The sequence below is a fragment of the Bacteroidota bacterium genome, from assembly GCA_040388375.1.
Classification (GTDB): Bacteria; Bacteroidota; Bacteroidia; order UKL13-3; family UKL13-3; genus JAAFJM01.
The window spans coordinates 1-42,372 of sequence record JAZKBU010000017.1; the positions used below are offsets into that span (position 1 = coordinate 1).

General features: G+C 32.4%; 61 protein-coding genes. 2 read left to right on the forward strand and 59 right to left on the reverse strand.

Annotation, left to right across the window (positions count from 1 at the left end; genetic code table 11):
- Nucleotides 1–236: 236 nt before the first annotated feature.
- The 32 genes from V4538_16140 to V4538_16295 all read right to left on the reverse strand — a co-directional run bounded on the left by V4538_16140 (nucleotide 237) and on the right by V4538_16295 (nucleotide 21,927).
- Nucleotides 237–686 carry a hypothetical protein gene (locus V4538_16140; protein ID MES2382579.1) on the reverse strand — a complete coding sequence of 150 codons (450 nt, stop codon included), beginning with the start codon at nucleotides 684–686 and terminating at the stop codon, nucleotides 237–239.
- Nucleotides 683–1,537, reverse strand: a complete 855-nt coding sequence (locus V4538_16145) for a PD-(D/E)XK nuclease-like domain-containing protein (protein ID MES2382580.1) — start codon at nucleotides 1,535–1,537, stop codon at nucleotides 683–685. The genes V4538_16140 and V4538_16145 overlap by 4 nt, the downstream gene beginning before the upstream one ends.
- Nucleotides 1,538–2,254 (reverse strand): hypothetical protein, encoded by a 717-nt coding sequence (locus tag V4538_16150; GenBank protein ID MES2382581.1) that lies wholly within the window; start codon nucleotides 2,252–2,254, stop codon nucleotides 1,538–1,540.
- A 1-nt stretch (nucleotide 2,255) separates the two neighbouring features.
- Nucleotides 2,256–2,435: a hypothetical protein gene (locus V4538_16155; GenBank protein MES2382582.1), complete on the reverse strand. Its 180-nt coding sequence runs from the start codon at nucleotides 2,433–2,435 to the stop codon at nucleotides 2,256–2,258.
- A 36-nt stretch (nucleotides 2,436–2,471) separates the two neighbouring features.
- Nucleotides 2,472–2,795 carry a hypothetical protein gene (locus tag V4538_16160; protein ID MES2382583.1) on the reverse strand — a complete coding sequence of 108 codons (324 nt, stop codon included), beginning with the start codon at nucleotides 2,793–2,795 and terminating at the stop codon, nucleotides 2,472–2,474.
- A complete protein-coding gene (locus V4538_16165) occupies nucleotides 2,792–3,058 on the reverse strand; it encodes a hypothetical protein (GenBank protein MES2382584.1) in 267 nt (88 codons plus the stop codon). The genes V4538_16160 and V4538_16165 overlap by 4 nt, the downstream gene beginning before the upstream one ends.
- A gap of 7 nt (nucleotides 3,059–3,065) precedes the next feature.
- Nucleotides 3,066–3,233, reverse strand: a complete 168-nt coding sequence (locus tag V4538_16170) for a hypothetical protein (protein ID MES2382585.1) — start codon at nucleotides 3,231–3,233, stop codon at nucleotides 3,066–3,068.
- Nucleotides 3,233–4,504: a hypothetical protein gene (locus V4538_16175; protein MES2382586.1), complete on the reverse strand. Its 1,272-nt coding sequence runs from the start codon at nucleotides 4,502–4,504 to the stop codon at nucleotides 3,233–3,235. Before V4538_16175 ends, V4538_16170 begins: the two co-directional genes overlap by 1 nt.
- 20 nt (nucleotides 4,505–4,524) lie before the next feature.
- Nucleotides 4,525–5,391 (reverse strand): hypothetical protein, encoded by an 867-nt coding sequence (locus V4538_16180; protein ID MES2382587.1) that lies wholly within the window; start codon nucleotides 5,389–5,391, stop codon nucleotides 4,525–4,527.
- Between the two features lie 16 nt (nucleotides 5,392–5,407).
- Nucleotides 5,408–5,557 carry a hypothetical protein gene (locus V4538_16185; protein ID MES2382588.1) on the reverse strand — a complete coding sequence of 50 codons (150 nt, stop codon included), beginning with the start codon at nucleotides 5,555–5,557 and terminating at the stop codon, nucleotides 5,408–5,410.
- A gap of 407 nt (nucleotides 5,558–5,964) precedes the next feature.
- Nucleotides 5,965–6,333, reverse strand: a complete 369-nt coding sequence (locus tag V4538_16190; protein ID MES2382589.1) for a hypothetical protein — start codon at nucleotides 6,331–6,333, stop codon at nucleotides 5,965–5,967.
- A gap of 88 nt (nucleotides 6,334–6,421) precedes the next feature.
- Entirely contained in the window at nucleotides 6,422–6,679 is a 258-nt protein-coding gene (locus V4538_16195) for a hypothetical protein (GenBank protein MES2382590.1), read from the reverse strand.
- A gap of 11 nt (nucleotides 6,680–6,690) precedes the next feature.
- A complete protein-coding gene (locus tag V4538_16200; GenBank protein ID MES2382591.1) occupies nucleotides 6,691–7,173 on the reverse strand; it encodes a CHAP domain-containing protein in 483 nt (160 codons plus the stop codon).
- Nucleotides 7,170–7,502 carry a hypothetical protein gene (locus V4538_16205; protein MES2382592.1) on the reverse strand — a complete coding sequence of 111 codons (333 nt, stop codon included), beginning with the start codon at nucleotides 7,500–7,502 and terminating at the stop codon, nucleotides 7,170–7,172. Before V4538_16205 ends, V4538_16200 begins: the two co-directional genes overlap by 4 nt.
- Before the next feature lie 5 nt (nucleotides 7,503–7,507).
- Nucleotides 7,508–7,846, reverse strand: a complete 339-nt coding sequence (locus tag V4538_16210; protein ID MES2382593.1) for a hypothetical protein — start codon at nucleotides 7,844–7,846, stop codon at nucleotides 7,508–7,510.
- Complete coding sequence (locus tag V4538_16215; protein ID MES2382594.1) at nucleotides 7,843–8,331, reverse strand: hypothetical protein; 489 nt, start codon at nucleotides 8,329–8,331, stop codon at nucleotides 7,843–7,845. The genes V4538_16210 and V4538_16215 overlap by 4 nt, the downstream gene beginning before the upstream one ends.
- Nucleotides 8,332–8,354: 23 nt before the next feature.
- The gene (locus V4538_16220) at nucleotides 8,355–8,927 is read right to left on the reverse strand and encodes a hypothetical protein (protein ID MES2382595.1); all 573 of its coding nucleotides are present in this window, start codon (nucleotides 8,925–8,927) and stop codon (nucleotides 8,355–8,357) included.
- A 5-nt stretch (nucleotides 8,928–8,932) separates the two neighbouring features.
- Complete coding sequence (locus V4538_16225) at nucleotides 8,933–11,053, reverse strand: hypothetical protein (GenBank protein MES2382596.1); 2,121 nt, start codon at nucleotides 11,051–11,053, stop codon at nucleotides 8,933–8,935.
- 10 nt (nucleotides 11,054–11,063) lie between these two features.
- A complete protein-coding gene (locus V4538_16230) occupies nucleotides 11,064–11,396 on the reverse strand; it encodes a hypothetical protein (GenBank protein ID MES2382597.1) in 333 nt (110 codons plus the stop codon).
- Between the two features lies 1 nt (nucleotide 11,397).
- Entirely contained in the window at nucleotides 11,398–11,715 is a 318-nt protein-coding gene (locus tag V4538_16235; protein MES2382598.1) for a hypothetical protein, read from the reverse strand.
- A gap of 1 nt (nucleotide 11,716) precedes the next feature.
- The gene (locus V4538_16240; GenBank protein ID MES2382599.1) at nucleotides 11,717–12,259 is read right to left on the reverse strand and encodes a hypothetical protein; all 543 of its coding nucleotides are present in this window, start codon (nucleotides 12,257–12,259) and stop codon (nucleotides 11,717–11,719) included.
- Nucleotides 12,259–13,437 (reverse strand): hypothetical protein, encoded by a 1,179-nt coding sequence (locus tag V4538_16245; protein ID MES2382600.1) that lies wholly within the window; start codon nucleotides 13,435–13,437, stop codon nucleotides 12,259–12,261. Before V4538_16245 ends, V4538_16240 begins: the two co-directional genes overlap by 1 nt.
- Nucleotides 13,438–14,046 carry a DUF6046 domain-containing protein gene (locus V4538_16250; protein MES2382601.1) on the reverse strand — a complete coding sequence of 203 codons (609 nt, stop codon included), beginning with the start codon at nucleotides 14,044–14,046 and terminating at the stop codon, nucleotides 13,438–13,440.
- Nucleotides 14,047–15,675: a tape measure protein gene (locus V4538_16255; GenBank protein MES2382602.1), complete on the reverse strand. Its 1,629-nt coding sequence runs from the start codon at nucleotides 15,673–15,675 to the stop codon at nucleotides 14,047–14,049.
- Nucleotides 15,676–15,880: 205 nt separating this feature from the next.
- Nucleotides 15,881–16,285, reverse strand: a complete 405-nt coding sequence (locus tag V4538_16260; GenBank protein ID MES2382603.1) for a hypothetical protein — start codon at nucleotides 16,283–16,285, stop codon at nucleotides 15,881–15,883.
- Between the two features lie 3 nt (nucleotides 16,286–16,288).
- Entirely contained in the window at nucleotides 16,289–16,702 is a 414-nt protein-coding gene (locus V4538_16265) for a hypothetical protein (protein ID MES2382604.1), read from the reverse strand.
- Nucleotides 16,703–16,708: 6 nt separating this feature from the next.
- Nucleotides 16,709–18,232, reverse strand: coding sequence for a DUF2586 family protein (locus tag V4538_16270; protein MES2382605.1), 1,524 nt, complete (start codon nucleotides 18,230–18,232; stop codon nucleotides 16,709–16,711).
- Nucleotides 18,225–18,428: a hypothetical protein gene (locus V4538_16275; protein MES2382606.1), complete on the reverse strand. Its 204-nt coding sequence runs from the start codon at nucleotides 18,426–18,428 to the stop codon at nucleotides 18,225–18,227. The genes V4538_16270 and V4538_16275 overlap by 8 nt, the downstream gene beginning before the upstream one ends.
- Complete coding sequence (locus V4538_16280) at nucleotides 18,428–18,616, reverse strand: hypothetical protein (protein ID MES2382607.1); 189 nt, start codon at nucleotides 18,614–18,616, stop codon at nucleotides 18,428–18,430. The genes V4538_16275 and V4538_16280 overlap by 1 nt, the downstream gene beginning before the upstream one ends.
- Nucleotides 18,617–18,636: 20 nt before the next feature.
- A complete protein-coding gene (locus tag V4538_16285; protein MES2382608.1) occupies nucleotides 18,637–19,587 on the reverse strand; it encodes a hypothetical protein in 951 nt (316 codons plus the stop codon).
- A 54-nt stretch (nucleotides 19,588–19,641) separates the two neighbouring features.
- Nucleotides 19,642–20,769, reverse strand: coding sequence for a hypothetical protein (locus tag V4538_16290; protein MES2382609.1), 1,128 nt, complete (start codon nucleotides 20,767–20,769; stop codon nucleotides 19,642–19,644).
- Nucleotides 20,770–20,796: 27 nt separating this feature from the next.
- A complete protein-coding gene (locus tag V4538_16295) occupies nucleotides 20,797–21,927 on the reverse strand; it encodes a Clp protease ClpP (protein ID MES2382610.1) in 1,131 nt (376 codons plus the stop codon).
- 137 nt (nucleotides 21,928–22,064) lie between these two features.
- On the opposite strand from V4538_16295, the gene V4538_16300 reads away from it, so the two are divergent.
- The gene (locus tag V4538_16300; protein MES2382611.1) at nucleotides 22,065–22,295 is read left to right on the forward strand and encodes a hypothetical protein; all 231 of its coding nucleotides are present in this window, start codon (nucleotides 22,065–22,067) and stop codon (nucleotides 22,293–22,295) included.
- Nucleotides 22,292–22,669, forward strand: a complete 378-nt coding sequence (locus V4538_16305) for a site-2 protease family protein (protein ID MES2382612.1) — start codon at nucleotides 22,292–22,294, stop codon at nucleotides 22,667–22,669. Before V4538_16300 ends, V4538_16305 begins: the two co-directional genes overlap by 4 nt.
- Here the strand turns inward: V4538_16305 and V4538_16310 are convergent.
- From V4538_16310 to V4538_16440, 27 genes are all read right to left on the reverse strand, one after another.
- Nucleotides 22,664–23,401: a hypothetical protein gene (locus tag V4538_16310; GenBank protein MES2382613.1), complete on the reverse strand. Its 738-nt coding sequence runs from the start codon at nucleotides 23,399–23,401 to the stop codon at nucleotides 22,664–22,666. The genes V4538_16305 and V4538_16310 overlap by 6 nt on opposite strands.
- Before the next feature lie 10 nt (nucleotides 23,402–23,411).
- Nucleotides 23,412–24,083: a hypothetical protein gene (locus tag V4538_16315; GenBank protein ID MES2382614.1), complete on the reverse strand. Its 672-nt coding sequence runs from the start codon at nucleotides 24,081–24,083 to the stop codon at nucleotides 23,412–23,414.
- Nucleotides 24,083–24,940 (reverse strand): hypothetical protein, encoded by an 858-nt coding sequence (locus V4538_16320; protein ID MES2382615.1) that lies wholly within the window; start codon nucleotides 24,938–24,940, stop codon nucleotides 24,083–24,085. The genes V4538_16315 and V4538_16320 overlap by 1 nt, the downstream gene beginning before the upstream one ends.
- Nucleotides 24,941–24,943: 3 nt before the next feature.
- A complete protein-coding gene (locus V4538_16325) occupies nucleotides 24,944–25,468 on the reverse strand; it encodes a hypothetical protein (GenBank protein ID MES2382616.1) in 525 nt (174 codons plus the stop codon).
- Nucleotides 25,465–25,887 carry a hypothetical protein gene (locus tag V4538_16330; GenBank protein ID MES2382617.1) on the reverse strand — a complete coding sequence of 141 codons (423 nt, stop codon included), beginning with the start codon at nucleotides 25,885–25,887 and terminating at the stop codon, nucleotides 25,465–25,467. Before V4538_16330 ends, V4538_16325 begins: the two co-directional genes overlap by 4 nt.
- Nucleotides 25,888–25,892: 5 nt before the next feature.
- Nucleotides 25,893–26,714: a phage minor head protein gene (locus V4538_16335; protein ID MES2382618.1), complete on the reverse strand. Its 822-nt coding sequence runs from the start codon at nucleotides 26,712–26,714 to the stop codon at nucleotides 25,893–25,895.
- A complete protein-coding gene (locus tag V4538_16340) occupies nucleotides 26,714–28,069 on the reverse strand; it encodes a DUF935 family protein (protein ID MES2382619.1) in 1,356 nt (451 codons plus the stop codon). Before V4538_16340 ends, V4538_16335 begins: the two co-directional genes overlap by 1 nt.
- Entirely contained in the window at nucleotides 28,069–28,287 is a 219-nt protein-coding gene (locus V4538_16345) for a hypothetical protein (GenBank protein MES2382620.1), read from the reverse strand. Before V4538_16345 ends, V4538_16340 begins: the two co-directional genes overlap by 1 nt.
- A gap of 2 nt (nucleotides 28,288–28,289) precedes the next feature.
- Nucleotides 28,290–29,183: a hypothetical protein gene (locus V4538_16350; GenBank protein ID MES2382621.1), complete on the reverse strand. Its 894-nt coding sequence runs from the start codon at nucleotides 29,181–29,183 to the stop codon at nucleotides 28,290–28,292.
- Nucleotides 29,184–29,231: 48 nt separating this feature from the next.
- On the reverse strand, nucleotides 29,232–29,549 hold the full coding sequence (locus V4538_16355) for a hypothetical protein (protein ID MES2382622.1): 318 nt from the start codon (nucleotides 29,547–29,549) through the stop codon (nucleotides 29,232–29,234).
- Nucleotide 29,550: 1 nt separating this feature from the next.
- Nucleotides 29,551–31,041, reverse strand: a complete 1,491-nt coding sequence (locus V4538_16360) for a PBSX family phage terminase large subunit (protein MES2382623.1) — start codon at nucleotides 31,039–31,041, stop codon at nucleotides 29,551–29,553.
- 109 nt (nucleotides 31,042–31,150) lie between these two features.
- Entirely contained in the window at nucleotides 31,151–31,627 is a 477-nt protein-coding gene (locus V4538_16365; protein ID MES2382624.1) for a terminase small subunit, read from the reverse strand.
- Nucleotides 31,624–31,914 carry a hypothetical protein gene (locus tag V4538_16370; GenBank protein ID MES2382625.1) on the reverse strand — a complete coding sequence of 97 codons (291 nt, stop codon included), beginning with the start codon at nucleotides 31,912–31,914 and terminating at the stop codon, nucleotides 31,624–31,626. The genes V4538_16365 and V4538_16370 overlap by 4 nt, the downstream gene beginning before the upstream one ends.
- The gene (locus V4538_16375; GenBank protein ID MES2382626.1) at nucleotides 31,898–32,299 is read right to left on the reverse strand and encodes a hypothetical protein; all 402 of its coding nucleotides are present in this window, start codon (nucleotides 32,297–32,299) and stop codon (nucleotides 31,898–31,900) included. Before V4538_16375 ends, V4538_16370 begins: the two co-directional genes overlap by 17 nt.
- 11 nt (nucleotides 32,300–32,310) lie before the next feature.
- Nucleotides 32,311–32,853, reverse strand: coding sequence for a hypothetical protein (locus V4538_16380; GenBank protein MES2382627.1), 543 nt, complete (start codon nucleotides 32,851–32,853; stop codon nucleotides 32,311–32,313).
- Between the two features lie 138 nt (nucleotides 32,854–32,991).
- Complete coding sequence (locus V4538_16385) at nucleotides 32,992–33,357, reverse strand: hypothetical protein (protein MES2382628.1); 366 nt, start codon at nucleotides 33,355–33,357, stop codon at nucleotides 32,992–32,994.
- Nucleotides 33,358–33,532: 175 nt separating this feature from the next.
- Nucleotides 33,533–34,174, reverse strand: coding sequence for a hypothetical protein (locus V4538_16390; GenBank protein MES2382629.1), 642 nt, complete (start codon nucleotides 34,172–34,174; stop codon nucleotides 33,533–33,535).
- Nucleotides 34,161–35,048, reverse strand: a complete 888-nt coding sequence (locus tag V4538_16395) for a Lin1244/Lin1753 domain-containing protein (protein ID MES2382630.1) — start codon at nucleotides 35,046–35,048, stop codon at nucleotides 34,161–34,163. The genes V4538_16390 and V4538_16395 overlap by 14 nt, the downstream gene beginning before the upstream one ends.
- 110 nt (nucleotides 35,049–35,158) lie before the next feature.
- Nucleotides 35,159–35,923, reverse strand: a complete 765-nt coding sequence (locus tag V4538_16400; GenBank protein MES2382631.1) for a hypothetical protein — start codon at nucleotides 35,921–35,923, stop codon at nucleotides 35,159–35,161.
- Nucleotides 35,924–35,958: 35 nt separating this feature from the next.
- Nucleotides 35,959–36,366 (reverse strand): hypothetical protein, encoded by a 408-nt coding sequence (locus tag V4538_16405; GenBank protein ID MES2382632.1) that lies wholly within the window; start codon nucleotides 36,364–36,366, stop codon nucleotides 35,959–35,961.
- Nucleotides 36,367–36,372: 6 nt separating this feature from the next.
- Complete coding sequence (locus tag V4538_16410; protein ID MES2382633.1) at nucleotides 36,373–37,254, reverse strand: ParB N-terminal domain-containing protein; 882 nt, start codon at nucleotides 37,252–37,254, stop codon at nucleotides 36,373–36,375.
- 61 nt (nucleotides 37,255–37,315) lie between these two features.
- Nucleotides 37,316–39,517: a DNA methyltransferase gene (locus V4538_16415; protein MES2382634.1), complete on the reverse strand. Its 2,202-nt coding sequence runs from the start codon at nucleotides 39,515–39,517 to the stop codon at nucleotides 37,316–37,318.
- A 2-nt stretch (nucleotides 39,518–39,519) separates the two neighbouring features.
- Nucleotides 39,520–39,762 carry a hypothetical protein gene (locus tag V4538_16420; protein ID MES2382635.1) on the reverse strand — a complete coding sequence of 81 codons (243 nt, stop codon included), beginning with the start codon at nucleotides 39,760–39,762 and terminating at the stop codon, nucleotides 39,520–39,522.
- Between the two features lie 69 nt (nucleotides 39,763–39,831).
- On the reverse strand, nucleotides 39,832–40,200 hold the full coding sequence (locus V4538_16425; protein MES2382636.1) for a hypothetical protein: 369 nt from the start codon (nucleotides 40,198–40,200) through the stop codon (nucleotides 39,832–39,834).
- A gap of 159 nt (nucleotides 40,201–40,359) precedes the next feature.
- Nucleotides 40,360–41,130, reverse strand: a complete 771-nt coding sequence (locus V4538_16430; GenBank protein ID MES2382637.1) for an SPFH domain-containing protein — start codon at nucleotides 41,128–41,130, stop codon at nucleotides 40,360–40,362.
- A gap of 343 nt (nucleotides 41,131–41,473) precedes the next feature.
- The gene (locus V4538_16435) at nucleotides 41,474–41,650 is read right to left on the reverse strand and encodes a hypothetical protein (GenBank protein ID MES2382638.1); all 177 of its coding nucleotides are present in this window, start codon (nucleotides 41,648–41,650) and stop codon (nucleotides 41,474–41,476) included.
- A 132-nt stretch (nucleotides 41,651–41,782) separates the two neighbouring features.
- Complete coding sequence (locus V4538_16440; protein ID MES2382639.1) at nucleotides 41,783–42,265, reverse strand: hypothetical protein; 483 nt, start codon at nucleotides 42,263–42,265, stop codon at nucleotides 41,783–41,785.
- Nucleotides 42,266–42,372 lie beyond the last annotated feature (107 nt).

Here is a 42,372-nt window from a genome sequence, read left to right on the forward strand (position 1 = left end):
CTAGGCAACTAAACCTAACAATAACTAAGCAACATGGCTCAGTTCAGTATTTCATAGTGCGGTTTAGTTTTTCAAAGTCGCCACGTCGCTTAGTATTGTTCGTTAGGCACAACAATAAATTAGCGACAAGTGGCTGTTGTTTCCGCTATAAGGTAAGTTTAATGCACATTTAAACGTCCCTGCGATTCTATTACCTGCTGTGCTGCTGACTAGCCACCTGCGCCAAATATTGTTCGTTAAAAATCTAATTCCAAATTTTCATTTGGAAGTGGTATTTTCCATTCCCAATCAAGCTCAAATTTTTGTCTTAATTTTTCCATTCGCTCCTCAAATTCTCCAACCGTTTTAGTTTTTGAGCTTCCGGGACGGTTTATTAATTCTCCAGTTCTTTCGTTTATAGATGTAGTGTGCCAAATGTTTGATTTGTTCCAATCATGCATTTCGTCTTTATCCCAAATCTCCCCCAATCGTTCATGAAAACAGTCTATTTGCTCCTGAATAACACAACCCCAATAATAACGATTTTGCCTGTGGCTGCGCGTATTTTTAACAACCTCAATAACTATATGAAGCCTTTTACCTATATTTTTTAAAAGGAAATCAACAATTGTTGATGTAGTGTTTTTTTGAAGTTTGCCACCATCCTTACAATCTGAGTAAATTTCAAGTTTACATTTTGAAGTCATTTATTTAATTTGTTTTTGGCCCATCCCGGTAAATCCAGTTGATGATAGCCAGTTGCAGAATGAAACTCATAACCTTGATGCCATAAATTGTTTTCCTCGCAAAATTTTATTTGTTGTAACAGATCATTAAACTGCTGTTTACCTAATGCGATAAAATCTTTGTCTGCCTTATAAACAGATATGTTATAAGGAGGTAATGTTTCTACAACAAGAAAAAAGAAATCTGGGAACTTTCCGAATAAAGTTTCTTCAGCATCTAAATAGGAACCAACTTGTAAATGATAACCAAAATTAAAAGCAGCCTTTGTAAAACCTTCAGGACTTCCATCATTAGAGCTTTTTAAATCCATTATAAAAGAGTCGGCTGTCGCATCTTTATAGCCAATTAAAGGCAATCCAGTTGCTCTGTGGCTCCAAGAAACCTTATCCTGTGTTCTTGTAATTCTAGAAAGTAGTTCCTTCGCTTTTGGATTTTCAAATGTTTTGTTTGCAAGGAATTTAGCAAGCTCTGCATCTTCTGAATTTATCCATGTTTTACCCCTGTTTTCTTCTGCCCATTCTGTAAATTTTTGAACTTGAATAATAGTTTCGGGACTTGGTTTTTTTGCGTTTAATTGCGAAGATGTCGGTTTTTTAATATCATCCGGCATAATAGCAAATTTTCTATCATATTCATCTGGAGTTAGAATTAAAATATCAATTATTTGGCCGAATACCATTGATGCCGTTGGCTCAAATTTTGTTAATCTATATTCAACATAATGCTGAGGTGACTTTTGAAACGCTTTTAATGATGAATAAGAAAGTGGTCTTTTATCGAATTCTGGTTTAAAATCAGTGGTGTATCTCATTTAATTAGTTTTAGGAGTTAATTTTTTTCGAATAGTTTCAATTGCTGATCTGAACGCCATATTTTTATTTAGATTTTTATCGGATGATGTTAATTGCCATATGTATTTATCCAAACCTTCAATATCTGTAATTAGATCTAAACTTTCTTGAATAATAGGATCTAACTTAACTTCTGGATACATTATATTTTGATCTGGATTAAAATTAATTGTATCGCGCCGATTCAAATTGCCTCCAAACATATTTCCAAAATGATCGCAAGCATCCTTTATTGCCGCTGTTTTTGCCTTTGGAAATGCCATAGAAATAGCGCCATTATTTATGTTGGCCAAATCAGCGGCAGACATACCGGCGCGGGTTTGTAATTGTTCGGCTCCAATTCCATCATGATAATCCATTTCGCCAGTTGCTGGATTGAAATAATGAATCCTGACAGTTACCCACACTCCATTGAATGATGTACCTTGGTCTGTTATTTCAATTTGATATTTTTTAAATATCTTGCGAAGTAAGTACTCAATCTTATCAATTGGCAAATATTTATAAGGGACTTTTTGCCCGTTTACTTCCTGCTTTATATACGGATGTTCTTTTATCCATCTAGCAGGTGGATCTTGGCTTAACAGGAAGTTTAACTGTTCTACTTTTGTTACTTGCTCAATCTTTTCTTCTAAAATTTCAGCAATAGTTGGTAATCTATATGTTTGTAATTCCATATTATTTTTTTATAATTTGTTTTACGATTATCATTTGTGTTTCTGTAAATTTACCTGTAGTCAAAAGTTCATCAAGCCAAACGCGGGAAATTCCTATTTTTTCAGCAACAAATTTTTTCTTTAAGCCTTTATTTTTAATAGCTCTTTCAAGCTTTATCCCATAATGTATTGTTTTTCCCATTTTTTAGTTAATTATAAATTTCAGCAAATATACACTTTACATATGTGTAAACAACAAACGATGTAATGTTTTTTCAACAAATTCACCCTTTGAATTTGAAAATATTAAATCATCATATTTTTCAGCAGGACATCGACATTCTTTATAATGATCCGTAGATGTGATATGTTTAATGGTTATGTAAATACGATTAAACCATTCGGTGTTTTCATTACTCATATCATGCAACTTATCAAAATATTTTGAATCCTCAATGTTTTTTGAAAGCACTTTACCGGCATGAAGTATTTCAGATATTTTTGAAATGCCAGTTAATTTTTCCGCGTTTTTAACAGCTTCTTCAAATTGTTCTTCGCTCATGATTGATATTTTTCTAAAATTTTTATTGAATGGGAAACCTGTTCTATTTTCAAATAAACAGTTAATTTTGCTATTCGCATTTCTTCATCTTTGCCAGTTTTAGGATCTTTCATCGTTTCATAAGCTTTTATCATTTCAGACAATTTTCCCCTTAAAACAATAATCGAATAGTTAACATCAATATCAAACCTATAAATAGGAATGACAATTTCTTTATGAATGTTTTTGTAATTCCTGCGAGATTTATTGATATTTTTTTTCATACAATTATTACAAACTCTCCTTTGCAAAGTCTATTAATGATTCAATATCTAACTCTAGATTAATATTATCGGTATGTTTTACAAGTCTCCTTAATTCATTTTTATTTTGTAAAACATCCCACATACTAACCTTTTTGCCTTCTTTTAAATCCAATATAATTTGTTCGCTAGTCATTAAATCAATATTTGTTTTTTTTCTAAAATTTGTTTTGCAAATAAATCGATGAAATGTTGTTGAAAAGATCGGCTGCAATCCTCGTACCCTGATAAAAAATGTTCATTTTCCTCAATAATTGCTGTTATTATATCGAATTGTGATTTTCTCTTTAATTCTGTACTAAACATTATTAACTTTTCATCAATATTTATTTTTGCCATAACATTCGCACTTCCAAAAATACCGGTTATCCATTTCAATTCAGGATTAATTTCATAACCACAACTCTCAAGCATTGAGATAGCAATGTTTATTTTATGCTCAAAATCTTTATCAATAACTTCATGAAATGAATTTACTTTATCGGCACGTCTTACTGCGCTTATATGTGGATGAGCTGAAGATAGTTTCTTAAACAAAGAAGTTGGAACAATTATTAATTCGGATTCGTCAATTTCAACTCCTCTACTTTTAAACGCTTCAAAATCATCTTTTGCTATTACCTTAGCATTTCCTATTGTATCAGACCATTCTTTGTTAAAACTACCACTCCAATCATAATCCATATCATACTCAAAAGTACCTTCTTTTAAACTTGAAAGAAAAAGCTCAACACAATTTTTATCAAGAGCTTTAATTATTTTACCAAGATCATTTTCTAAATAACCTTTATATTCTCTAAGTTCGTTAATTTCTGCGCCCTTTATATCATAAGAAAACACTCCTTTGTAATCAGATTTCCTTTCTATAAGAACACCATTTTTATAGATACAAAGTGTCTGTTTTGCCGGGTAAATTGCGAAATCATCAGTTTCAAAAATGGCAGAAGATGTAATAAAATAATTGCCCCAATCATCAACAACTTCTTTTATTTTTCCTGTATTTTGAATAAAAAATGTTGTAGTATTCGTCTGTCCACCGACAGACGAAGTTGTTTCTTTAAAAGCATTTCCTTCATCCAAAGCATTACACCATATTTCCCTGCATATCATCCAAGGTTCCCAATCTAAACCCATAGTAGATGTAATACTTGTTCTTTCATTATTTATGTAGAGAATTTCAAATTCTGTATTTTGAATGTTTTCTTTTTTAACATCTATTTTTATTTCCTCTTCTCCAACGAAGATTTTAAAGTCAATATTATTTCGAACTAAAAATGCTAATGAATATTTTAAACCGGTACCGAATTTCCCAATTTTTATTTTATTGTTTTGTTTTGTAGATCCACCCATTAAACTTATAAGTCTAACATCGAGTTCTCCGCTGTTTTGAATTTTTAAATATTCCATATCCTTTTATTTGTTTTAAATTAAAAATTCCTTTTTACAAAACTTCCTGAAGCAAATGATTCAGCTTCAAATTCAAAAAAGTTTTTGTAATAATAATGGTTTCTGCCAAGAGCTAAGTCGTTTAACCCATAAGCGGCCCCGAAATATGGAAGATCCATATAAATATATTTGAATGGCCCAGTTTTATCTATATATTTGTTATAATCTCCGAATACAATATTATTTATATTTAAATAATCTCTATACTGAAGCATATGTATAAATTCGTGGGATAATGCTTCTGACCTTGCAGAAGGTTTTACTCCATTTGAAACGGTAATAGATGAAACTAAATTAGTAGAAAATGCCGTTGTTTTATTAGTTGTTGTAAAACATGGAGTTAGTGTATATAGGGTATTTTCAAAATTAAAAGAATTACCTTTTGTAAACGCAGTAACTGCTAAAGCCCCTATTCCAAAAGGTAATGCATATGGTTTTATTTTTCTTGTTTTTGTATTGGTTTCTAATCTAACAAGCCCGAACAAATCCACATTATAATATTCTAAAAATTTAGAACTTCTGGAAGTATTATAAACAATCGACGTACCTAATGCATCGGTAAATTGCATTGTCCACGCTAAATAATTTATTTCATTGGTAAACATATAACCAGCTCCCATTTTTGTCCCGGCTATAACAGCTCCTCCTATTGCGCCGTTTCTAAATCCGTGTAAAAATGCTTTTGAGTGAGTTACATGTCTTGGGTTTGTAATTAATTCACTAACCCCTCCTATTGCGCCATTGATAGCAACATTATAAAATAATAATTGCCCTCTTTGATCTGAGTAAGATTGCGCTGTTACGCTTAAGCTAAATAATGATAGTAGTACAATTGCCGTTGTTTTCATTGTTTTTGTTTTTAGATTAATTATTTAACTTTTTTACACTTTCAAAAAATTCATTTACACCTTTTAGTTTTTCATTAAGATCTTTTTTGCTAATTCTTATAAATTGTGCCCCTACTGCGAAATTACGAAGTGATTGCGCTGCTCTTTTGTAATCTGCTGTTTTCATGTTAGTTTAATTTTTTAGATAAATAAAATGATACTTCAGAATCTATTAACTTGCCAAAAGGTTTTAATCCATTACAAATCGCATTAAATGTATTTGATGGGCGTATTTTTCGTTTTACTTGTTTAATATTTCCCATGATTATTTACTTTTTATTGTTAAATTTATTGTCCAGCATTATAAGTGCCACAATTAACGATATAGCTCCTAGGAATATTATTCCTGATACTATTTGGGTGATTGATTCCTCTGTTAGCATGTTTGATTTTTTTAGTGAGTATTAATTTGATGAGACAAAACTACAAATTATTTTAATTACTTTACGTTTTTGTAAATAAAGTTATTAACAATAAGCAATAAAAAAGCCTGTTTTTATTCAAAACAGGCTTTAATAAACGAATTTACTTCGTTTAAATCTTGTAAAATTTACCTAAAATAAAACCGAATATAATTAACAAACTAAAGAAAAAGTATATAATTAATGGTTTTTCATACCAAGGATGAACTATAATAGTTTTAGTTTCAGGCTGTATGGTATTTTTTTTAGTAGTAGTTTTTTCGGCCCTTAAAAACGTTACAGTATCTTTATAAGCACCTTCTTTGCATGTTACCTTTGCCACACCTTTATAAATGTCTATAACAGCGCTTTTATCCCCCTTTTTTTGTTCTTGATGATATGTGTAAGATGTATCAATTAATATATCTGAAAAATTGTAGTATTCACTTTTAGGCTCTTGCCATTTATATACAGTATCTATGACTAATGACTGAATAATCATTACGCTATCAGTAATGATAGGTGGGAATTTCTGATCGCAACGATTCTGAGTTACGCAGGAACTTATAATTAAACATAAAATAATTGATTTAATTACTCGCATTTGTGGCTTCTTTCTTTAAAAATTTATCATCAGAATTTGTGAGGAAGTTTTTTAATAGATACATTCCAGCCGTACCTATTGCGGCTAATCCTATACTTTTCCATTCTGCTACAGTTGTAGGAAATGCGCCGGCATCAACCGCTGTGTAAATTAATTTTGCACCGGCTACCATGCCAGCCATAATAGCTGCTTTCAAATAGTCTTTTGGAACTAATGAGTATAATGTTGCTTTTACTTCGTTCATGATTTTTTTATTTAATTATTAACCCTTATAAATCCTAAGCATGAGGATATTTTTCTAACTCTACGACATACTTCATAACCTTCTCGAGATCCTTCATCATTTGTATTTCCTTCGATTGTATGAATCTTATCACCTTCAATAGATTCAACAAAGCCTGTATGACCAAGACCTTTTCCAAAATCCATTATAAAAATATCTCCCGGCAATGGATCCGTAAATTTACATTTCGGCTGGCAAAATTGCGTTTCTATTTCTTTCCATTGCCTTATAACTCCGCCTGTTTTAACAAGGGGATTTCTTAGGCCAGCCGCTCCAGACATTGTAATTCTAATTTTTGATTCTTCAACACACCAATAAATAAATGCCATACACCAGCTAGCAGGAAAATCAATATCTACTGAGTGTAAATATTTTTTCACATGCTCCCCCCAATTACTTCCTCTTGGAATTTCTTCTTTTCCCAACTCTTTTATAGCTATTTCAATATGCTTCATTTGGTGTTTTCTTTAACTATCCTTACCATTCTTATATTCTCATCCATTTTATCTGAAAGCGATTTAAAACCTTCCTTCATATCAACCTTTAGTTCCTTCAAATTCTCTTTTAAATTAACTACGTTTTCTTTCATAACGGCTTTTTCTGCCTTGTCCGTTTCAATGTATCTTTCCAAAACCTCTATTCGTTTATCATCTTTTGGTAAAGAAAAATTACTATAAGCAAAACCTGTAAGAGTTGTTATAATACCAAAAATAGCAGTCCATAAAATACTCTTTTCCCAATGCTTGATTTCTTTTAACCAACTAAAAACACTTTTTTCTGCCATGATTATTATCTTAATAAATATTCGCGCATGCAATCCTTATACTTCCTGTAATTTTTCGCTCTCAAACAAATCAATTCGTTTATTTCATACAACTGTAATTTATTTTCAAGTGTTATAACTTTAAGCTCTAATCTCTGAAACTGGCATTTACTAACAACTGGAGAGCATTGAATTGAATCAAGTTTTTTAATTGCTTCTTTTGCTATGTTTTCCCAATTTTTATAAGCAGGACTAAATCCCGGATCTATATTAATAAGTTCTTTATTAGGGATAACGAAATTTTGCGCTGTAACAACGCATCCGGTAAACCAAACCAAAGTAAATATCATTAATAATTTTTTCATTTGATTAATTTAAATCCATTAGCAATACACCACTCCCGAACATCGTTAGGAGTGAAGTTTTCAGGACGAGAAACATTATATCCTAACACTTTTAAAAACGTCATTGTACCCTCACCACATACATATTTATTATCATGGCCGTACTTTTCCTTTACTGTCCTTCCAAATAACAATTTACGCCAAAAGCCTAACGCCAATAATTTAAAGCAATAATCAGAGCCAAACATTTCTGTTACTATTTCACAGTATTTAGCTTCGTCAATTTCAGGAGCTCTATACACTTCAAACTCATACCCAAATTCTAAAAACCACTTATCAAAACGCCGCGGGAAAAACCCCTCTTTTTGAGCATCAACAATACAAAGAATGCCATTGATATATTGAGCTTGTGCTGTATGTGACCAATTGCTTTGTGTTGCGGTCATAATGGCCGCAGATAGATCGCTTTTTCCTCTGCAAATAAATATATCTCCGTTTTTATACATTGTTTATTAATTAAAAAACATTGTCATTGTTTATTAAACCAGTCAGTACACATTACCTTAAGAGCATCCAACATTCCTCCGGATGCAGCATTTAATGTAGAACTATGCATCTCTACGCCGTTGATAGTTATTTTGCCTGTATTAAAAGGCGCGAAGGAGCTTTCTAAATTATTTCCTGTAGAACTATTCACAAGTGTAAAGAAATTAGCGGCTAATGTTGCATCGGCACCTGTTAAATCCGATACTCTTAATGTTTTAGGATCATAGTGTTCTCCATAAATTGTGAATACTCCCTTTGTAGGATCTGGATGACCTAACAATGTTACTCCGGTTGTTAAGAATGAAACTGAATAAACCTTGGCTACTATTTTAGCAACAGTATCAACCCGGCTTTTTATTAGTAAATTAAACGCATTAAATGTAATGGAATCGGCACCGTGAAATGTATTGTTTGGTAATGTCAAATCCTTGACATTACCAAGATTATCGGTGTAATTTACAACAGTATTTACTTGGCCGACAAGAGCTGAGTTTTTAGTTTGAGAAAATGCCGTTACGGATAATAAAACAGCGAATAATAATGTTATCTTTTTCATGTTTTTTAATATTTTAGGTTTCCTTGTAAATCCTGTGCGTTGGCATTGCCTTGAGTTATTGTAGCTGTTACAGGAAGTGTTGCCCCTGTAAATAAACATTTATTATATTCTAAAGTTATTGAACCGCCGTTTATACAGTTAGCCGAAGCATTGGTTACTGCTATATCAGCATTATTTATTATCATAGAAGCTTGAGCGATTACGCCATGTCCGCCAGAATTGTTCCATGTGCATTTTATTGTTGGCTTTTGCAATAAAGAACAGCCGCTTATTGTAAATGCTCCAGATGAAATGTAGCTTCCTCCAACTATGTTGCAACCACCCCCTCCAATTACCGCTGTACCAACAGTGTTCACCGTACAGTTTTGCAAGGTGCAATTTGCTGCCCCATTAAACCACCCGTTAATGCCTGCTGTTGTGCTTATAGCTGTACAGTTAATCGCTGTAGCTCCGTTTGTTTGTGCGTCAAAACACGAAAAAGCGGTATTATAAGCCGTCGTATTAATGCAAAGTCCGCTATACAGCACCCCTCTTCCTGTACTACTAGGAACCAAGCAATCTTTTATTAATGAGGTCGTTGTAGATGTATTTATTCCATAAAATCCTGTCGCTGTAACACCTTGTACTATCCCTGTTGCGTCTACGCCATAACTAACCCCGCCAGACGCTCCGTTATAAGTCCCGTTATATATATTGCCAACAAATGCCGCACTTCCACCGCTTGCGCTTGCTGTTATTGTGAGTCCGCTTGTATAAGTTGTACCAGAGTTTGTAAATGCGTACCCGGTATAATTTGTGGTAATAATAGTCCCATTATACATATAGCAAGTTGGCGCTGTCGCTGAATCTGTGAATGGGCTTCCACCTGTTCCTGTATATGTGTATCTTGTACCTTGCAAGTTAATAGTAACCCCATTCTTTAATTTGATTATCGCTGTGCTTTCCGTAATATTTGCAAACACAAAAATAGTCTGACCGCTTGATGCCGCCGTTATAGCTGAACGTAATGTTGAATAGTATGTCGGCACTCCTGACGTGTTATAGATAGCACATATTCCCGTAGCAACACCTGTTGAAGATACTGTAAATGTTGGATAAGTCCCTGCTACAGAAACGCCAGTACCGCTACCTATTGTTACAGTTTGATTCGGCGCAGAATTTGTAACAGTATAAGAAGGCGCTGTGCCGGATACTGTTATTCCGCTTCCTGCGGTAATACTTGTTGTTGCTGCTGATGTTGCAACTAAAGCAACTCCGCTTGCTCTTGAATATCCATACCCCTTAACTTTATTACCCCCTAAATGTACAATAGTCATAACATCGCCTGCTGCCGTAGTTATATTTGAACTACCTTGCAATGTAAACGTTGCGCTATTGTTTAACGTTAATGTGTTTGTAAAAATTAATTTAACGGTTGTTCCTGTGTTATTTGGGTAAACATTTGCTATTATAACACTATCAATATTTGTCGTTCCTGTTACGCTATATGTATTCGCACCATTGTCAGCCGATAATGACAATGTTGATGCTGACGCTACTGTTAGCATATTGTCGCTCCACATGCCATCAATACCGCCTCGTCCTATTAATTTTGTTGCTGTACTAAAAACGTTGCTCCCTACAAATGTCGCATTACCTCCTGAAACACTCCCTAATCCTGTTATATTAGGACTTCCTGAGTTAGCGCCTATCTTAATGTAATTGTGTAACAAATAAAAGATAGTCGGAACAGAATCCTTGTTTATATCTAAAAATGATAACGAAGACGTGTAAGCCATTCTTGGACTTACCGATAGAGCATTTTGTTTGTTCCAAAAGGTTGTAAAATCAGTCGCACTTAAATAACCATCAACAAATAATGTTGATTTTGGCATATCAAAAACTCCTAATGAATAAGTTAATGGTGCTGTTGCAGAAAGTGAATATGTTGGAAGGGTTGGGAAATAAACTGATTTAAAGTCTGAAATACTTATTTTTTTTGTAGATCCCGGAGTGCCGGCAACATCATCTTTTAAAATAAAATCACCAGAAGAACCGGTTGTTGTTGTTGGTAAGTCTTTAACCTTTATTTGAGCTGTTAGTAAAAAAGGTATTAATATAAATGCAAAAGCAAATTTATTTTTCATTTTATTTATTTTAGTCGACTATGATAAAAAGGCCATCATCGGTTTGTAGGTTAATTCCATCATCGGTTTGCAATCCTGTTTCTGAAATAACTGATGAAACAATATTTAAAGTATTTATTTTTTTCTTTTGCTGAATCAAATTAAAAAATCCAATGTCAGAAATCAATATTGGGTTAAAATTAATTTTTTTACCGCTCAAATTAATGTCATTGGGGCCAATAATATTATTATCTTGCATTAATTTATAGAGATATTTAAAGTCTCCATAAGTCATTAAACATAAATCGTAAATACTTTGACCTTCAGTAGCTACTATAGAACTAGTCAATGTTGAATCTGCCATTTTAATTTCTTATTGCATTTGGTTGAATTAAAAATGTTCCATCTGGATTACTTATTATTTTCGGCCTTTCCATACTATAACCATCTGATTTTAATTGAAGTCTAATCTCTCTCTCTAACTGTTGTTGCAATCCGGATGATTTTACATAATAAACAATACCAACACCTACCAAAGGAAACTGTTTGTACCACCCAACATTTGAATTGATAATATCTTTTATATGTTGTTTATCCGAAAAATCAATTTTTAAATCTCCGGTTAGCGGATCAATATATAAATCTCCATCCGAATCAATTTTTAAATCTTTTGCTGCTGCCATTTTAATTACCTTGTTGAATAAGTGTATTTTCTATATCATCCCTCTCAGTAGGGATAATTGCCGTTACATTAAATGCTGAAAAATAAGCAGCTAATGTTGCATTTGTTACAGGTGTTCCCGGTGATGATGTTCCGGCTGCTATTATAGCAGAAACTACACCTTTAATTGCATTAACATGAGCCTCCAAAACATTTAATTTAGTTACTAATGGTATAACTTTAACCATCCCACCAAGACTACCATCCATAAATATTATTTTTGAAATGTCTGAAAACATTGAAACATAAGCAACGCCCCGTTTAGTCTTTATAATAGTAACAGTAGAGCCAATTTTAGGTATAATTTTAAATCCATCGTTACTCTCAGATGCAAGTCTAACCTCTGGAACATTCGTTGTAGCATTACTACCAATCGCAGTAACATCACATGTAAAATTATCTTCATTAACAGAATCAACAGTACAATCAAACGAAGTAACTACGTCAACATTAAAAGTGCCTGCAAGTTGCTGAATAAGCTCTCTTATCATATCATTTTCTCCCATTATAAACCGGCATTAATTGTTGAATTATCAAATTGATCCAATTTTAAATGCAACATGATTTTTTGTTTAAATCCATTAGTTACATCAAATGTTTTTTCTACTCCCTTTATTAAATATCCTCCATTTCTTTCTGGTAAAATGGAATCTCTTAAAATAGCTTCGTCTCCATGTTTTACAGATGGTAATCCGAACGTAGTAAAATCGCCAGTATATCCGGTATAATAAAATTTACGAAGTTCCTGCTCTGCCAATGCTTTTAATTTGCTTTCAGTTTCAACGCCATAAAAATAAAGTGTTCTTATCTCTCCCTCTTTACGACCAACAAACGTTTCGAGTCTTTTGCGTTTGGTCTTTTTATTTCCACTTGAATTTGTACTTTCTAATTCCACTTTATTGATAGAATACGCTTTTGCACCAAGAACAATATCATCCGTTCGCTTGTACTCCAAATTATTACTAACAATGTTTTTTTGAAATACAAAATTATAACCAATTCGATCAGATGGGTAATAAACGATACCGGAACAACGTAATTCGTTGCCTCTAAAATAACAGTAAATTCTTGCTTCCTTTTTCAATCTATCAAGTACACTACCTATTGAATCCTCCATAGTCCTAAAATCCTCTATTTTAGTGCTTATGGTTTGGCTGGTAGCTGTTCCTGTTACTAATGTAATCCCTGCCGTTTCAGGAAACATATCTAACATTTCCCTAACCATTTTTTGAACATCGTATTCAGAGCTTTTATATACTTTATTCGGCAGTTTTTTTTGTTTTAAAACAAACATTTTATCTTCACATTCTATTTCAATAGGTATATTGCTTCCAATCTTTGAAATATAACCATCAAATTCCTCATTTATTTCTTTTACTTCAGAATTAAAAGCAGTAGGATAAATATAACCCAATTCAATTTTTATTTTATCGCCTCTTAAAATCAAAGGTGGCAAAGAAGATTGACCTGAAGTGTTTTTGCCATCCCAATTAACTTTTTGCCCTTGCGAATTAATAAAGTATATTTTTTTAGGAAATATTAATTTTGCCGTATCTGTTAAATTTTGCCAAGACGAATTAATTACACATGAATTAACAAAATTAAATGTATATGTCTCCGATCTATTGGGAAAAGCAATAGTTGGTATCTGTGTAATTGTAAATTTTGAAATTAAACGTAACATTTATTTTATAAATAATTCAATAGGTTCATCACTACTTGCTTGTATTTCTACCTGTTGATAATTATAACCGCCCTCCATTTGAGGCATAGCATATCTTTCAACAACTATATTATCAATTCCTAAATTTTGCAAATACCGGCTATTTACGGCCAAGGCATTAGGAGCGTCTAACGCCTTTTTTAAATCAGATATCTGTTGCAAAGGCATTACTCCATTACTCCCAATTATCAACAATTTTATATTTACATTATAATCTCCATCAGAAATATATTCTTTCACAGACCCTTTTCTCCCTTGAACAGTTGTTTTGACAATATTTTTAGTTTCATCTACTGTCAATATTACTGTGTCAAACCTTAAAAATGGCCATTCATGTATGGTGCCATTATCTTCAGTCCATTGGCCTTCCTGAATTTCAAAATTACAAAATACAGGAGTACCTAATGCGGATTTGTACATTACGGGATCCTTTTGAATTTCTGCCATTTGAGAATATGGATTCGATGAGGATTGAATTTTAGATCGACTTATCACAGCCGAAACCCCTGCTCCATATTGAGCAATCCGTACAGCTTCTAATCCGTAAACTTTTAAAATCAAATTCTCCATTTACACTCCAGCTATTATTTGAGAATCATTAACCGCTTCGATCAATGCTTTTACCATTTGTTCTTTCACAGATTGAGCGCCCTCAGAAACTGTATTTGTAGCTATTGTAAATTTTTCAATCAGCTTATCAATATTTATTGTTATTACTGTATGTTTAGGCGCTTTAGCAGTATCTACTCCGGCAGCTCCTTTCATATCTTTTATTGATCCAGCCGCGCTTCCAGTAGAAAATATATCTTTATCATAAAGGGAATTTCTTTTCGAACTTATAACATTTAAAACTCTTGTTGCAGCTCTTACTTTTTCCCAGCCTTCTGATTTATCTAAAAGATTAGTTTTCTTTAATATTTCTCTTGCCTCTTCAACCCCTTTTTTTGCAGCCACAAGTTCAGCATCGACCATAGTTTTTTCATAGTTCAATGCCGTCTCCTGCGCTTGTTTTTTTGATTGGCCCAATTTCTCATAAGATTGAGCCAATTCTTGCACATATTTTTTCTCATCATCAGCAGCTTTTTTTATGGAATTATTAAGACCGCTTTCATATTCTTCTTTTAATCGTTGATAATTCTGAATGAGTAAATATACACTAGCTGCCAAAGCTGCTATAGCCACTATTACAATTCCTATAGGATTAGCTGTCATTGCTATATTTAAAGCAACTTGTGCAGCTGTCCACCCTTCAGTTACCAATGTATTTGTAACTATTGCAGCTGTACTAAGTCCAGTATACCAAACATTTAATTTTATAACTCCTTGCCATATTTTATACGTAGCAATTGCGGCAGCTACTGCAATCGCCAATGTTTTAATAACGGTTATATTTTCTTTTATCCATTTAACAACCTCTTTCGCTTCTTGAATCACTTCTTGCATTCCTCCGATAAACCAATTAATAGATGGCTGTAAATCATTGAAAACAGTAACTGCCAATTGTTCTAGTAAATCTTTTGTATTAGACCATTGACCGCCTGTTGATTGAGCTAATTCAGAGGTAAGATTTGCAAATTTACCGCCGGCTCCACTCATATTTTCAAATGCCTTTTGAATTTCAGGAAATCCAACGCGACCATCTTCTATATATTTTTGTAAGGCATTACCAGTTTTACCGGTAACTTTTGCCAATTCTTCATATATTGGAATACCTCGATTTGCAAACTGTCGAATGTCTACAGTCATGGCTTTGCCCTGTGTTTTTATTGTTCCATATAAATAAGCAATCTCTCCTATTGGTTGACTTAATCCAGCAGATACATCTCCTAATTGTTTTAATGTTGGCACAATATTTTTTGCTTCAATTCCGTAGGCTAATAATTGTTTTCCTGCTGTTTGTACTTCGCTTTGTGAAAATGGCGTAGTAGAAGCGAATTTTACCATTTGAGCAACTAATTTATCAGCTTCCGACTTACTGCCAAGCATTGTTTTTAATGAAATATTTAACCCTTCCATATTAACACCGGCATCAAATATCCCTTTTGCCATTGCTGATATCCCAATAGTTGCGCCTATCTTCGCAATAGTGCTTTGCAAAGATGATACTTTACCTTCAAATTTATCAGTCGCATTACTCGCGTTGTTGATAGCATTTGTAAATAAATCTTTAAGAGAAATTACATATTCTGTTTTTTCCATTTTGTTAAATTAAAAAAGCGAGTTTTATGCTCGCTTAATTATTCAAATTTCATTTGTCCAGTTGTTGTTAAAACATATTTTAATTCGCCCCATAGTTTAAATAATTTATCTTCATCCATTTCTTCCGGGTCTTCATGGTAATAGAATCTAATGAATGAATTTATTTTTTTAAACTCGCTGGAATCAACTGTTATTTTATGCTTATCTATTTTTTTTTTAGTGTATTCAATAATAATTTAACATGCCCGGCTGCATCAATACAACCACCAAGAAATACATCATCATATTTTGAATCTAAAGACGAAAACGCTTCGTGACTTTCGTCTTTAAGTAAAGACGTTGCAAGTATGATCTCTCCAGCTAACGTTATACTTTCTTTTGAAGACATAATATCGAATGCTTCCATTTTTGCGGCTCTTGTCGGCTCTGAAATATAGCCAATGAATATATCCTTAGTAGATGGCCGTACAAAAAAAAGAGGGTAAACATTTTTTTTATGTAACGCCGAAAGATCAACAGCTTTTTTTTCTGCTAATTCTCGCGCTTCTATTATAGATTTTGTAAAAGCGATATCTTCATCTAACAATGGGTTTGCTATCTTTTTTTTCATATTTTATAAATGTTGAATACCGGCTATTATAATAGGTACAGTTATTTTTATAGAAGTATCTCCTTCGCTTACATCAAATGCATCCTCAAGAAATTCACACGATTGTAATATATCAGTTTGGGCCGTTACTCTGGATCCTCCAAATACAATTGGAATATCAAATGCCGGGATATCTAAAGGATCTTTTGTTGGAGACACATTAATAATACGTTGCCATTCATCTCGATAAAGTTCGATAGATGCTTCATATTCTGAACGACCAATTCCTCTAGATACAGGCTCTCCACCAGCTCCATAATTATTTGTTTTTTCCTTTTTTTTCTTGTATGAAATTTTTGTAATTCCTTTTACCGGAACCCCAAATAAAACAAGAGTTATATTAACCCACGCATAATTAATACCATTAACTAAAGCCATTTTTTATTATATTGAAAGTGAATAACCAATATTTATAACGATATTACGCGCAACTCCCACAGGTACAAGTGTAACAGTAATAACTAATTGCGAACTTGTTAATACATTCTGAACTGGATTTACAGTTACACTTTTAGCTGATAACTCTCCATCTCTTACCATTTGATCTAATGCAGCGTTACCTGACATTTGAAAATATGCAACCGATGTATCTTTTAATGTTCCGTCTGTATTTACAGTCAATGGAGCATTTAGATCGGGTAAATAATTTGTATACAATAAACGAATAGCTTTGTCGATAGTTCTATTGTTTTCTATGTATGCGTAATCCGATGTTTGAATTATACAATCATGAGAATCATTTAAAAAAGTACCTTCATACCCAACTTTTTTAATTGAAAATACATAACGATAACTATTCAATGTTGTTAATAAAGAAGTTGAACATGCTGAGAATAAAATTCCATTAGCAAAAGCAGGAACATTGTTTTCAGTGCCATTTGAAATGTTGAATTTAGAAATCCATGCGATATCCTCATTAACAGCAGCTAAAGCTTCACAACCCAATACGGCCCCTCCATTAGTTATAGATTTTCCACATGCTTTAAATAAAGCATACCCTAAATTATCTCCATCCTGTCCAATAACAAGAGTTATATTTTTAGAATTTAAAGTAGATAAATTAGCAAGAGTCGATAATGTTGCTGAAGCATAATCAAAAGCAATTAAAACACTAGATAGTGGTTTATGTGCTACAAATAAAGAAGTACAAACAGCTTGAGCAGCTTGAACCTTTCCGCTTGTATAAGTAGTGCCATCAGCATAAACAAATGCTTGACGTATTTCCCCATTTGCAAAATTTTGAATTGTGGTAAGATCGGTAAAGTCATAAGTAGAAGGTACTGCGTACATTCCAACATACAAAACACCTTTTGGTTGTATTCTGAAAAATTCAGAAATATGATAATGCCATGGTGCTTGTAAAGAAGCAACACCGGCAATCATTGGAGATGCACCAAATTGTACTATAGTACCAGCTATTGTTCCTACTATTGTAGCAACTACTGGAGTGCCTGAATTTAAGAATAAACCAAGTCCGGGACGTGCTGTTATTGTAACAGCTCCAGCGGTATTTGCAGCTGTATAACCATGCGTTAATGTATTAGCATTTATAAACAACACTAATGCATCAGCGAATAATGTAACAGTTGTGTAAGCTGCCGTTTTAAGGAACACGCCTAACGAAATATTTGATGAAGGTTCTACTATTACTAATTCTAAAGTATCTCCATCAGCTCCAACGTTTGTAACAGTATATTTTGCAGTTGCTTTCGTTTCGTCTGCATAAGTATCTAAAATACCTAAAGATTCAGCATCTTCAACTGAAAATATTTTCTTTATTCTATCGGTGCTAGAAAATCCACTTGGCAATGTTCCTGTATAGAATAACATTGTAGAAATAAAATCAGAACCCGGCAACGGGCGGCCCAAACCACCTTGACCTAAATTAAAATTAACATCGTTAAGCATTTTTATTTGGTTTTTTTACTTCAACCTTTTCAGGTTTTATATGAAAAAATTCTAAATTATTTTCTTTTGCATGCGCTTCTATCTTTTTAACGTCAGCATCATAAAAAATACTTCCATCGCTAGTTGCATGAATGTTGCTATACTTATAGCTATTCTTATTTTTACGAACTAACGATTTAGCTTCATCGAAGTTCATTATTTTTTAGCTTTAGGCTCTTTTACTTTAGGCTCTTTTACTTCTTCTTCGTCTCCTAAAACTTGTTCTCTTGTGTGTTCCTCAAAACCTTTAGTTTCATGGAACAACCATTCTCCATTTTCATTAATAAAAACAGATTTAGCTTTATTTTTTTTCATGGTCGAAACCATAGCTTTATTATATTCCATTGTATTTATAAATTAATGGTTTAATTAATACGTGTTAATGTCGCAGCCGTTGCACTGATAAAAGTCAATCTAAAAACTGCTACGCCTATTGTAGCACTATTAGCTAATGTTAATGTATTTGTAGAAGGGAATCCTGATGCAACAATATTTGTCCCTACAACTACTGTAGCTGTACCACCGCTTGCCGCATTTAACAAAACGAAATCGAAAGTTGTTCCGGCCCCAGCCCCCAGTTGAGTTCCCATTTGTGTTGCCGTTGGCAATGTTAATGTAACAGTTCCAGATGCAACAGTCAAAACGCCGCCGGCTAATTCAGAAGCCGTTACCGTTGCACTTGCTGTATATGATGTTGCTGTTCTTGTTATTACCGGAGCAACGTATGATGTTGCTCTTATAGTTCCAGTTATAGATATCCCTGTAGTTGCAAAATCAACAACTTTAGATCCTCCAATAGAAGCGCCGTAATTGTTCGCTCCTATTCTATAAAAACCATTATCAGTATCAGAAGAAAAACCAATTGAAGGGGATCCAACCGATCCATTTCCGGCTAAACCTGTTGTCATATCTTGACCGGATAACCTAGCCCATTTAACACCATCAAAAACGAATGTTAAAAAGTGTGTAGTGCTTGCAAGTACGGTGTCATTTTGAGCAGAAAAACCAGTTGCTAATGATACTATTCTATTTGTACCATCAGCGGTAAAAATAAGGTTCAATTTATCTGAAACGTGCGAATTTGTTACGTCTGCATTAAATGATAATGCACCGGTAAGAGTACCCATTTTAACAGTTGTTTCGTATTTTGTAGCAGTAATTGTATAACTTGCTGCATAAGATGGTGCTACATATCCATAAGTTAATACACGCCCGGTATTATCTTTGTTTGGAGTTGTGCCAAATCGAGGAGTTATAAATTGCGCAGATACTGTGATAGAAAGTCCGATAAGCGCTAAAGAGAATATTTTTTTCATTTTGTTTTTTTTGTTTAATAGTTAAAATATAGGGAGTTTTTACGCTCCCTTTTATTATGCTTTATAAAGAACAACTTCGTTACCCCAGCCAATTTGAACATCAGCTTTAACTAACATTTTGATGAAGAACAATTCAGAATTTGCTTGCAATCTTGAAAGTTGTAAACCTTCGTCGGCAATGCTATTCATACCTACCCATAGATTTGATTCAGGAGATGCCATACCTTTAGCAATCATATAACAATCATTAGGGAAATCAGCTATTTTGCAAACTCTTTTCCCTTTGAAAGTGTCTTTACCCATTTGAGTAATGTCGATTCCTTTATACGTTTGATTTACTTGAGATTGATCGTACAAGTCGTAAGTTGCGTAAGAAACGAATATTTTCATATTTGGATCATAACGTAAAGCTTCAGGTATTGCATCGTAACCTCTTAACAATTCTGCTTGGATATTTGCAACGGTTAAAGTAATAGGAGAACTAACATCTATTACATCAGCGTCAGCTGTTGCATTTTTTAAGAAACCATTCCAATATTTATAAATATTAGTAAGTGTCATGTCGTTATTCCAAAGTGCTTTATTGAAATACTTCATGTAACGTTTCATAACTTCTTGTACAACTACAGATTCAGCTGTTGCCGGTAATGCACGATCTAACAATGTTGGGCTTAATTGTGTTGCAAACCAATGATCCTCAAAATCTCTTGGATTAAATTCGGTATAAATCATAAAATCTTGTGGATCCAAAACTTTACCATCAACAGTAAATGAACCTTTACTTGTTGGAGTTGCTGCGCGATCTTGAATAAAATCTTCATAATTCGCGTCAAAACGTGGAATTGTGAATTTCTTTTTAATCCCGTCTTTAATATAAACGTGTCCTCCATTTACTGTGTCAGCTCCTGTAATTGCTTTTATTAAGAATTGAGACGCAACCTCTCCGGCATAAGTAGTATCATTAATAACAAAACCATCATCAAACGCATAGTTACCATATTCAGATTTAATTCCGGCCAAGCCTTTTAAAAATCCTAAAAAAAGCAATGAAGTAGCAACTTCAAGTGTAATATTTACTTGATGCCCAGCTACAAATGTGGCAATTGCTGACATTGAAATTGAAACAATTGCAATCATAACAATTGAAACAAACATTCTTAAAAATTTATTAGTTGTTTTCATTTATTTTTATTTTTGGATTTTTTTTATTTATTTACCTTCTGATTTATTTTGAATCCCAATCATAACAGCTCCCATTGTATATCTTGGAACTGGAGCGCCAGTATCATCTTTGTTGACTATGTTTGCACCTTTTTTATTTAAAGGCATTGAATCAATTAATTCTTTTGTGCCTTCAAAATCTTTAATTGCTTGCGCTTTTATTTTTAATATAGTTGCAGCATCGTTTTTTATTTTACCAACTTTTGCGGCGTTTTCAACAAGTAAAGTTGCGGCGTTTTCAAGTGCTGTCACTTTCTCTGCATCTTCTGTTTCTTTCAATTCAGCAGCTTTGTTTTCCAAATCGGTAACTTTATTTTGAACTTCTACTAAATTTGTATTAGCAGTTTCAAGTTCTTTTTTTAATTTTTCTTTTTCAAGTTCAGCAGTTGTTGCACGGTTTTCTATAGCATCAATTGCTGCAACCATAACATCTTCTGTGGAGTTTTCGTTAATTTTCAATTTGTTATATACTTTTTTCATCGTATTTTGAATTGGTGGATTTGTATTTAAAGAATTAAAATAATTTGCGTATTGTTTCCATGTTGCTTTTGGATCGGTAGATATCGCTCTTGGTTTATTCATGTCGCTGCTATGTTCAATAACATCACAAAAACCATTTTTAACACAAGCATCAGCATCCATCCATGTTGTATTGTTCATAAAATCGGATATACTTTCCTCTGTTGCTGTAGGATTTTTACGTCCTAACATTTTTACAAGTGAATTTTTAAACGATTCTAATTCAGGAGTTGATCCAGTTGCTCCAGGACTAAATGGGTTATGCATCATTAAAAGAGCGTAATCACTCATATATCTTGTTCTTCCAGCTTGAAACACTACACCAGCTGAACTTGCTGCCACACCTGTATTGAATGTATCGACTTTAGTTTTAGTAGCTAAAATGGCATTGTACATCTGCATTGCATCAACTACATTACCACCGGGAGAACATATAAAAACCTTAATCCTTTTTTTACCTAAAGTATCTAAATACATTAATTCTTCTTGAAACTGAGGCCCCATAATTCCGTCGCCATCTTCTTCATCATGTCCGATATGCTTATTTACAAGCATTACAGGTTCATCGGTATCTACATATTGGGTATATTTTAATTTCATTAATACAAATGTAAATTCAAAAAAATAATATCATCGTATTTGGGGCCAATTTGGGGCCAACAACTTTGTTTAAAACTTTTATTCTACCTTTGTAAATAGATTTAATTAGATGTTATATTTGTATAAAACCATAAAAAATGCAAGAACAAACCCACGCAAGAAGGATAAGAATTCCATTATATCCAAACAGATTGCATTATAAATTAACAACCGCCTACGCATTTAATACGTCACAAAGCAAACCGGAGGCATGGCTTGAGATAAACAAAAAGTTCTTTGAAGCTATGGATCCAAAAGAAAAAGAAAAGTTACTTCGTCTTTATGATACAATGACTGATAAAGAAAAACAAAATCCAAAAAAAATATGATTCTTAAAATTGTAGAAATACTTTATTTAAGTGTGTTTGCACATGAATTAGGTCATTTTATAGTTGCCAGATTACTTAATCTGAAAATAGTTTCAGTATCTATTTTTATGAGGCCATTTATTTGTATTTTCTTAAATGGGACACTTTATAAAATTGGTTTTATCCCCATTACTGGATATGTAAATGTTCCGGATATTTATACACAAAGTAAATGGAAGAAAATTATTTATTTCTCAGCCGGTATTATAATGAACACATCGTTACTGTTATTTAGTAACGATGTGTTTTTACAAACAATAAATTTGTATTTGATTTTATTTAATTTGCTTCCATTTAGAAAATCGGATGGAAGAAATATTTTAGAAGTGTTATAAATCAAAACTTGCTCCTGTTAGTGATACCCATCTAGCCGTTCCAGCCCCCGTTAATGATGAATGATAAATAGTGCCATTAGTGTTAATGGTTAGTATTCCTGCCCCTTTTACTAATTGTTCATCAAAAAACAATACGCCCCTTACAGTTTTAGTTGTTGTTGGCCTAAATCCTATTGGTAAGGTAAACGAAGTTGCACCATTACCCATTGATGTTCCTACATTTCCAGCAGGGCCAGATAAAAAAACAGTCCCACCTTCTCTTCTATAACTTGTACTTGAATCATTTGCTATCCAATCTGTATTAATATAAATAGCATCTAATAAATCAAATGTACCACTACCACTAACACCATCGCTTAATATTAGCCTTCTTACTTTATGTACATTTCTAGATATATTATCTGAAAAAACAAGTGGATCAGCAATAGAGTCGTTAGTAATAGTAATAGTAAAAATAGCAACATTGGCAAAAGCGGTTGTTGTTGTTTTTCCGGGACAATAATAAATTTCTTCATTCCATAAAATAAAACCAGCAGTATACTGATTTGTACCATATGGAACAATACCATTTAAAATATATGCTTTAGATATATCATAAGAATTTCCTATTAAAGATATTGCCAAACCTAAATGAATTTCTTTGTTGGCATCCTGTAGAAAATCTAAAGACTTTCCTGTAAATGGTTGTTGAATAGAAGGATCTAAAATATCAGTTGTTATAATTATTTTCATTTTGTTTTTTTTAATAAGTTACTATATTATAAATAATTCCTGCGATTACATATTTATCAGCCTGAGCGCGTATAATATTTTCTGCATTAGTCGGGTCAGGATCCAACGCATTAAATACTAAAACTGGAACATAAATAGTAAAAGCATTATCTCCGAAACTGTAAGCATTGCCTAAGTATGTTGTTGAATAAATAGAATCATTTGCTAATAACGAAGATGTTTCGCCAGATTCACCCATTACAAAGGCTGTCCCGTAAATATTATTATTAGTTATATAAATTTGATCTGCCGGCGAAACATCTACATCAAACCATTTATTTAAAATATATTCAAGTACCATTTTACGAGAATTATATCTTAAACGCTCCCGCAACCCAATATATATTTCTTGCGTCTTTACAAAATATACAGAATTCGTTGGAACAATTCCGGCAAGAGTTGGTAATATACATTCATATACAGAACGATCAATATATCTTATTTTATCGCCAATAGAATAAGCAACTAAAACATCCCATTTATCGCCAGTAAAACCATCAGCATAATCATTGTGAAATCTATCCCGTATAATTTGTAATACTATTGTAAACGCTTTAAAAAAAGAAATAAATTTAGGCTTCCTTTTATCTGGAGGCAAAAGAATTTCAGTTTGTAAAGCATAATTTATATCGTAAATGGTCATTAAGATTCAGGTATAAAATTTAATTTAGTTAAAAAATCTTCGCCTGAAGTTGTTTCTTCCACAATATAACCAGCTGTTGTTGGATATTTATTAAAAAGTAAATCATAATCTTGAACTATAAATGTTTTATCTACAAAAGCCGTTGCGTCTGCCCTTATTGCCATATCTTTTATTGCTATATCAGTAACTCCACCAACTGCAAGTATAGCTGATTCTAATGCGCTAACACGTACAATGCCATCAAACGAATCTACAGAAGAGAGCTTTGATAAAAAAGCATTTATTCCAGCTATAACATTTGTTTTTATAATAGCAGCGTAATTACCATCAAAATAAATATCAGCAACTAAATAAAGTTTATCAGGTGGTAATGAAATGATAGAAGGTAGCACTCCTGCAAAACCTCCAACATTCAGATAACCTGTAAGTGATGTTTTTTCTAAACTATCCAATGCTTCAGGAGGTTCTCCTTTAGCTACTTTTACAGATACCACTTTGTTAGACATTGTTTTTACATAACATCGTGTTATTATTTGTAACGATTCATCTATAACGGCATAAGTAGGAATCAAATCTACAAGAGTAACAACTTGTGGCGTTGTTGTTGAATATTGAAATTTAAAAACTTCGTTCTGAATCCATTTGTTTGTGCCGGGAGCCGCTTCATCGGCTATCCCTTCCATTTCTATTTTAAAAATATCTAATGTTTGCTCAAAAATATTTATACAAGTCGCAACAATAAATGTCAACAATCTATAAATAGCTACCTGTGAGACGCTATTCATAGCAGACAGTTTACTATCTCCAGCTATTGCGGTTAACATTTTATTTTGCCAGTATGCTATTGATTGAGCCATTTTTTATTTTTCTTTTAAATATGGAGCCGGATTATAAGTTACATTTAATACAGGTTGTATAACCCCGCCGCCAATAGTTGTCCCTTGAGTTGATATTTGATTGCTTGTGTCTAAAAAATTAGTTTTATAATCAATTATTGCATGATATACGCCGGCATGTTGATAATCTCTGCCATCAGCACCCCTAACAAATTTAACAGCTCCGTCAGGTTCAAATCCGTTCATCTTAACATTAATAGCATCCATAAAATCGAAAACATCTAAATTTTGTTCCATGGTTCCGTCAGTTGCGTCAAGTTGCCAATGTAAAACATGGATGCGAATAATAAGAGGTTCATAAAGTTGTACACCATCTCCCAATTGTAATATTTCATCCGGATTAACTATTTCAGGAAACAACGCCGGCATTGGAAAAGAATATTGTTTATTTTGTTCATCCAAATTTAACTGATCGTTCCACACACGCACAAACTTAACATCTGAAATAGTTTCTAATTGAGCTAATATTGCTTTTATAAAATCCTTCATTTAAAACATTTTGAAAGTTCGCTATTTATTTTATTTCTTAAAATTCCGTCTAACGTTTTATTGTAACCTAAAAATTTGCGTCTCCTTTGTTTTCCTATTCCTTCATTATGTACTTGAGCGTAGTTAAATCCTGTTTTACTTTGAACAAATACTTCAAATCTTATTCTACTAAAAGTAGCTTCGCGTTTCATATTCGCTACAGCTCTCCTCAACATAGCTTTATTAACCAATAACTTTCGCGTAATATCTCTTTTCTTTATCCCTCTTCTTGCTATCCTTGGCGCCCATCTTTTACCCTCCCAACTTTCAGAATCGAAATTTTTAAAGTAAAATTTCTGTCCTTCATTTGCTATTTGTTTGGGTAAATTTATTTTTAATCTCTCAAAATTAATTTTTACTTTTTTAAAATTGAAAGCCATGTATTTTACTTTTTTCTATTTACTTTTTTTATTTCAGGAATCGGCAAATTAAAATTATCACTCGCTAAATCTTTATATTCATCAGGAACATCTTTAAAATACGGATGCTCCTTACCAAAAACCTCTCCAGTTTTACCCGGATTCATTTTAAAAGCATCGTTCATTTTGCTTTTAACTTCATTTCCAGCAGCGCTTACTTTATCTTTATGCGTAATTACTGCGTCTCCTTTTTCCAGTTTTTCAACAACACATCTGCAATTGTAATGATTAAGCGGCATGAACGTACTCCAAAATTTATCATCAACCGGTAATATTATATCGTTTAAAGGACGGCAAATAGTTGAAGTGTTTAAATCCATTACAGCGATATAACGAAGAAATGGAAATAGTTCTTTATCTTGTTCTATATCTGCCCACATTCTCGCACTTTCAGCTTGTCCTATAGCCGTATTATATTCGCTTTCCATCCAAGTTTCATTGTACAACTTGTATGTTTCTTGTGCTTTTTTTTTAAACTCTGAATAAGTTAATACTTTTCCGTTTTCTGTTAATAGTCCTCGCATATCCTCCATTTGATGAAATGTTTTAGCACCGGCAAACAAATAAATGTTTTCGCGTAAATTTTTTAATAATTCAGATGGAGCAGATCCATAACCTAATGAACTTTCAATACTTTTCAAAGAACCTCCGTAACCTTTATAAACTCCTTCCTTTAATTTTTCAGCAATAGAAGCATATAAATTTTCTGGCAAATTTTCTGGGTTTATTTTTCCACTATAAATGCCTTTAAAAATGTCGTCGATTTCTTCATCAGTTAAACCAAGCATTATTTATAAAGGTTTTTTATTTTTTCTTTTAAAGGTTGACTGAAATCATTTTTTAAAGGCACAACAGATTTGGTAAATTTAATTCCGGTTCTTTCAGTAAAATAATCCTCATCCATTTCCATTCCTGCATCTTTCATTGTTTTTGCAACTTCAGCAACTTTTAAATTGGATTCATTTTCAGCATTAGTATTTTCTTGTTTTTCTTTGTCATTTTTAAATGCAAAATATGTTCCAAATGCAATATTAAAGCCTAATGTTCTAAATTTATCAATGGAAGATTCATTCATATGATCGCAAAAAAACCTATTGTCAACCTTTCCGGTTTCTTCTAATGCTTTTTCTACCTCTAGAGGATTACCAAGTTTTCCCGGTGTTGTATCTATCGCAGAGGCGTGACCTAAAATAACCTTAGATATTTTTTCTTCACATCTCTTTTCCAAAGATTCATAACCTTTATACCCAGTTCCACCTAGTGCTGTTTCTAAAAATGAAATTTCATCAACAGGGTCAATTATAGCATATCCGCTGGATCCCATTTCTCTCAATGCTCTTTCTAATTCATCCCTCTCTGGCCCTTCTGTTTTATCGGTCTTTCCAACTCTATAAGGTTGAGAATATAATTCAACGAAATCCCCATTGTAACCTAATACATTTCGGCAAAATATTTCGTAAAGTCCAACTTTATACAAATAACCATTACCGCATTTATTTACACCAGACTCTGACGGCGTAGAAATCCAATCTGTCCAATCCATAATACTATTACCAAGATCATCGACAGTATTAGGGTCTAGAAATTTTAATCCGGTAATTGAATAAAAAAAGTGTTGCAGTTCTAATCGTTCAGGAGAAACATTTGAGCGCCTTACAACTCCTATGCTTGGGAATTTATCATCTATTAAATCTCCAAGTCCAATAAGAGAATATCCATAAGCTGGCGCATCAAGTACGTAGTTCATGTAATCATAAAACCATTTCTTTTTAAATAGTTTTGTTAATTCTTCGTTTTCTTTCCCATCAGCAAAATAAAAAGCAAAATCTTTAAGTAAGGTTAACCTTTTACGCTTTTCCATACAAGCGTGTACGTGTCCGTTTAAAACGGTATCTTGATAAAGTTGCTGTATTTTTATACGTTGTGGAAACCATGGTTGTTCTAACTCGTTTATAGCTCCACGCCATGCGAAAATATCTTGTTTTATTCTCGCTAGTTGTTGTCTATAAATATAATTAGAAGGATTTTTTATAGATCTTTTTGATGGTATATTATCATTAACTTGAGATAATACAGGATCTGTGTTTACAGATGTCAACTGTAAATTATTAGTTATTCTTATTCTACAATTTTGGTTTGACATTAGGCGGCATTTTTAAAAGTTGAAACAGCATGCATACACAATTTTAAATCAAACCAAAATAGACTATTTCCTGACTTTAAACCTTTAACCGTTTCCCAAGTACTATATGAAAATAACCATAAAATTTTCTTCTTAATTTTTTTATCTACAAAAAAAACCTTTCCGCATGGAGAATTTTTATCCGGATATTGTACAATTCTAAATTCAGGAGTTTTCATTTTTAATATGAGTTTTCATTTTTAATATTCCCACCAAACCTAATCCGTTTACCTTGATTAGGTTGAATTAAAGGTATATTAGCCGTTACGGATCCTTTTCCGCATTTCACAAGCCAAACAATAGCGGAATCATAATTATCAACCCTTAATTGTGGGATATTGTTTGGAGCTATACGCGAATGTATTTTATATAAAGCAATATCAACAACGCAATCAATTATTTTTTGGGAACGATTATCGCCGGCTGTAAATTTTGTCGTATCAGTTGGATATGTTCCAGCTGGAACAGAATACGAAACTCCCGAACCCCAATATTTGATACCATTTAAATTATTATCCGGAGCTACGTTAATAGGTGGTAAATTAGAACTATCATAGTACTGTAATGTTTGATTATGATTATACAATGTTGATGCTATTTTACACTCATATACTTTATTTTTCCAATATACCTCATCGCCTATTGAATAAATAGTTTTATAATCAAATTCAGGTTTAGGAACAGTCACAAAAAATAAATCATATTGCGAGCCAAGTAAAGTCCATTTTGATATATTAAATGCCTCACCAACTGTTATGGCTGTTGTACATATATATATTTTTCCAGCTTGTAAAGTAAAGGCTTTTAATGCATATGTTCCAGAGCTTGAATAGGCAGGGCCATCCAAGTAAAATCTATCTTTTGCTTTATAAATTGTATCGGGATTCCAAACTACTGTATCGGTAAATTCAGCCGCCGTATCGTATTTTTGAATTAAATATGAAGTTATTTCTTCTATTGCAGTTAATTCAGCTCCTAACAAAACAGCAGACGACCCACCGGTTAATTGAGTAATTTGAGCCGATTGGATATTTTGAGAATAGTCTATTAAACGTAGATATGCCATAGAAGACAAAGTAAATTAATACTTAGTTATCTTCTTGTTTTTGGGGCCAAAAAACGATTACCTTTTATATTTCTTTTTGAATTTATCTATCTGTGCTGAACTTGGTATTATTAAAGTATTTCTATTCCTTAACGTATGTATTATTTGATTCTTTTCAGCAAGTAATTTTTGTAGGTCATTAATTTTTTGCCGATACTTTTCCATTACAGTTATATCATCATCGGTACTCGTTAAATGCCAACTAAAACAATGAGTGCATAAATAAGAACGTTTTGGGATATTACCCCTATTAGATGTCGCCTTTAATTTTGTTAAATAAAAATCAGCATCTTTTTCAGTAGCAAAATACGTTTTAGAACAAAAACTTTTATCCATTTTAATAACTGTTTTTGTGTATGTTTTTACCTGTAACTATCCTTTGCGATTTTCCTGCGCGTTGATGTGTTGCGTATTCAGAAGCGAAAGCCATTACCATAAAATAACGCTTTGCATCAGATGGATGTCCGAATTCTTCATATTGAACTTTTGTAACTGGATTAGTTTTTTTTGTTTTCTTTAATGATCCATCAGAATCTTCTAAAGCATAACGGTAATCATGGATAGATTTTTTACAATTTAATCCTATTTCAATTCTTATTCCCGGAATCTTTTCTGAATAACACTCATTAACAAATTTGCCAGATATTATTACGGAAGGATTAACAGACTGCATTCTTAATGTCGGCTGGTATTCTTGTAGATATCCTTTTATTTCAGTAAAAAAGTTTTCACCTTTTTCTTTTAATGTTGATTCTTTAATTGATGTTCTATCCCCGTAAATGAATAATTTAGGAACATCAGATAAAGGATATCTATGCTTAAATTCAGCGCAGGCATTTTTTACTCTATTACGCGGATCTTCCAAACATATTTCATCAATTTGACGGGCGTATTGAAATGTTTCTTTTCCTATTTCTATTTTTTTTATTTGCCAAACAAGACAAGTTATATATGGATTTACATTATCATCCCATGTTATATGAAGCGCCGCCTCTTTATCCCATTTCAGTTCTTTGAAATGAATGTTTGAATTTATGTCTTTCCAGAATTCACCCCCGGTTCTTATTCTACCCCAATTGCCAAGCCCATATATGTTGTAATAATCAAAATCATCAATTTTGTCTTTTTCAAAATCATCAATAGTATGTTCATCTACGAAGTTGGGGCCAACTATGTATTTATTATCAAGGTAACAAGTTTTTAATACAACAGTATTGGCTTCTTTACCGTTAGCCGGCTTATTAATCCATTTGCCCTGTATATTAGTTTCTACCTCTACTAAAACCTCTTTATCAAAAACGTTTTTCTTTAACCAATGATCTTCACTTATAGGATTAAATATTCCTATGATCTTTTGGCCTAATTTACCACGCAGTCGTTTCTTTATTTGTTTAAAATCAACCTCTTCAAACTGCGATATTTCTTCAAGAATAACACGTTTAAAATTACTAATACCTTTTACCTTCTCTGAATCATCAAGACCTCGGAAACGGATATAACTACCTGAAGAACATTTGATAAAATTTTGCTGGCAAATAAACTCTTCCTCTAGCCCCCAATCTTTGATTATATTAATAAAATCGGCATAGATTGAGTCCTTTATGTCTGTGGCATACTTACGGAGGATTAACGAATTATTATCGCTTCCGGTAAGCATCCATTTTATTGTCTCTTGAACTACAGAAAATGTTTTAGAAGCGGAGGATCCTCCGTAAATGAAAAGAAAACGAATAGTATCGTTTGATAATGCCTCTTCAATGTGCCAATAAACGTTATTAAATAAATCGGGGTTAAAATTTATTTCTGGCGAATCAAATTCTTCTGTCATTTAACAAAGTAATAATTTTATATTCTTTTTAAGCCTTTTCCATTCCTGCCCCAATTTCCAAAATGAACCCCGTGTTGTTTTATTCCAGATAGTTTTAATTTCGGTATAATTATTCATTTGTTTCTTCTCCTGTTTTATACCCAATTTTAAATACTTTCTTCTTTGTTACGACCGTTTCGCTCTTATCTACCAATGCATTTAAACGTTGAGTTATTGAAGGATTGTAAATTCCAACCATACCACCCTCAATTTGATCCTGACGGATATTTTTCTTTATACGTGAGCAGATATGGATATAGTTTGAGTATCGACTATCCTTATTCTCAAAATAATCACTCACATCTACAATGATGTCATTATCTGAAAGCCAATTCGCAAAGCCATCCATTGTAAGAGGTCTTTGTGCTGGAATTTTAACTAAATTATCCGGCAAATCTCCAGTAAACCCTTTAGGGATTACTATGTTACCCTTTTTTTGTTCAATTATGTTTATCGGATTAGCTTTTACTTCTATTTTATATAGAAGGAAGTGTTCCCACATTATCTCTGGAGATTCTATATACTTTTGTTTTCCCCCGTGTCTCATTTGTTTTTATATGCTTGATAAGGTTGTGAAAATTGTAATAAAACTTTTATTGTACGCGCACTGTCTAAAATAACTAATAAACTGTCTTTTGCTTGATAAGCAACTAATCCTATAGAATCATATATATAGAAATTTTGCAAAAAACATATACCATTATTAATTAAAGGTAAAGGTGATGAAAAGTTTATTTTTTTAGTTTGAGCCTTGGAAAAATTTGTACAAAACAATATTATTAATAATACTATAAATATACGAATTTTATTGATAACACTAGTATTTTTTGCCATGCTTATAAGGTCTTGTTAGGTTATATCTCATTTTTAGTTGTATGTGTTGTTCAATGTTAATGCCTCTATAAGCTGCCAAGCTCATTAATCTCATTAATGAATCAGCAATTTCATCTTCAAAGGTGTTTTTAATTCTACTCTCAAAAAGGATTATAAAATCTTCTTCTTTTATTTTGGTAGTTCCGTCGTTATATGAGAAACTGATTTGATTTAATCTTTCAAAAAAACCAGCAAGATCACAATATTTATTTTCGTTATCGGCATTTAATGCTTCTGAGATCTCAGAATGAATAAGGCATAACATTTCTCCGGTATTCTTCTCCTCTTCAAAAAAACCTTTACTTTTAGCATTCGCGTAAATCTGATGGGATAATTCATTTATCATATTTTCATGGATTAGTAAGTTACATTTTCATTCCAACAAATTATTTGTCCGACAAACTGGATATCTTTCTTTTTAGGATTAAACCATCTTTCAAAATCTTCTATTTCTAAGCCGTCATTTTTAGCTACTTCACCCAATGAAAGCATTTGAAATTGCGACTTAACTTCTGTAGGTAATAGTATGGTTGTTTGATTTGGTGTTAATTCTATGATAATATCCCAAACTTTTTTAATTTCAATATCCGGAGCTATAATTATTTGATCTGAATGATATGGCCCCTTTCTTCCAGACTTAATGTTTATATTTGATCCCCAAATACGGGGGCTTGCAATATCTCCAGCTTTCCAACGATTTCCAGCCCGGATAGTGTGGTTTTTTGTTCCTTTACTAAATGCCAAAAAATTTAACTCAATATTTTTTACAAAATTACTTTTTAAATCAATCTTATTTTGAAGTAATAAACTATGTAATAGTTTTTCCCTAAAGTAAGTGGGTTGTCCAGCCCTTGGATTATATGAAGGAAATTCGCGAGAAAATGTTAGTACTTTAGCCATAAAACCCATTTAATTTAAAAGCCAATTTAGAGGCCCGTTTATAATCAATTATCTTACCATCATAATTACTACGATGTAGCCATAATGATGTAAAATAGTATATGAATCCTAAACTATTCATCATTCTTTTTTTTCATTTTATAATCTATTTAACGAATAACCTTTTTCTTTTGCCCATTCCGGGTTTTCCTCAATTTTTTTATGCCCTTCAGCAGAAACTGCCAGCCAAAACCTTACATCTGTTAACAGTTTTCCTATTCTACCTTTTTTATGATGAACCTGAGTAGCTGGATCTCCCGTTATAGGGCAAAATTTATTGTTTAAAAACACTTCTCGTAATGTTAGGTACTCTTTGTTTTCTTTTTTTCGTTTGTTGCTTAAATGCGATATTTTTGATGGTTTAGGTTTTATCTTTGGTTCAGGTTTAGGATCTGGCCTAAATTTGCCTCCTGAAAATTTAACAAATGCCGTCATTAAACAGTATCGTTTACTCTTTTTTTCCATTCTGAATGATTGTATTCTGCATTTTTAGTATCAATAAGCATTTCTTCTATTGACACGGCTTTTAATTTAATTCCTGTGGTTTTCATTTTCTTAGCGGTTTTTTTAGTTATTATTAATTTGATGAGACAAAACTACAAATTATTTTAACCACTTTACGTTTTTGTAAATAAAGTTATTAACAATTGGCATTTATTTCTTCTACACGCATTAATACAAATTCATTGGCTGTTAATTTTTTTCCATTATAATCAACAATTGCAATGGGAGAGTTTTTATTAACAGGTTGATTAAGATACAACGAATCAAATTCATTAAATAATTTTTGAACTAAAATTTCTTCTGGTGTTCTTTCTCTTTTTTCAGGAGAAATTAAATTTAAATCTATTGATCGTTCTTCTTGAGGAAATTTCTCGACTATTGATTTAAGGGCTTTCAATATAACAATATCAGGTTTTAACTCTTTATTTTTTTTTTGTTTTTCAATATTGTCAATATATGCCATTTCTGTTCGTTCTTCCAAATATTTATCTATCCAACCAAAAATAACAGCGGCATCTATTCGGTCAAACATTGTACCATATCTACCTTTTTTTGCTTGTTCAAAGCAATATTTTAATTCTTCTATTTTTAAGAAATAATAATCGGATTTTATAGCATTAACAACGAATATTACTTGCATTTGATTCATTGTTTTACCAACATTAAAAGATTCTATCAAATCGGTAGAAATAAAAGTTAAAAAAGCATCGGCGAACATTGGGCCCTTTTCTTTTATTATTTTTGATACGGATAGACCATTTGATTTATACGCTTCCATCCCCGTTTTGACTTGCAAGTCCGTCCAGTACTTTTGAGGATAACTCGTTAAGGCTTCTAACTTCGCCAGAACGTTGCTCTCTATCTTTATTATTTGATTGTTTTCCATAGGGATTTTCTAAATTTTTTAACCATTCTTGTTTAAATCCTTTCCAGCTTTTTTCGCAACAAATTTTTAAAACGTAATTTTTATCAACAGTTAAATCTTTTTCGATTTCATCAATAAACATTTTAAAAGCTGTTTCAGTATTTGATGCCTTTTTATTTTTTCTAACAATAAGCCAATCATTTACAAGTTGCGAATCAAAACCATAATCAAGTAATTTTTTTTTGAAATCGAATTTTGTTTCTTTTTCAAAAAGAATATTTTCTTCTTTTATATTATCTGATTTAATTTCTTCTTGTATAATCTTATCTAATCTTATCTGTGTATTTTCGGGTACTTTAAGGTTACTTTTATTCAATTTACGGATACTTAAAGTATCTAGAATTTCAAATAAAGTGTCCAAATTAATACATTTATTATTCCTTTTTTTATACGCTTCTTGAATACTATCAATGAACTTTTCATTAAAAAGCACTTTATTTTCAAACCATAAAGACGAATTAAATTCGCCTAATTTACAAAGGTCGTTTATTATATTAACCAAAATATCCTCAGAAACTCCACATTTTGAAGATAAATACATAAGTGCTGTAGGGTCGTTTAGATTCAACCAGTGATTTTCATTTACAGCTAGTTGTCTGAGTATTTTAAACCATGTAGCATAACCATCGTTTCCATATTTTTTTTCAATATAAAACATTGATTTACCTTCTTTGCAAAGAAAAGGAAAGTAGTCGACCGTATTTTTTTCTTTTCTTCCTAAAGCCATTTTTTTGAAAAAGAAACCTTCATTTTACCCGGCAAAGCAAAATGAAGGTTTCGTTTAAGTAACTAAGTTTCCTTTCGCTACTATGTTAATTTAAATTTGCCGATTTAAATTTATTGCTCAATACAAACAATATCCTTGAAGTGTTCTAATTCGGTGCGTAATATCCCTTCTTTCGTTGACATTTCAAGGTCTCGCAACTGTACGCTTTCAAGATATACATACACTTCTCCTGCTCTTAATTCAACGCAAATATCAACCTTAAATTTTATTTTAGGCTGACCCTTAAAAATATTAATGTCTAAAACGAACGATTCCTGTAATTCGTGAGTAATTTTTGAATGTAAAGTATTCAATTTTTCTCCTCTCAAGTCGTTTGAATTTTCAAGGGATGTAGCTACTTTAGCTTTAAAATTTTGAAGAGCTAAACATATTTTAGCGTGTTCTGTTTGATCCTCAAAATAAATGCGATTAAACTTAATAATTCGCAATAAATCTTTTGGTTCAAATTGCACTCCGGTGTTTACTTCAAACTTTTTTAGTTCTGAATTATTTTGAATAATTCCTACTACAGCATAATTATCATTTTCATAATTTTCATCCAACACAAGAAAAATGCTACCTTTTAAAAGGTCATAAACTACATGACATTTGTTCGGATCGTGCAAATGTTTCCTTTTGTTATAAAATTCACTAGGGGATGAAATAACTCCTACTAAATGGACTTTATTTGGCTTTATAACATCTAATTGTTTTGGCGCCGAACCTTCGCGAATAATAATTACAGGGTTTTTATCTGTAATTTGAGTTGAATTGTCAGAAACAAATTTTTTTATTACTTGTTCTTTTGGGCTTTCGCCATTTTTTTCTGTTTCCATTTTTTGTTTTTTAATTAATTATTATTTACTTTTTTTTATTTTCCTTGTGGGATATAGGCCTGCGCCTCTTCTGGTCGCATTCTTCTTGATTCTAACAGTGTCCCGGTGTTATCATAATACCCAACCATTCTATTTTCATAGTCAGGGAAAATATATACTTGACATGTTACTTCTTGAAACCCAAGTCTAATGTTTTTTAACAAATATTCGTTTTGATCCAACGGCGCTTTTACTGCGGCTTTATTTTCGTCTTTCGCTTTATTTAAAACCTCATTAGCTTTGCGAACAATTATTGAATTTGAAAGGAACGTAGCGCGCATTTCAGTTAGTTCGTCAATAGAAAAATATTTCTGGATATCTTTTTCTTCAGTCGTTAGGCAATTGGCTTCTAACATAGCCTCCCTTTCATTATCGGGAATTTCTTTAAATAGTTGTTGTTCCATTGTTTTTTAGTTAAAAATTAAACTCTCAATTTGACTACGTGTTAATTTATTTTCAATGATTTTTTTAGCGAAGGAAAATAATTCCGAATTAATTACATCTTTCGGTTTATCAATTTGAGATTTAAAAACCATTTGTAATTCTTTAAAAGAATCAACTTTATTGGTTGCTTTGTCGAAATGTTTTTTAGTTACTTTCTCATGTACCTCATCTGAAACTTCATAAGTTTGCTCGCTATCTTCATTTTCAACAACAGTAGATTTTTTTATTGTTTTTACAATTCCAAAAGACGCCTCTATTTTATCAAGGGCTTCATTATAATCTGCTGAATCCTTTAGAATATCCAACACCAAAGTGTAAGAAATCTTTTTATCAGAAATCATTTTTCTGATGCGGATAGGAGCGCTTGCCAACAATGCAAGATTCTGAATTAATCGCATTGATTTGCCAAGTCGAACGGATATTTCTTTGTTCTTCCATCCGATAGCTTGTAATCTGCGTACAGTTTCAGCTTGTTCAACAGGTGTAAATGGTTTTCCGGAGTTGGTAGTAAAATGCTCCATTAAAATCATTTCGTCGGTAACAGTTCTGGAGTCTCCGATTGAGATGATTTTAGCGCGAATAGTATGCCCTTTTTCAACCAATAACATGGCAGCAGCTAATCGTCTATGCCCAGCGACAATTTCCCAATCATAAGCTTCTGATTTAGAAACTCTAAAACCTCTCAAGGGAGTAACTACGCCATTTTGTAAAATATCAGCAGCCAATTCTTCTAAGTCGCCGTAATCTTCGCGCGGATTTCCTCCGGCACGTTGCAATGGGCGTATTCTACGAACATCTACTTCGTAATGTTTCCCTTGCGTTTCGTCTTTAATTTCTAGTTCTTTCATTGTTTATAATTTAAAATGTTTTTGCAATGATATGAAATTTTTGTTTACAAAATTGTAAATTTTAAAACAAAGTTAATACGCTTTCTTTTTCTTCAATACAAGCCTTGTGATTTTTAGCATTAATATTGAAATATGATTCCTTTAACTCGATAGAAATACTTTTTCTATTCATTTTTAAAGCTGCAAACCCCTCGCTTCCAATACCTCCAAAAGGACTAAAAACAGTTTCTCCTTCGTTTGAATATAAATGGAGCACCCTTTCTATTGTATCTAGCTGTAAAGGACATATATGTTTTTCATCATTTCCATCGCGTCCAGAACGATATTGTAATGTTCTTGAGTAATCAATATCATACCATACCGGAGATGCGTATTTCTGCCATAATTCAACTGGTAAATAATTTAATTTATCTTCGTTGGTATCTTGGTGTGAAATAGGTATTGCATTTTCTCCTGAATTACGAAAAAATAAAACATAATCAGGAATTCCAACCCTACTCATTACACTATCTTTTTTAATTGTTTTATGTAATAATCCTAGTGCTTTTGTTCGTTGCATTTCTGTTACCGGATTTTTCCATATTGTAACTTTTGAATGGTAAATAAACCCTTCTTTTTGGAACCAATCAATCAACATCCCACTAAAATCTCTTAATCCAATGTAACCCTCTTTACCTTTTTGTATTGGCAAATCCATGCAATGTATAGCGCATATTCTGCCGGGCTTTAACACTCTTTTTATTTCAGGTATAAGAAATCTAAAATGTTGTTCAAATTGTTTATAATCGCTAACATTACCCATATCCTCCTCTTTGTCAGAATAAACATACAGCTCAGCAAATGGAGGACTAAAAACGGATATATCAGCGCAATTGGTAGGTAATTTTTTTGATTCGGTTACAGCATCACCATTTATTAAATGATAATAATCTGTTTTAATTTCTTTGTTTTTTATCATAATTTTTGATTTGGATTTTTTATAATTTGTTTCTGCTGAATATTTAGACATTTCGGATATACGTTCAAAGTGTTGCTTTTCTTTTGATAAAATAGTTTGACGTACATTTATTTGTGATTCTGGGATTAAAATATGCACTATTACTTTGTTTTTTTGACCAAACCTATAACACCTCCTCACAGCTTGGTAGAAAGCTTCAAATTTAAAATCGTACGATGTAAAAATTATTTGATTGCATTGTTGATAGTTCATACCAAATGATGCGATTGATGTTTTTGTAATAAGCGTTTTGAATTCTTTTTTTGCAAAACCATTCAAATGTTTTGCTTTATATTCGGGAGTGTTACTCCCCTGAACATTTATAGAATCTGGCAATAATTTAGAAAGCGTATCGGTTTCATCATTTTTCAACCCCCAAACAATCCATTGATTGTTATTTGAATTGACTAATTCAACCGTTTTTTGAATGCGGCTATCGAATGACCTTTTTAAATCTTTATGCAAATCAGTTGCGCTAACGGCAACGCTTCCGAATAAATTATCTGTTTTATTTTCAACAGAAATAACATGTTCTATATATTCTATTTCCGGCAAATAATATCCATCCCCATCAAAACCTAAAGTTGCAGGATTATCAATTGCCATTGACCAACTCGATACATATTTCCAAAATGGATCTGCTGCGTGTTTTCTAAGCCTCCATTTTGATGTTTCTCCTCCATCATGAACAAAGAACATAGCCAACATTTCTAAATAACTCATTGCTCCTAAAAATTCAGAATGTTGACCAAGCTCCATATGATCGTTTGGGCTTGGCGTTGCTGTGCAACATAGTTTATACGGCGTGTTTTTAAAAGTCTCAATTATCAATTGAGATAGCTTTCCATCTTTCCCTTTTAAAATACTTGATTCGTCAAGAACTATTCCTGAATATTTTGATACATCAATATTTTTAAGTTGATCGTAATTGTTAATTTCATTGCCGTCATTTTCAATTGCAAAAGCATCTATTTGTATTCCAAATTTAACACCTTCATTAATCGTTTGTTCGCAGATAGCGAGGGGAGCCAATAGTAAAACAGGTTTGTTTGTTTTTTCTTTTACTTGCTTTGCCCATTCTAATTGGCAGAATGTTTTACCAAGTCCACAATCAAAGAATAATGCAAATTTCCCTTTAAATAAGGCTATTTTAACGGCAAACTTTTGAAAGTCTTTTAGCATTGTGTTTAATTCCGATTCATCAATGCTAAACCCGCTTTCCAAAAAGGTTTTTCTTTTTGATTCTAAAAAAGTTTTATACTCCATATTTATTCATTATCAATTATAAATTTAACATTAAATAATACATATTCTGAAACCTTCTTTTGTTCTATCCTTTTTAAAACGCCGTTGTAAGTAATGTTTTCGCTCTTAGCATAATCTGAAATTGTTTTTAAATTAAGAAAGGATGCCAGAGAATCTAGTATTTCAACAACTTCATTATTATTGAGTTCACCATTTTGCACTCTTTGTCCTAAGTGCAATTTTATTTTATCTGAAAGTTCGCTCATAGCTCTGAAAGTATTGATTTCACAAGTGCATATTTTTAAACTGCGCTTATCCAGTAGTTAGTGGCAATGCTAAAAATCTTCTTCCCAATGCCCCCACCCACATTTATGTTTATCTACGCTATGGTATCTATCACCGCCAGGATGCGATACTTTTTCACTTTCTTTAAATATACATCCATCGCACACTTTTTCTACCCATTCCTTCTCGCAATTTTCAGGCTCATTAGTAGCACTGCCACTAACATCACCTAATGGCAAATGCGGTTCGGAAGTGTTTATTTCGTTTTTCTCTCGCTCAAATACGTCTGTTATTTTATTCCTAACGTCTTGATAGGCATCCGCAGCCGTTCTATCGGAAGATCTTTCGCTTGCCTTTAGATAGTTCCTGTTTTCTATACAATATTGTTGTAGTTTTATTAATTCTGCTTTAAAATCCATCGCTCGGTATATTTAGTTTTGTAGTTATTAATTTCTTGTATCGGTTAAATCGCATCAGCCATTAGCTGTTTACCGTTACCAGCAATAGGAAGGGGCAAGGGCTATTAATAAAGTTCGTTGTTAAAAATTAAAAAAGCCCTCGCTCCCTACTAATGGTAATTACTGCACACTTTTAAATAACGTAGGCGCACTTCCGTATAATGGGGTGTGTCCATCCCATTTATCAATAAACATTTGCTGAATAAGCATTGGAGTTAATGATGTTTGTTTTAAATCATTAGCTTTTTTTTCTGCTTCGGCTTGCACAATTAACTTTTTCGCTTGTGCTTCGGCAACTCTTAACTGGTTCTCTACCATCATTGCTTCTTGCACAGCTTTGTTTTTATTATTTACAGCATCAACAATAGTTTGCGGGTATTTTAAGCCGCTTGTTAATTGCTCCAATTTAAAGCCTTCTTTTTCTAAAACAGAAGCCAGCGTTTTTTGAACATCCGTTTCAAACTTTTCTCTGTTGCTTACTATTTCGTCAGTAGTATATTTGTTCATCTGCAAACGAAAAGCATCTTTTACATAATTTAAAATTGTCGTTGCGCTTACTTCCTCTAAATCCTTTCTGTATTTAGAAAATATTTGAGGGCTATTACCAGCAACGATGTTAAATGATAATGTAGGGTCAACAATAAATTCGCTTCCGTCTTTAGCATTTACATTAAATGCTTCGTAATCTACAGTCTGGATAAATGTTGCGTATTGTTCAACATCTTCCGTCCAAGGGTTATACCATACACGTCCAGTTACAAGTGATACATCTTGCACCCCTTTATCACTTCCATATTGTTTAATTAAAATGCCTTCGTGTCCGGCATCAATACGTGTGCAACTCGTTACTACTAAAGCTGCCAATCCTAAAATTAATCTTGTTTTTTTCATTTTGTTGTTTGTTTTTTGGTTAATAGATATTTGAATAAAAAATAATTGCCTGTAATAAAGCCACAGGTTAATGCTATTCCGATTAATATAGCAACATCGGACTGTTGCCTTAAAAGTTCTGTAATCCACGAAAAGCAGTAAAATTCAACCGCTAAAATCAATGGTGAGCTTATCAATAATGCTTTTTTCATTTTTTCCATCTCTTTTTTTAATTTTTATTAGTAATTATTTATAAAGTTCATCGGTTAATAAATCCTACTGCTGGTAACAATAACTAAAATAAAGGCTATCTAAGTGGTTACTATTCGCTGTTGCTACAACGCCCTTCTTTTAGTATCGTTCGTTATATGCAAGGCTTAGTTTTGTGTTTCTTTTTTAGCTTCTCGTTGTATTCTCTTGCAGCGCATGAAAATTCATAGCCCAAATATTCACAATGAACTGAATTTAAGCAGCAAGATAATTCTTCTCCTTTTTTTAATTTTGGTATTTTAATACTTTTTGCTCCGTTTGCATCACTCATAATTTTTATTTCAATTTAACTTTAGTGCTGAAAATCCGCCCAGCACATAACAGCGGGTATAATAAATAAAAAATATTCTTTTCTATTTTTACGGGTATGTTTTTTACTTCTCATACCCGCAAAACGTTAGGTTCAATTGCCTGCCAACGCTCCTGTGTGTTCTGCTATACCCAAAAAATCCTTTAACTCTAAGGCAAATTCATTGTCAGAATAAGTATCTTGCCCAAGCGTTCCTTTTGTTAGCCTATGGTTTAATGCTTCAATGGTTGTTTCCTCCTTAGTAAACTGTCCCTCTAAACCATGACAAGAACAATGCGAGCCATTTACTTCATATAGGTTGCCATCTTGTTCAAACAACACAAAAGCATCACCACTATAATTATCCTCTCCATAGCTCGCAAATAATATGTTTATTGGCTTCCATAATTCAATAGCCTCATTCATTTTTGCCTTTTTTTCTTCCCAAATTTTCACGTTTGCGTAAGGTGCAGTTTCTGCTTTGTATTCATCATCTGACATATAAATATCATCGAAGTCTGAAATAACATCAATTTTTGTTTTCCAGTTATGCAAATAAACTGGCTCTTGTTTTAAAATTTCGTCTAATGTTTTCATGTTTTTTTTGTTTTATAGTTTAATAATTAAAATCTTCCTCCGATTTGCTACCCTAGGCAACTAAACCTAACAATAACTAAGCAACATGGCTCAGTTCAGTATTTCAT

Coding starts and splice junctions, on each gene's coding strand:
- V4538_16140 (MES2382579.1), bottom strand. CDS start 686: ATGACTTCAAAATGTAAACTTGAAATTTACTCAGATTGTAAGGATGGT.
- V4538_16145 (MES2382580.1), bottom strand. CDS start 1,537: ATGAGATACACCACTGATTTTAAACCAGAATTCGATAAAAGACCACTT.
- V4538_16150 (MES2382581.1), bottom strand. CDS start 2,254: ATGGAATTACAAACATATAGATTACCAACTATTGCTGAAATTTTAGAA.
- V4538_16155 (MES2382582.1), bottom strand. CDS start 2,435: ATGGGAAAAACAATACATTATGGGATAAAGCTTGAAAGAGCTATTAAA.
- V4538_16160 (MES2382583.1), bottom strand. CDS start 2,795: ATGAGCGAAGAACAATTTGAAGAAGCTGTTAAAAACGCGGAAAAATTA.
- V4538_16165 (MES2382584.1), bottom strand. CDS start 3,058: ATGAAAAAAAATATCAATAAATCTCGCAGGAATTACAAAAACATTCAT.
- V4538_16170 (MES2382585.1), bottom strand. CDS start 3,233: ATGACTAGCGAACAAATTATATTGGATTTAAAAGAAGGCAAAAAGGTT.
- V4538_16175 (MES2382586.1), bottom strand. CDS start 4,504: ATGGAATATTTAAAAATTCAAAACAGCGGAGAACTCGATGTTAGACTT.
- V4538_16180 (MES2382587.1), bottom strand. CDS start 5,391: ATGAAAACAACGGCAATTGTACTACTATCATTATTTAGCTTAAGCGTA.
- V4538_16185 (MES2382588.1), bottom strand. CDS start 5,557: ATGAAAACAGCAGATTACAAAAGAGCAGCGCAATCACTTCGTAATTTC.
- V4538_16190 (MES2382589.1), bottom strand. CDS start 6,333: ATGATTATTCAGTCATTAGTCATAGATACTGTATATAAATGGCAAGAG.
- V4538_16195 (MES2382590.1), bottom strand. CDS start 6,679: ATGAACGAAGTAAAAGCAACATTATACTCATTAGTTCCAAAAGACTAT.
- V4538_16200 (MES2382591.1), bottom strand. CDS start 7,173: ATGAAGCATATTGAAATAGCTATAAAAGAGTTGGGAAAAGAAGAAATT.
- V4538_16205 (MES2382592.1), bottom strand. CDS start 7,502: ATGGCAGAAAAAAGTGTTTTTAGTTGGTTAAAAGAAATCAAGCATTGG.
- V4538_16210 (MES2382593.1), bottom strand. CDS start 7,846: ATGAAAAAATTATTAATGATATTTACTTTGGTTTGGTTTACCGGATGC.
- V4538_16215 (MES2382594.1), bottom strand. CDS start 8,331: ATGTATAAAAACGGAGATATATTTATTTGCAGAGGAAAAAGCGATCTA.
- V4538_16220 (MES2382595.1), bottom strand. CDS start 8,927: ATGAAAAAGATAACATTATTATTCGCTGTTTTATTATCCGTAACGGCA.
- V4538_16225 (MES2382596.1), bottom strand. CDS start 11,053: ATGAAAAATAAATTTGCTTTTGCATTTATATTAATACCTTTTTTACTA.
- V4538_16230 (MES2382597.1), bottom strand. CDS start 11,396: ATGGCAGATTCAACATTGACTAGTTCTATAGTAGCTACTGAAGGTCAA.
- V4538_16235 (MES2382598.1), bottom strand. CDS start 11,715: ATGGCAGCAGCAAAAGATTTAAAAATTGATTCGGATGGAGATTTATAT.
- V4538_16240 (MES2382599.1), bottom strand. CDS start 12,259: ATGGGAGAAAATGATATGATAAGAGAGCTTATTCAGCAACTTGCAGGC.
- V4538_16245 (MES2382600.1), bottom strand. CDS start 13,437: ATGTTACGTTTAATTTCAAAATTTACAATTACACAGATACCAACTATT.
- V4538_16250 (MES2382601.1), bottom strand. CDS start 14,046: ATGGAGAATTTGATTTTAAAAGTTTACGGATTAGAAGCTGTACGGATT.
- V4538_16255 (MES2382602.1), bottom strand. CDS start 15,675: ATGGAAAAAACAGAATATGTAATTTCTCTTAAAGATTTATTTACAAAT.
- V4538_16260 (MES2382603.1), bottom strand. CDS start 16,285: ATGAAAAAAAAGATAGCAAACCCATTGTTAGATGAAGATATCGCTTTT.
- V4538_16265 (MES2382604.1), bottom strand. CDS start 16,702: ATGGCTTTAGTTAATGGTATTAATTATGCGTGGGTTAATATAACTCTT.
- V4538_16270 (MES2382605.1), bottom strand. CDS start 18,232: ATGCTTAACGATGTTAATTTTAATTTAGGTCAAGGTGGTTTGGGCCGC.
- V4538_16275 (MES2382606.1), bottom strand. CDS start 18,428: ATGAACTTCGATGAAGCTAAATCGTTAGTTCGTAAAAATAAGAATAGC.
- V4538_16280 (MES2382607.1), bottom strand. CDS start 18,616: ATGGAATATAATAAAGCTATGGTTTCGACCATGAAAAAAAATAAAGCT.
- V4538_16285 (MES2382608.1), bottom strand. CDS start 19,587: ATGAAAAAAATATTCTCTTTAGCGCTTATCGGACTTTCTATCACAGTA.
- V4538_16290 (MES2382609.1), bottom strand. CDS start 20,769: ATGAAAACAACTAATAAATTTTTAAGAATGTTTGTTTCAATTGTTATG.
- V4538_16295 (MES2382610.1), bottom strand. CDS start 21,927: ATGAAATTAAAATATACCCAATATGTAGATACCGATGAACCTGTAATG.
- V4538_16300 (MES2382611.1), top strand. CDS start 22,065: ATGCAAGAACAAACCCACGCAAGAAGGATAAGAATTCCATTATATCCA.
- V4538_16305 (MES2382612.1), top strand. CDS start 22,292: ATGATTCTTAAAATTGTAGAAATACTTTATTTAAGTGTGTTTGCACAT.
- V4538_16310 (MES2382613.1), bottom strand. CDS start 23,401: ATGAAAATAATTATAACAACTGATATTTTAGATCCTTCTATTCAACAA.
- V4538_16315 (MES2382614.1), bottom strand. CDS start 24,083: ATGACCATTTACGATATAAATTATGCTTTACAAACTGAAATTCTTTTG.
- V4538_16320 (MES2382615.1), bottom strand. CDS start 24,940: ATGGCTCAATCAATAGCATACTGGCAAAATAAAATGTTAACCGCAATA.
- V4538_16325 (MES2382616.1), bottom strand. CDS start 25,468: ATGAAGGATTTTATAAAAGCAATATTAGCTCAATTAGAAACTATTTCA.
- V4538_16330 (MES2382617.1), bottom strand. CDS start 25,887: ATGGCTTTCAATTTTAAAAAAGTAAAAATTAATTTTGAGAGATTAAAA.
- V4538_16335 (MES2382618.1), bottom strand. CDS start 26,714: ATGCTTGGTTTAACTGATGAAGAAATCGACGACATTTTTAAAGGCATT.
- V4538_16340 (MES2382619.1), bottom strand. CDS start 28,069: ATGTCAAACCAAAATTGTAGAATAAGAATAACTAATAATTTACAGTTG.
- V4538_16345 (MES2382620.1), bottom strand. CDS start 28,287: ATGAAAACTCCTGAATTTAGAATTGTACAATATCCGGATAAAAATTCT.
- V4538_16355 (MES2382622.1), bottom strand. CDS start 29,549: ATGGATAAAAGTTTTTGTTCTAAAACGTATTTTGCTACTGAAAAAGAT.
- V4538_16360 (MES2382623.1), bottom strand. CDS start 31,041: ATGACAGAAGAATTTGATTCGCCAGAAATAAATTTTAACCCCGATTTA.
- V4538_16365 (MES2382624.1), bottom strand. CDS start 31,627: ATGAGACACGGGGGAAAACAAAAGTATATAGAATCTCCAGAGATAATG.
- V4538_16370 (MES2382625.1), bottom strand. CDS start 31,914: ATGGCAAAAAATACTAGTGTTATCAATAAAATTCGTATATTTATAGTA.
- V4538_16375 (MES2382626.1), bottom strand. CDS start 32,299: ATGATAAATGAATTATCCCATCAGATTTACGCGAATGCTAAAAGTAAA.
- V4538_16380 (MES2382627.1), bottom strand. CDS start 32,853: ATGGCTAAAGTACTAACATTTTCTCGCGAATTTCCTTCATATAATCCA.
- V4538_16385 (MES2382628.1), bottom strand. CDS start 33,357: ATGGAAAAAAAGAGTAAACGATACTGTTTAATGACGGCATTTGTTAAA.
- V4538_16390 (MES2382629.1), bottom strand. CDS start 34,174: ATGGAAGCGTATAAATCAAATGGTCTATCCGTATCAAAAATAATAAAA.
- V4538_16395 (MES2382630.1), bottom strand. CDS start 35,048: ATGGCTTTAGGAAGAAAAGAAAAAAATACGGTCGACTACTTTCCTTTT.
- V4538_16400 (MES2382631.1), bottom strand. CDS start 35,923: ATGGAAACAGAAAAAAATGGCGAAAGCCCAAAAGAACAAGTAATAAAA.
- V4538_16405 (MES2382632.1), bottom strand. CDS start 36,366: ATGGAACAACAACTATTTAAAGAAATTCCCGATAATGAAAGGGAGGCT.
- V4538_16410 (MES2382633.1), bottom strand. CDS start 37,254: ATGAAAGAACTAGAAATTAAAGACGAAACGCAAGGGAAACATTACGAA.
- V4538_16415 (MES2382634.1), bottom strand. CDS start 39,517: ATGGAGTATAAAACTTTTTTAGAATCAAAAAGAAAAACCTTTTTGGAA.
- V4538_16420 (MES2382635.1), bottom strand. CDS start 39,762: ATGAGCGAACTTTCAGATAAAATAAAATTGCACTTAGGACAAAGAGTG.
- V4538_16425 (MES2382636.1), bottom strand. CDS start 40,200: ATGGATTTTAAAGCAGAATTAATAAAACTACAACAATATTGTATAGAA.
- V4538_16430 (MES2382637.1), bottom strand. CDS start 41,130: ATGAAAAAAACAAGATTAATTTTAGGATTGGCAGCTTTAGTAGTAACG.
- V4538_16435 (MES2382638.1), bottom strand. CDS start 41,650: ATGAGTGATGCAAACGGAGCAAAAAGTATTAAAATACCAAAATTAAAA.
- V4538_16440 (MES2382639.1), bottom strand. CDS start 42,265: ATGAAAACATTAGACGAAATTTTAAAACAAGAGCCAGTTTATTTGCAT.